Below are 51,621 nucleotides of genomic sequence, written 5' to 3' on the forward strand. Positions count from 1 at the left end.
CCGGGCGCGGGCACCTGGACGGCCCGTTCCGTCGCCTACTTCCACGGCAACGCCGTCACCGGCCCGCTGTTGGTGCTGTCGGCCTGGGCCCTCGCGGGCACGGTGGTGACCCTGCTGACCTCGCTACGGCGCCGGCCCGCCCCGGCGGCGTGAGCGGGCGCGGGGCCGAAGGCCGCGGGCGCGTGCCGGAGGGCGTCCGGCACGGGCCCGCGGGCCGGCCGGCGGGCGCGACGGGCGCGGAGACCCGTTCCCGTCGGCCCGGGGTCAACCGATGGTCAGGCCGTAGGCGTTGAGCGCCTCCACGACCGGCTGGTAGAAGGTCGTCCCGCCGAAGGTGCAGTTGCCGCTGCCTCCGGAGGTGAGGCCGTAGGCGGTGTTCCCGGCGTACAGCGAACCGCCGGAGTCGCCGGGTTCGGCGCAGACGTTGGTCTGGATCAGCCCGTGGACGATCTGGCCGCCGCCGTAGTTGACGGTGGCGTTGAGGGCGGTGACCCGTCCGCTGCGCAGCCCCGTGGTGGAGCCGCGCCGGTGGACCGTGGTGCCCACGGTCGGGGTGGCGGCCCGGGTGATGGTCTGGCTGCCGACCGCGCTCGGCTTGGGGACGGTGGCGTTGGTGTAGCGGACCAGGCCGTAGTCGTCGCCGGGGAAGCTCGATCCGGCGGTGGCGCCGAGCACGGTGGTGCGGGCGGAGTTGCCGTACCAGGTGCCGGCGCCGTCCGTGCAGTGGCCCGCGGTGACGAAGTACTGGGTGGTGCCCCGCCGGGCGTTGAAGCCGAGGGAGCAGCGGCCGGTGCCGGAGTAGATGGCGTCGCCGCCGGAGATCAGCGGGGCGAACCTCCCCTTGACGTGCGTGACGGTGATCGCGTCCGCGGAGTCACCGGCCGCCCGTCTGATCGTGGCGATCTCGGCCGCGGAGACCCTGCTGTCCGCGGTCACCACCACCCGACCGCTCGCCGGGTCCACGCTCCAGGCGGTGCCCGCGACGTCCGCTTCGAGCACGGAGTTGCTGGCCTCGGCGAGGGTCACCGCGTCGTGGGCGGACGGGACGGCGGCGACTGCGGAACCGCTCGTGGGCGCTGCGAGGGCGAAGGCGGTGGCCAACCCGGTGGTGACGGCGGCGAGACGGGTGCGTCTGCGGATGCCGGGGCGGAGTGCGGTGCGCGTGGTCCTCACGTGATCGTTCCTCCCGAGGGACGTCAGGGGCCCGCATGGGGTGTGGCGGGCCCGTGAGGGCGCTATGCCGTGTTCCTGACAAGCGCTGGTGGGAGTATTCCGAGACCCGACGGGGTGGAACAAGGGCACCTTTCGGCCGTACCCGACGGACGGGGCGGGCGACGCCGGGCCGCGGGGGTGGTGCACCTCCCGCCGCCCTGCACCGCGCACGCGCCGTTCGGGGACGCGCACCACCACCCGGAACGACCGGAAGCCGACCGGCCGGAGGGCCGGTCGGCCCACGGCGGCCCGGCGGCGTCCGGTGTCCTCACGCCGCCCGTGGTCCGGTCCGGGTGCGGGCCTCGGGCAGGCCCAGGTGGGAGCGGAGGGTGCGGCCGGTGTACGCGGTGCGGAAGGCACCCCGTTCCTGGAGCAACGGGACCACCCGGGCGATGAACTCGTCCAGGCCGCCGGGGGTGAGGTGCGGCACCAGGATGAAGCCGTCCGCGGCGCGGCCGTCCACGAACGCGACGAGTTCGTCGGCCACCGCGTGGGGGGTGCCCACAAAGGACTGGCGCGCGGTCGCCTCGATCACGGTCTGCCGGATCGACAGGCCCCCGGCCTCGGAGAGAGCGCGCCACGCGGCGGCGATCGCCGTGGGGTCCCCCATCGTCGTGCGCCCCTGCGTCAGCCCGGAGCGGGGTTCCGGGTCGAAGGCGGGCAGGGGGCCGTCGGGATCGTGGGCGGAGAGGTCCACGCCCCAGACCTGTTCCAGGGTGTTGATCGCGTTCTGCGGGGAGATCTGCTGGCGCCGGATCTCGACCGCGCGGTCCCGGGCCTCGGCCTCGGTGTCCCCCAGGACCACGGTGGCGCCCGGCATGATCTTCAGGTCCTCCGGCTCCCGCCCGTACCGGCGGAGCCGGTCCTTGACGTCGGCGTAGAAGGCGCGGCCGGCCTCCGGGGTGCCGTGCCGGCTGAAGACCACGTCCGCGGTGGCGGCGGCGAACTCGCGGCCCTCGGGGGAGTCCCCGGCCTGGATCACCACGGGGTGCACCTGGGGAGAGCGCGGCAGGGTGAACCGGCCCTCGATGTCGAACTGCTCGCCGCGGTGGGCGAAGGGTCGGGGAGTGCCCTCGGGGGTCCACGAGTCCCACAGTTCGCGGGCGGTGGCCACGAACTCGGCCGCCCTGGTGTACCGGTCGGCCCGGTCGAGGTAGCCGCCGCGCCGGAAGTTCTGCCCGGTGAAGGCGTCCGAGGAGGTGACGACGTTCCAGGCCGCCCGGCCCCCGCTGAGGTGGTCCAGGGTCGCCAGTCGTCGGGCGAGTTCGAAGGGCTCGTTGAAGGTCGCGTTCACGGTGGCCGCGAGCCCCAGCCGGTCGGTGACGGCGGCGAGCGCGTTGAGCACGGTGATCGACTCGGGACGGCCCACCACGTCCAGGTCGTGGATCTCGCCCTTGTGCTCGCGCAGCCGGAGTCCTTCGGCGAGGAAGAAGAAGTCGAAGAGTCCCGCCTCGGCGACCTTGGCCAGGTGCTCGAAGGAGGCGAAGTCGATCTGCGAGCCGGAGCGCGGATCGGACCAGACGGTGGTGTTGTTGACGCCGGGGAAGTGGGCGGCGAGGTGGATGCGCCGCCGGGCCCGGCGGGGGCTCCGGCTCATGAGGGGACCCCCGTCGGGGCGTAGCGGTTGGCGGGGCGGGCGAGCCCCAGGTGTTCCCGCAGGGTGCTGCCGGGATAGAAGGTGCGGAACAGGGCCCGGTGTTGGAGCAGCGGAACCGTGCCGTTCACCAGCCGCTCCAGGTCGCGGCGCGGTTCGAGGGGGGTCAGGTGGAAGCCGTCGACCGTCCCCCGTCCGTGCCAGGCGGCGAGGAGGTCGGCGAGGTCCACCGGGCCGCCCCGGTAGAGCGGTCCGCGGGGGCTGGGCCGCGGCCCGCCCCCGCCGTGCCCCGGTTCGGCGGCGCGTTCCCCTTCGCCGAGGTCGACGGTGAGGGCCGCGAGGACCCGCAGGCCGTCCGGGTCCCGGCCGTGGGCCGCGGCCGCGGCGCGCAGCTCGTCCCCCAGCTCCTCGCTCTGCTCGGGGCCGACCGCCCGGATCAGGGCGACCTCGGCGTGGCGGGCGGCGGTGTCCCGGGCGGCCGGGTCGGTGGCGTCGACGACGATGACGGGGTGGCCCTGCGGGGGGCGTGGCACGATGGAGGGGCCCTTCACCGAGAAGGAGGCGCCCTGGAAGTCGACGTGGTGCAGCTTGGCGCGGTCGACGAACCTGCCGGTCGCCACGGAGCGGATCTCGGCGTCGTCCTCCCAGCTGTCCCACAGCCGTCGGGACACCTCGGCGACCTCGGTGGCCTCCTGCCACAGGTGGTGGGCGTGGGCGGCCTCGCGACGCCCGAAGAGCCGGGCCTCGCCCTCGCCGGGGGAGACCTCGGGGCGCCAGCCCGCCCGCCCCCGGCTGACCCAGTCCAGGCTGGCCACGGCCGCTTGGACGTGGAAGGGCTCGGTGTGGGTGGTGGTCACGGTCGGGACGAGTCCGACCCGCGCGGTGAGCGGGGCGACGTGGGCGAGCACGGCGAGCGCATCGGGGCCGGGGCGGGCGAAGGAGTCGCCGAGGGTGACGAAGTCGAGGGCACCGCGTTCCGCGAGCCGCACCAGTTCGGCGTAGGGCTCGGGATGGTAGGTGTCGGTCAGGTCGACGGCGGCGGCCAGGTGCAGCAGGCCGCGGCCCGGGGAGGCAGTCATGCGAACGAGCCTTTCCGGTGGGGGTCGTCCCCGGTGCCCTGGGCGCCGGGCCCGCCCCGGTCGGGGGCGGTCCGGGCGGCGGGTCGGGGAACGGTGCGGTCGGGGGCGGGCAGCCCCTCGGGGTGGGTCTCCGACGTCTCGACGCGCGGTACGGGCGGGTCCCGTCAGCCGGCGGGGCAACAGGAGAGGTCGCGCAGGAAGGCCAGGACCGCCCGTGCGGTGGCGTCGTTCTGCCGGAAGGCGGGGCCGCCGGTGCGGGGCCGGGTGAACGCGCCGGCGACCCGGGCGTCGGTGTGCGGGCCCAGTGCGAACAGCCGGGGGTGCGGTGCTCCGTCCCGGTCCAGCACCCGGCCGTCCGCGGGGTCGACCGCGAGCAGCCCGGCAGCGGTGGTCCGTGCGCCCCGGGCGTGCAGCCCGCGCAGCAGCGGATCGGTGGTGGCCGTCAGGGTGGGGTCCGGCAGCCGCGCCTCGACGAGGGCACGGGCCCGGACCGTGCGCCCGGGCACGGAGGTGCCGTGCGCGCGGAACGTCCCGTCCCCGGCGGTGATCGTCAGGCCGGCGCCGAGGAAGCGGACGACCCCGGCCCGGGAGAGCGCGAGGAGTTGTCGCAGCCGGGGACCGGGGGGACCCGAGGCGAGGTGGCTGAAGAAGCCGTGCCACCAGGGGCCGGTGTCGCCCAGCCGGCTCAGTTGCCCGTACACCGACAGCAGAGCGAGGAAGACGGCCAGGTCGGGGCTGTGCGCGGGATCGTGACGACGGCTGAGGTCGGCGCTGATGTAGGCGCGCAGACCGTGTTGGAGGGCGTCGGCGTCCGGGTAGCGGATGCCGGCCAGGGGGCGGTCCAGGGCCGCCAGGTCCAGTCGGTCGACGGGGTCGGGCACCGAGGCGGCGACCAGGGCGGCGAGTTCGGGCCCCCCGGGCGCCGCGGCGGCGTACCCCCGTTCGAAGTCGCCCCAGGCGGTCCGGGTGCGTTCGGGGTGGGCGGTGAAGAGCCGGTGGTAGTGGGCGAAGCCCAACTCCTTGTCCACCAGGGGCCAGACGTCCCGGGCGAAGTCCCACCCGCCGGGGCGGGCGCGCAGGGCGTCGACCTCCGCGGGGCCGAAGAAGCGGGGCAGCGGCGGGCGCCGCCCCTGCCAGGGGTAGCCGGGCTTGGCGTGGTAGGGCACCCCGCGTCGGGAACCGACGTGCAGCACGGGCTCCCGCCCGGAGGGCCGGTAGGTCAACGTGCCGCCGGGCCCCTTCCGGTACGTTCCGCCGCGGCCCTCGGTGAGGAGGACCATCAGATCGACGAAGGCGAGCCCGAACCCGCGGACCAGGACCTCCGCGCCCGGTTCCAGTACCGACAGATCGAGGTCGGCGGTGGAGTCCGGCGGCAGGTGCACCAGCCCGTTCCGTTGCGCGTGTTCCCGTAACTCCTTCTGCTCCGCGTCGAGTTCGGCACCGACATGGCCGAGCGAGAGGATCACCAGATCGGCGGCGAGCGGTTCGGCGCGCCCCTCGATCCAGACCTGTTGGCGGCCGCGCCGGGGGCCGTGCACGCCGACCACCCGCCCCGGGTGGTGGTGCACCTCCACCCGGGGCGGCAGCGCGGCCACCGCCCGCTCGTAGACCCAGCGCAGGTAGGAGCCGCCGAGTCGGCGCCCGGGGAAGTGGGCGCCCTCGACCCCGGCCCACTCGTGGAGGGTGGGTCCGGGCGTGACGGGCCCTTCGAGGGGGACGGTGTCGTCGGTGAACATGGTGATGTCCTCGGCCGTGGAGTTCATCCACAGCAGCGGGGACTGCTCCTGGCGCCAGATGCGACCGCCGCCGGGCGGATGCGGGTCGACCAGGTGGATGTCGAGGGCGCCCGCCCCCGGGCCGGCCCAGACCTCGGGCAGATTGGCGGCGATGCGTTCCAACAGGCCGGTGGCCCGGGGGCCGGCTCCCACCACGACGAGGCTGGTGCGCGCGGTCACCGGACGGCCTCCGCCCCGCGGGCACGGTGAGCTTGCCGGCGGGACCGGCCGACGCCGGGGACGGGGACGTCCCGAGAGGTGCGGGTGGGGGCGGGGGGACTCTTGTCGAGCGTGGGCAAGGGCATGCGAAGGCTCCGCGGGCACGGGAAGTCGACACGGACTTGCCTTCACACGGGATGCGGACCGAGCCCCTCAGCAGCGGTCCCCTTCCCAAGTCGCCTTGAGATTAAGGGGTTTGTCACCCGAACTGTCAAGGGTGTCCGCATGCTGAGCGGTCCGTCTCATTCCGGTTGACGCCCCATCGGATGCCTGTTCCACTTGTGCCATGCATCCGCAGCAGTGGCTGGTCACGCGCTCCCACATCGACTTCGGTCGAGTGTGGTCGGCGTCCTGTTGAGCTGACCCCGTGCTGCCCGAGCCCGTGGCGTTCCGCGCGGGCGTCGCCCGGCGTTCTCCCCGCTGACGAGGACGGCCGCGATCCCTTCGCGTTCACGGCGCACCGACACCGTACGGAGTGCCGGTGCGGCTCGGTCGCCCCCGCGCTGCCCCGAGGCGTGCACCTCCACCCCGTTCGCCCCGGCCTCCACGCACCACCCGCGTTCCTGCCGTACCCGTTCCCCCCGTGCCTTCACACGCACCCCTGCTCACCCCCCTCGCTCCACCGCCCCGCACAGCCGTCCCGTTCCGTGGACGCCGCGTCCTCGCACCTTCGGGGACGCACCCGCCCGTCGGTCCTTGGAGAACGTCACGCCATGAGCACGTCCCCCCTGCCCGGACGCCCCGGCCTCCTCACGTTCGCGCTGATCACCGCCGCCACCCTGGTGCTCACCGGGCGCACGGCGGACGGCACCGGAACGGGCGGCGGGGGCGCCGCCCCGCCCGCGCTCACCGGCGACGCGCACGGCATCGACACCGGCGGCTCCCGCGCCGGCGACGAGCGCCGTGGGACGCCGACCCCGTGATTCGGCCGACGGCGGTCAGGAGTCCTCGACCCGCAGTGCGCCCGGGGTGACGGACCGCACCCCGTTCAACAGTTGCAGTCACAGTTGCAGTCGCAGCACCCGCCGTCGTCCTCGCCGTTGCCGCAGCTACAACAGTTGCAACAGTCCGTACAGTTGCCGCAGTCACTACAAGAGTGGCACCACCCGTCACGACGCTCCCGGGACCACGGGTCCTCGTGTTCGCAACAGCACAGCTGACACGTGCAGGCGAGTCCGGCCCACACCAGGCAACCGGCGAACATCCCCCGGCGGTCCCGGTGGGGCGGGGGCTGCGGACCGGCCCCGGGCGCGCCGGGACGACCGGGAGCGTACGGACCGCCCGGCGCACGTGCTGCTTCCGGCGCGGCATGGGAGCAGGCGGACCCGCCGAAGGCGCGGTCCACCGAGGTGCGCAGCTCGTGGACGAGCAGCCGGTGGACGAGGCGACCGTCCGTGAAGTCGGCGGCGCGCAGGGCGAGCCGGATGCCGTGCAGCGCGTCCTCGGCCAGCCGTCGGGCCTCCAGGAGGTCCGTACCGGTGGCCGCGAGCGGGTTCCAGGCCCCGGAGGCGACGTCGGCCTCCCGGTCCTCGACGGCGTCGAGGAGGTGGGCGAGCCGCCCGAAGAACCGTCCCGCCTCGGTGAGCGGTTCGACGTTGCACGGCCGCCCCGCGAGGACGGCCGTGTACCCGAAGGCCGCGGCGGTGGCCGTCTCGGTGGGCTCCGTGACGGCCAACAGCGGGGTGCCGGGCCCGGCGAGGGCCTCGATCCCGGTCTGCCGGTCCACCGCGTCGAGCAGCACGGCCGTGTCGAACCCCACCTCCGCCCCGGTGCGCCGACCCGCCTCGTCCCAGTGCGTCGCCACCCTCCGGGCAGCGGCGGCCAGCGGGCGGCGTGCCAACAGTCCGTCACCGTCGTGGGCGTGGTCGCGCACCTTGGCCGCGGCCAGCACCAGCGAGACCGCGGCGGCGAGCCGGGCCCCCTCGCCCCGGGCGACGGACGCGCCCCGCATCCCGCGCAGCGGACAGGGGCCCGCCCGGCGGCGCCCCCGCCCCTCGGGCGCGGCCTGAGCCTCCGTCAACACGGAGACCAGCAGACCATCGTAATTCGTGACGATCCGGGCGAACTGCCCGTGCTCACGCCGCAACGCCAGGCACAATCCACACAAATGAGCCATCCATGTGGCGCTGAGCTGCTCCCCCAGGCGGTGCCGACACGGTCTGACGATCCCGAACACGACGTTCCCCTCCCCGTGACGCGCGTCCTTCGGGCGGCATGGTAGCCGCCGACCGTTCACCCGGACGCCCCGACCGTCACCCAAACGCCGCGAGAAATCATATTTCACTCACAGTCAGCAGCGTTGTTCCGCACGACCCTTGGAATCAAGGGACCCGAACCGATTTGCTGTGCACCAGTACCGTCACGAAAAGCCAGCGCGGTCACGTTCCCCTTGGCGCGCTGTCAGCATCATGGTCGACCATAGGGGACGGAACCACGCAAGACCGCTGTGAGAGGAGGCGCCCATGGGATCGGTGCGCAAGGCGAGTGCCTGGCTTGGCCTCGTCGACGACAACGATGACGAGCGTTACTACGACCGCTACGAACCCGACACGGACGACGCGACCGAGGGCCACGGCAACGCCTGGGTGACCGACCCCCGCGTGCAGGTGGCCTCCGACACCGCCGAGGAGAGCGGACGCCGCATCGGCACGGTCACCCCGGACAGCTTCCGGGACGCCCGCGCCATCGGCGAACTGTTCCGGGACGGGGTCCCCGTCATCGTCAACCTCACGGCCATGGAGCCCGGCGACGCCAAGCGCGTCGTCGACTTCGCGGCCGGGCTGACCTTCGGACTGCGCGGCTCGATCGAACGCGTGGCCACCCGGGTCTTCCTGTTGACCCCCTCGCACACCGAGATCGTCAACGGCGAGGGTCCGGGTCGCCGGAACGACAACTTCTTCAACCAGAGCTGAGGCGGGGCCGCTCACCGGCGCGGCCGGGCGCCGCCGGTCGGACACGGGTCCGGACCGGCACCACGGACCGGGAGGGTTCGCGGAAGGCGTCGACACCGGTGAGCGTCCCGCCCGGCAGCACCCCGTTCACACCGCCGCGTCGGCCGACGCCCGGGACGCGCCCGCACTGCGCGGTAGCGGCACCTCCGCGCCGGGGGCGGCGCGACAGGCCAGGACCTCCGACTCCGGCACGTCCACCATCGTCCGCGGCAGCCGCAGCGCGGCCAGGGCACCGAGCAGCAGCAGCACCGCGCTCACCACCAGGGTCAGGTGCAGCCCGGTCACGAAGGCGTCCCGCGCGGTGGCGCGCAGCGCCTCGCCCGACGGGCCGTCGAGCCGCCCGGCCACCTCGTACGCCTCCCCCAGCGAGTGGCGCGCCGCCTCCCGCGCCTCGGCGGGCACCCCGGCGAGACCGGCGAACCCCTGCCCGTAGGCGGCGTTCATCACGCTGCCGAGCAGGGCGATCCCGATGCCGGCGCCGAGTTGGTAGGAGGTCTCCCCGATCGCGGCGGCGCCCCCGGCCCGCTCGGGCGGGGCCTCGGCGAGCATGGACTCGTAGGACCCGAAGAGGGTCGTCTCCAGTCCGAAGCCGAGCATCAGGAACCCGGTCAGCAGCAACCCCGGGTTGTCCCGGTGCCCCATGGGGGTGAGGGTGAGGACGGCGGTCGCGGTGAGCGCGAAGCCCAGGGCGACCGTGGTGCGCGGCCCCCACCGGCGCAGCAGCCGGGCGCCGGCGAGACCCGCGGCCATCGCGGCGACGGTGAGCGGCAGCAGCCGCAGCCCCGTCTCCAGCGGGGAGAGCCCGAGGACGAGTTGCAGGTACTGGGCCGCGACCAGTTCCAGCCCCACCAGGGCGAGCATCGCGAGGACGATGCAGCCAACCGAGGTGCTGAACGCGGGCCGGGCGAAGAGGGCCAGGTCGACCAGCGGGCTCCGGCGCGCGCGCTGGCGCCGGACGAACGCGGTGAGCAGCGCTCCCCCGGCGAGCAGCGGGGCCAGGGTGAGCAACCCCGCGGCGTCCGCGCCGATCTCGCCGCTCCCCAACCGCTTCACCCCGAGGACCACCCCGAAGAGCCCGACCGCGGCCATCAGCGCACCCGCCACGTCCCAGGGACCGTCGCGCTTCCCGGTGGACTCGGGCAACAGCAGCCGGCCGAGGGGGAGGCTGACCACCATCAGCGGGATGTTGACCAGGAAGACCGAACCCCACCAGAAGTGTTCCAGGAGGAAGCCGCCGACCAGCGGTCCGGCGGCCGCGCCGACGGCGGCCACCGCGCTCCAGACGCCGATGGCCAGGGCCCGCTCCCGTCGTTCGGGGAAGACCTGCCGCAGGATGGAGAGCGTGGCGGGCATGATCATCGCTCCGCCCACCCCGAGCAGGGCCCGCGCCACGATCAGGACGCCCGGTCCGTCGGCGAAGGCGGCGAGGCCGGAGGCGACGCCGAACAGCGCGTAGCCCAGGAGCAGCACCCGGCGCCGGCCGACCCGGTCGCCCAGGGTGCCGAAGAGGATGAGCAGGGAGGCGCAGACCAGCGGGTAGGCGTCGACGATCCAGAGCAGTTCGGTGCCGCTGGGCCGGAGGTCCTCGGTGACCGCCGGCACGGCGACGTGCAGCACGGTGGCGTCGACGGCGACCAACAGCAGGCTGACGCAGAGGACGAGCAGGACGAGCCAGCGGTTGGCCTCGCCCGAGGGACCGCCACCGCCGAGCGCGGCCCGGAGGCGGTCCAGGGGCGGGGCCGTCCGGGAGCGGGGACCGTCCGCGGCCTCGCGCGCGGCGGCCGTGGTCGTCCCTGGCATGCGGTACCTCCCGGTGGTTCTCTCGCACGCGGCGGAGCCTGTCGACGGGGCGTCCACGGCGGTGGAGCGGTTCTCCCCGGGGTCCGGGCCGCTCGGGGCGAGTGAGCCGCAAGCGTACGCGAGTCGGAGATGACCGTGAGTGGCGGGCCTTGCCGCGATGACCCCGATCCGTGTGGCATGCACCACGACACGGCCCGCCCCCGCACAGCGGGCATGACGCTCCGTGTCCGCACCCTACCTCCGGGTGAGGGGCAACTCGCGCTCCGCCCGCGGTCGTTGGCGCGCCGCCCCGAATTCCCGGCGCAGGTGGACAGGGAATTGCGCCACGGGATAAAGCGGCTCTCGATAGACCGAACGAGAATGTATGAGAACTCCTTCATGAAATAGGCACGACTCCGCATTGTCCGGCCCCGGTTGAGAGGAAAGCCACATCACATGGTCATCACAAAGCGGGGGATTCGACCGGACCGTCGGTGGGCACCTGTAACGTCGATTGAGTGCGTACCGATCGAAACCCCACCCGTCTGGACCGGGTGTTCGCCCGCCTGGACCGTGAGCCGGAACGACCGGCCCACGTCCGGGCGCCGGAGATGAGCCGGCACCGGATCGTCCTGTTCTCGGCGACCCTGGCCTTCTACGCGGCGATCGTGGTCGCGGTCCTGACCACCTCGTGGCTGGTCCGCCTGGACTGGCAGGTGATGTTCTTCCGGCCGTACCAGCAGTGGCCCGAACTCCATCCGTTCCTCGACTACTACGTCGTCCTGGGCCAGCGGGGCCCGACCGCCGTGATGGTCGCCGCCTGGTTGGGATGGCGGTCGTGGCGGCAGCACACCCTGCGCCCGATGCTCACCCTGGGACTGTCCCTGCTGCTGCTGAACGTCACGGTCGGCGCGGCGAAGCTGGGCATGGGGCGCCTCGGTCCGCACTACGCGACGGCGATCGGTTCGAACGAGATGTGGCTCGGCGGCGATATATTTCCCTCCGGGCACACCGCGAACGCCGTGGTCACCTGGGGCATCCTCGCCTATCTGGCGTCGACCCCGCGGGCCCGCCGCTATCTGTCGGCGCTCTCCGCCATCGTCTCGCTCGGGGTGGGTCTGACCACCGTCTACCTGGGTACGCACTGGCTCAGCGACGTCCTCCTCGGCTGGGCCGCCGGTCTGTTGATCCTGCTGGCCCTGCCCTGGTTCGAGCCGCTGATCGCCCGGGCGGAGGCGGAACTGCTCGCCCGGCGCGGTGCCCTCCGCGGTCGCAGGTCGCCGGCCCCGCTCCCCGGCACGGCCGCCCCGGCGGCGGAGGCGCCCGGGATCGCACGGGTCACCGTCCCCGCGCCGGCCGCCCGTCCGGCGTCCGCCGCCGGGCGGGAGCCCGCGGGGTGGCCGTCGCCCGGCGGTCACGCCCCGCGCCCGGGCCGTGCGCCGGTCACCCCGGTCAGCGGTCGGCGGGGCTCCCGGCTCCCCGACCAGGACCCCGATTCGGTACCGGCCGGTGCGCCGGCCGGCAAGCAGCCCGGCGGATGACGGGCCGGAGTCCGGGACGCACCCCGGACCGCGACCGCACGGACGAAGGCCCCGGCTCCCCTGGGAGTCCCGGGGCCTTCGCGGCTTCCGGTCCGCTCAGCCCCGCCAGCAGCGGCGCACCACACCGTCGGCGACCTCGAAGTTCAGCCGTCCGAAGCGGTACTCCATGGTGACGAACGTGCCGGGAGCCAGGGAACGCACCGGGGACCAGCCCCGTTCCCGGGCCAGCCGTTCGGCGGGCTCGGCGGCCATCCCGACGTAGGCGTCGGGGTCGTCCTGGGGCTCTTCGGGCTGTCGCCACTGGGGTTCCATGCCGCCACGGTAGCCGCGCGCGGCCGGCTCGGGTTCCTTGCCGGTCACACTTGTGTCACAGGATCACGACACGGTTATGCGTTCCGTCGACCCGTACGAACGGGCGTTTTCCCTTGTCATGAATACGGTTCCAGAAGGATCGGCTCCGCGCTTTATCGAACCCAATCGGGCATCAGGAATAAGCCTTCGAAGAAACTCGCTCGCAATCCGCCGCGACCGTATGGGCGCACCTCCCTCCGACCGTCGAATAGGCCGTCGGGGCGGAGGATTTTCACGCTTCCCCCACACAACACACGGACTCCTTCGGCGAGAAGCCGTGGCGGGCCCCCGATCATGAACACCCGGCGCGGGGGCGAGAACCAGGGAGGCACGGTCGATGGCGACCGGGAACACGCGAGCGGTCGGTCAGCCGCCCCACGACGGCGCACGGGACCCGGACGGGAGGGCCCGCCCCGTCCCCGACGCCCCCCGGCACCGCGGTGCCGGGCGGTTGGTCGTGGACTGGTTGACCACCACCGACCACAAGAAGGTCGGCCATCTGTATCTGATCACCGCGTTCGCGTTCTTCCTGATCGCCGGGGCGATGGCCCTGGTGATGCGCGCCGAGCTCGCCCGGCCGGGAACCCAACTGGTGTCCAACGAGCAGTTCAACCAACTCTTCACGCTGCACGGCACGATCATGCTGTTGCTCTTCGCGACCCCGACCTTCGCGGGATTCGCCAACGAGATCGTGCCGCTCCAGATCGGCTCCCCCGATGTGGCCTTTCCCCGTCTGAACATGCTGTCCTACTGGCTGTTCCTGTTCGGCGGGCTGATCGTGCTGGGCTCGCTGCTCACCCCGGGCGGCGGTGCGGACTTCGGCTGGTTCGCCTACGCCCCGCTCAACAGTTCGCGGTACGCACCGGGCATCGGCGCCGACATGTGGATCATGGGCCTCGCGCTGGCGGGCTTCGGCACCATCCTGGGCGCGGTGAACTTCCTGACCACCATCGTCGGCATGCGGGCCCCGGGCATGACGATGTTCCGGCTGCCCGTCTTCACCTGGAACGTGCTCTTCACCTCGATCCTGGTGCTGATGGCGTTCCCGGTGCTGGCCGCGGCGCTGCTGGTGCTGGAGGCCGACCGGCGCTTCGGTTCGGTGGTGTTCGAGGCCGCGAACGGCGGAGCACTGCTGTGGCAGCACCTGTTCTGGTTCTTCGGGCACCCCGAGGTCTACATCATCGCCCTGCCGTTCTTCGGCATCGTCACGGAGGTCATCCCGGTCTTCGCCCGCAAGCCGATCTTCGGCTACCTGACGCTGGTGGGCGCCACCATGGCCATCACCGGACTGTCGGTCGTGGTCTGGGCGCACCACATGTTCGCGACCGGAGCCGTGCTCCTCCCCTACTTCTCCCTGATGTCGTTCCTGATCGCGGTGCCGACCGGGGTGAAGTTCTTCAACTGGACGGGGACCATGCTGAAGGGTTCGCTGTCGTTCGAGACGCCGATGCTGTGGGCGACCGGCTTCCTGGTGTCGTTCCTGCTCGGCGGGTTGACCGGGGTCCTCCTCGCCTCGCCGCCGCTGGACTTCCACGTCACGGACTCGTACTTCGTGGTGGCGCACTTCCACTACGTGGTGTTCGGAACGGTGGTCTTCGCGACGTTCGCCGGCTTCCACTTCTGGTGGCCGAAGTTCACCGGCAAGCTGCTGGACGAACGTCTCGGCAAGATCCACTTCTGGACGTTGTTCCTCGGCTTCCACCTGACGTTCCTGGTGCAGCACTGGCTCGGCGCCGAGGGCATGCCCCGGCGCTACGCGGACTACCTCGCCGCGGACGGGTTCACCGCGCTCAACACCCTCTCCACCGTGGGCGCGTTCCTGCTCGGGACCTCGACCCTGCCGTTCCTCTACAACGTGTGGCACACGGCCCGCCACGGCGTGCGGGTCACGGTGGACGACCCCTGGGGGTTCGGCCGCTCCCTGGAGTGGGCGACCTCCTGCCCGCCGCCGCGGCACAACTTCGTGACCATGCCGGTGATCCGTTCCGAGTCGCCCGCCTTCGACCTGCACCACCCCGAGATCGGCACCGCCCGGCGCACCGCCGCGGCGCACGAACCGGGGTAGCGCCCCGGACCCCCGCCCGGTGTGTCCGCGGCCCCGCCCCCGACCCTGGAGGGGGCGGGGCCGCGGTGCCTTCAGACGTCGAGCCGCTGCCCCGGCACGATCAGGTGCGGGTCGGCGCCGATGACGTCGCGGTTCACGGTGTGCAGGGTGCGCCAGTCGGTGCCGTACCGGGCGGCGATCGCACTCAGCGTGTCCCCGCCGCGCACGGTGTGGGTGCCCCGCGGATCGCGCTGCGGGGCTCCGCGGTCCGGGTGGCCCGGGGCGCGTTCGGACGCCGCCGGCTGCGCGGCGACCGGCGGCGGGGCCGAGGGGGCGACCGGGCGCTCGGGGGTGCGGGGCGTCGCACGGTTGCCCTGTGCGCTGGGGGACGCCGCGGCGGGGGCCGGACCGCTGGCTCCGGCGCGACGGGAACACACGGGCCAGGCGCCCCAGCCCTGGGCGCGCTGCACCCGGGTGGCCACGGCGATCTGCTGGGCCCGGGTGGCCCGGTCGGCGGTGGGGGCGTAGGCGGTGCCGCCGTGGGCCCGCCAGGTGCCGGGGGCGAACTGGAGTCCGCCGTGGTAGCCGTTGCCGGTGTTGATGGACCAGTTCCCGCCGCTCTCGCACTGGGCGATGCGGTCCCACACTCCGCCGTCCGCGGCGTGGGCGGGCCCCGACACCGCGAGCAGTCCCAGCGGGGCGAGCAGGGCGGCCCCGGCCAGAACGGCGATCCGACGGGTGGACGCGGGATGTCCGGACATGTGGGTTCCTCTCCCGACGACCCGGGCTCCCCCGAGGCGCACCGGTCCGACCGCGCGTGGGGCGCGGGCCGACCGGTCCACCCCCGTCCACCACCCGACGCGCGGGGCGCCGGGCTCGCCGTCGCTGCGGCGGGCGGACCTACCCGAGTGGTGCTCGATGCACACGGCCGAGGAATCTAGGGAGCCGGCGGCCCGGCATCAACCATCGGGCCGTTCCACCAGGCCAGTCGGCCTTTACCCCCGGTAGCGACACGTTCGCGTCACCCCCTTCATCGCCCGATGTCGTCATGTGTCTCCCGTCCGGCCGATCGGCCTGTGACCCAGTTCACCGCTCCAATCGCGTTGCCGGGGCACCGAATTGACCGTGCGTAACCGATTCTTCGCATCACCTCACGCTCTGCGCCGGATGGTTCGATTCCGTTCGCCGCCGGGCGTGACCATGCCCACAGCTCGCCCGTTGTCCCTGACATGAGCCGGGACCGCCCGGTTCGTCGGCCGGGGCCACCCGGTCCGAGCCGGGAGCCAGAGCCGCCCGGCGCCGCACGCCCGAGAACCTAGGAGCCCCCCGTGCCGCGCATGCTCGACGTCAGCGATGACGTACGCGCCGAGATCGGTGACGCAGAAGCCGACCGACTGCTCGCCGGTGAGAACGCCCCGGGCGGCTACGACTGCACGTCCTGCCGCACCCCGGGCGACTCGGAGCGGGAACGCACCAGCACCGTCCTGTTCATCGGCGAGGAGACCGCGGTCCTCGCCTTCGCCCACTCCACCTGCCTCCCCTCGCAGATCGTCAAGGTCAGCGAGGACGAGCTGAAGGGCGCCGTCCGTTCCATCACCGGCGGGGACCCCGCGGCCGCCACCGACCCGGACGCCCCCGAGCAGGCCGTGCTCGGCATCACCAGCGGACTGGTGCTCATCCAGGGCGAACTGCACCCCGCCCTGGTGGTGGAGCCCACCGCGGCCATCGCCCGCGCCGGCACCGCCGGCGAGCACGGCGACGAGTTCCTGCCGCTCCTGATCGAGCAGGGCTTCCGCCCGGTGGCCACCGTGGACGCGGCCCCCGCGGTGCTCCCCGGCTGGTCGGTGCTGTTGGCCGTGGGCCAACTGCACGCCATCCTCCAGCCCTCTCCCCAGGGCGGACAGCCGGTCGCCTGGTGGCAGGCGCACCAGCCCCTACAGGTGACCGAGGGGTGGCGCAGCGCCGCCAACAAGTCCCAGCAGATCCTGGTGTTCGCCGCACCCGTCGGCTCCATCGGCCGTCAGCCGCGCGAGGACCTGCTGCGCGAGGCGCTCGACAAGGCCGCCGTGAACGGTCGGCTCGTCGCCTGCGCCATGCCGCTCGCCGGCACCTGACCGCACCCGGGCCCCGCCCCGGCGCGGGGGCCCTCGATTCGGGCGCGCCGGCCGCATCCGTCGGGGCTCGGGGTCGTTGGCAGTGCGTGCACCCTGACGACCCCGCATTCCGTCCGCGCCCGCAGCGGCACGTTCCGTCCATGCGTCACCCGCAGGACCACCGGGGCGTCGTACCGGCCACGCCGATCTACGACGCCCTGTGCGACGAGTACCGCCGGCTGTTCCGGGCCCTGCCCGGTGATCGCAGCGGGGAGGAGGAGCTGCGGTTCACCGCCTTCGGGGGCGACCCGCGCGGCGACGCCCACGGGTACGCCACGCCCTCCGGGCTCACGGCGGGCGCGTACGCCACCGCCCCGCCCGGGGCGCCGCTCCCCCACCACCACGACCCCGGCTCGCGCTACCAGCCCCGCCCGCAGGCCCACCCCACCGGGATGGTCCCCGTCTGGCAGGGCCGCCCCGGACCGCCCCGGACGGCGCTGCCGCCCGCCCGCCGACGGAGCCCCTGACCGGGGCATCGGCGCGGCGGGCGGCGCCCGTCGCTACTTCTTGCGGCCCCGCTTCTCACGCACCCGCACCGAGAGGTGGATCGGGGTGCCCTCGAAACCGAACTCCTCGCGGAGCCGGCGCTCCACGAACCGGCGGTAGCCGTGCTCCAGGAAGCCGGAGGCGAACAGCACGAACCGGGGCGGCTTGGTCCCGGCCTGGGTGCCGAACAGGATGCGGGGCTGCTTGCCACCGCGGATCGGGTGCGGGTGCGCGGCGACCAGTTCGCCGAGGAACGCGTTCAAGCGGCCGGTGGGCACCCGGGTCTCCCACCCGGCCAGCGCCGTCTCGATCGCCGGCACCAGCTTCTCCATGTGCCGGCCGGTCCGCGCGGAGACGTTCACCCGGGGCGCCCAGGCGATCTGCCCCAGCTCGGTCTCGATCTCCCGCTCCAGGTAGTAGCGGCGCTCCTCGTCGAGGGTGTCCCACTTGTTGTAGGCGACGACGATCGCACGGCCCGCCTCCACCGCCATGGTGACGATGCGCTGGTCCTGGACGCTGATGGTCTCCGAAGCGTCGATCAGGATGACCGCGACCTCGGCCTTCTCCACCGCCGCGGCGGTGCGCAAGGAGGCGTAGTAGTCGGCGCCCTGCTGGAGGTGGACCCGCTTGCGGATGCCCGCGGTGTCCACGAACTTCCAGGTCGTGCCGCCCAGTTCGATGATCTCGTCCACCGGGTCGCGGGTGGTGCCCGCCAACTCGTTGACGACGACCCGCTCCTCCTGGGCGACCTTGTTGAGCAGCGAGGACTTCCCGACGTTGGGCCGGCCGATCAGGGCGATCCGTCGGGGGCCGCCGAGCGCGGTGCCGAAGCGCTGTGCCGGGGCCTCGGGCAATGCCTCCAGCACCGCGTCGAGCATGTCGCCGGTGCCCCGGCCGTGCAGTGCGGAGACGGGGTGCGGTTCGCCGAGGCCGAGCGACCAGAGCGAGGCGGCGTCCGCCTCGCCGCTGGGGCCGTCCACCTTGTTGGCGCAGAGCACCACCGGCTTGCCCGCCTTGCGCAGCAGTCGGACGACCGCCTCGTCGGTGTCGGTGGCACCGACCGTGGCGTCCACCACGAACACCACCGCGTCGGAGGCCTCGATCGCGTACTCCGCCTGGGCGGCCACCGAGGCGTCGATGCCGAGGACGTCCTGCTCCCAGCCGCCGGTGTCGACGACCTTGAACCGCCGCCCGGCCCATTCCGCCTCGTAGGTGACCCGGTCCCGGGTGACTCCCGGGCGGTCCTCCACGACCGCTTCGCGGCGGCCGATGATCCGGTTCACCAGGGTCGACTTGCCGACGTTCGGGCGACCGACGACGGCGAGGACCGGGAGCGGGCCGTGGCCGGCCTCCTCGATCGCGCCCTCGACGTCCTCCGGGTCGAAGCCCTCTTCGGCGGCGAGCTCCATGAACTCCGCGTACTCGGCGTCGCCGAGCGCACCGTGGTCGTGCCCGTCGCCCGCGCCCTCGGAGGGAGTGTGCTCGTTCATGAAGTCCGTACCTCGTTCATCGTGGTGATCGGTGGACCGTCCCGTTCCGGGTGATCCACTACTCAAGTGTCGCCTAGCGGCCGGTGAGCCGCCTGGCGTTTTCCAAGTGGGCGGTGAGCTGCTCCTGTATGCGCCCGGTCGCCTCGTCCAGGGCCGTTCGGGTCCGTCGCCCGCTGCCGTCGTCGGCCCGGAACGCCTCGCCGAACACGACGTCCACCCGGCTCCGCAGCGGAGGCAGTCCCGGTACCAGCCGCCCCGTGCGGTCGGTGCTGCCGAGCACCGCCACCGGGACGATCGGCGCGCCGGAGCGGACCGCGAAGTAGGCGAGCCCGGATCGCAGCGAGGCGAAGTCGCCCTCGCCCCGGCTGCCCTCCGGGAAGATCCCGAGGGCGCCGCCCTGTGCCAGGACCGCCAGGGCCCTGGTGATCGCGGAGCGGTCCGTCGAGGACCGGTCGACCTTCAGCTGTCCGATGCGTTCCAGGAACGGGCCCAGCGGCCCCACGAACGCCTCCTGCTTGATCAGGAAGTGCAGGGGCCGGGGCGCGGTGCCCATGACCATGGGGCCGTCGATGTTGTGGGAGTGGTTGATCGCGAGGATCACCGGGCCGGCCGCGGGGACGCGCCAGGAACCCAGCACCCGCGGCTTCCACAACCCGTACATCAGGCCGACCCCGATCCGGCGGCCGACGTCGGCGCTCCGGGTCGACGGGACCCGCGCCGTGACGCCCTCGGTCACCGACCCGCCCGCTCGCCGTCGACCAGGACCTCACCACCGCGCTTCTCCTGGACCAGGGTCACGACGCACTCGATGACCTGCGCGAGGGTGAGGTCGGTGGTGTCCACCTCGATCGCGTCGGCGGCCTTGGCGAGCGGCGAGGTCTTGCGGCTGGAGTCCGCGGCGTCCCGCTTGACCAGGGCCTCCTGGGTGGCCTTGACGTCGCTGCCCTTCAGCTCGCCGCTGCGGCGCGCGGCCCGGGCCTCCGGAGAGGCGGTGAGGAAGACCTTCAGGTCGGCGTCCGGCAGCACCGTCGTGCCGATGTCCCGGCCCTCGACCACGATGCCTCCGGCGGCGGCCGCGATGGACCGCTGGAGCTCGGTGATCCGGGTGCGCACCTCGGGCACCGCGCTGACCGCGCTGACCTTCGCCGTGACCTCGGAGGTGCGGATCGGGCCCGCCACGTCGGTGCCGTCGACGGCGATCGTCGGGGCGGCCGGGTCGGTGCCCGACACGATCTCGGGCTTGCCCGCCGCGGCGGCGACGGCCGCGGGGTCGGTGACGTCCACGCCGTGGTGCACCATCCACCAGGTGATCGCGCGGTACTGCGCCCCGGTGTCCAGGTAGCGCAGCCCGAGCTGGGCGGCGACGGCCTTGGAGGTGCTGGACTTGCCCGTGCCCGACGGGCCGTCGATCGCGACGATGACTGCGGCGGCTGGGGCGACGGATTCCACGGAGGCACCTTCCAGGGGTGGAGCGGAGGAGGGAGTGGCACGGGGCTCGGGAGGCCCCGGACAAGGTTACTTGTTCCCGCGGGCCGGCCCCGACCGGCGCCCTCCGCCACTACCCGGAGGAGAGGGCCTAGGGACGGATCGACCAGCCGCGTTCCCGCAGCGCGGCGGTGAGCACGGGCGCGGCCGGAGGGAGCACCACCAGTTCGACCAGGCCCTCCTGCCGCCCGGTGGCGTGCTCGATGCGCACGTCCTCGACGTTCACGCCGGCCGCCTCGGCGTCCGCGAAGATCCGGGCCAGCTGCCCCGGCTGGTCCCCGATCAGCACGGCCACGCTCTCGTAGACGGCGGGGGCCGCCCCGTGCTTGCCGGGCACCCGGGACTGACCGGCGTTGCCCCGGCGCAGCAGGGCCTCGATGCCGGTGCTTCCGCTGCGCCGCTTCGCCTCGTCCGCGGACTGGAGTTCCCGCAGGGCCCGGACGGTGCCGTCCAGGTCGGCGGCCACCTCGGCCAGCAGGTCCGCGACGGGGCCGGGGTTGGCGGACAGGATGTCGATCCACATCCGCGGGTCGGAGGCGGCGATCCGGGTCACGTCGCGGACGCCCTGACCGCTGAGCCGCACCGCGGCGTCCTCGGCGTGCTCCAGCCGGGCCGCGACCAGGCTGGACAGCAGGTGCGGCATGTGCGAGACCAGGGCCACCGCGCGGTCGTGGGCGTCCGCCTCCATCACCACGGGCACCGCGCCGCACAGGGACACCAGTTCCAGGGCGAGGTTCAACACCTCGGTGTCGGTGCCCGGGGTCGGGGTGAGCACCCAGGGATGCCCCTCGAAGAGGTCGGCGGTGGCGGCGAGCGGACCGGACTTCTCCCGCCCGGACATCGGGTGCGTCCCGAGGTACCGGGAGAGGGCCGCGTCCCGTCCCGGGCCGGTGAGCAGCGCCCCCAGGTCCCGGCGCGGCCCGCCCTTGACGCTGGCCACGTCGAGGCAGCCGCGGGCGGCGTCCCGTTCGAGGAGGTCCGCGAGGGTCGCGGCGACGTGGGCCGGGGGCACCGCGACGACCGCCAGGTCGACCGGACCGGGGGGCGGCTCGTCGGTGCCGGCGCCGAGCGCCGCGGCGGTCCTCGCCTGCTGGGGGTCGTGGTCCACGAGGTGCACGGCCACCCCCCGTCCGGTGAGGGCGAGGGCGATCGAGGTGCCGATCAGGCCGGTGCCGATGACGAGTGCGGTTCTCACGGGGCGGTGTCCTTGCGCAGGGCGGCGGTGGCGCCCAGGTAGACGTGGGCGGTGCCGGAACGGGACGGGTCGGTCTCGCTGCGCGCGGGGATCCGCACGGCCCGGGGCGTGGCCCCGTCGACGGCGAGTTCCTGCGCGCAGGTGGGCGGGACGTCGACGATATCGAGTCGACGGGCCGGGGCGCACCGCGTACGGCCCCGCGGCCGGCCTGGCCGCCCCCGGCGCCCGGGGCTCAGCGGTCCCAGAGCTCCCCGAACGCCTTCAGTTCTTCCCGGTGCTCCACCCGGTCGGCCCAGTCCGCCGGCCAGGCGTCCGCTCCGAGGCGGGCGCCCGCGAAGGCTCCGGCGAGGCAGGCCAGCGAGTCGGAGTCGCCGGAGGAGCAGGCGGCCCGGCGCAGCGCGGTGACGGGCTCGTCGGGGAAGAGCAGGAAGCACAGCAGTGCGGTGGCCAGGGCCTCCTCCGCGATCCAGCCCGCGCCGGTGGCCAGGCAGGGGTCGGTTTCCGGCGCGGGCGCCCGCAGGGCGTCCCGGAGGCGGTCCAGGGCGCCCAGGCACTCGTCCCAGCCGCGGGCGATGAAGCGGGCCGGGGTGGGGTCCCCGGCCCGCTGCCACAGATCGCCGAGCCAGCGCTCGTGGTAGCGGGTGCGGTTCTCCTGCGCGTACGCGTGCAGCAGGGCGAGCAGTCCGGCCGGTTCGACGCCCTCGGCCAGCAGGCGCACGGCGTGTGCGGTGAGGTCGCTGGCGGCGAGGGCGGTGGGGTGGCCGTGGGTGAGTGCGGCCTGGAGTTGGGCGGCGCCGGCGCGCCGTTCCTCGTCGAGGCCGGGTATCAGGGCGACGGGGACGACGCGCATGTTGGCGCCGCACCCCTTGGAGTGCACCTGGCTGGCCCGCTGCCAGGGGCCGTCGCCCCGTTCCAGCAGGTCGCAGGCGGTCAGGCAGGTGTTGCCGGGGGCCCGGTCGTTGTCGGGCGAGCGGTACCAGGCGACGAACTCGTCCCGGACCGGGGACAGCATCGCCCGGGGGTCGAGGGCGCCCCCGTCCAGGGCGGTGCGCAGGCCGCGCGCGAGGGCCAGCGTCATCTGGGTGTCGTCGGTGATGAGGGCGGGGGCGGGCAGGTCCATCGTCCGCCAGGGGCCGCACTTCGCGAGGATGGACGGCACGTCGTCGAACTCGGTGGGGTAGCCCAGTGCGTCCCCGAGGGCGAGGCCGAGGAGGGCCCCGGTGGCGGCGGTCCGTCCCGGGCGGGTGGCGGTGGTCGGCTGGGCGGGGGCCATGCGGGCGTCCTTCCGGGCGGGGGCGGAGACGTGGTGTCCAGCGGGCCCGGTCGTCTTCCGGGCCCGCTGGACACCAGCGGGAGTGGTCGGGCGTGTCTAGAGGTCGACCTCGTTCATCAGCATCCCGACCTCCGTGTTGGACAGCCGGCGCAGCCAGCCGGACTTCTGGTCGCCCAGGGTGATCGGCCCGAAGGCCACCCGGACCAGCTTGTCCACCGGGAACCCGGCCTCCGCGAGCATGCGCCGCACGATGTGCTTGCGGCCCTCGTGCAGGGTCACCTCGACCAGGTAGTTCTTGCCGGTCTGCTCCACCACCCGGAAGTGGTCGGCGCGCGCGTAGCCGTCCTCCAGCTGGATGCCGTCCTTGAGGCGCTTGCCGAGGTCGCGCGGGATGGGGCCGACGATGTGCGCGAGGTAGGTCTTCTTCACCCCGTAGCGGGGGTGGGTCAGCCGGTGCGCGAGCTCCCCGTGGTTGGTGAGCAGGATCACGCCCTCGGTCTCGGTGTCGAGGCGTCCCACGTGGAAGAGGCGGGTCTCCCGGTTGGTGACGTAGTCGCCGAGGCACTGGCGTCCGTCCGGGTCCTCCATGGTGGACACGACCCCGGCCGGCTTGTTCAGCGAGAAGAACTGGTACGACTGGGTGGCCACGGTCAGCCCGTCGACCTTGATCTCGTCCGTGGCCGGGTCCACCCGCAGGCCCTGCTCCAGGACGATGGAGCCGTTGACTTCCACCCGGGCGTCCTCGATCAGTTCCTCGCAGGCGCGCCGGGAGCCGAAGCCGGCGCGGGCGAGCACCTTCTGGAGCCGCTCGCCCTCCTGCTCGGCGCCCGGGAAGGTCTTGGGCAGCTGGACCTGCTTCTTGCCCGCGTACCGCTCGCGGTTGCGCTCCTCGGCCCGCGTCTCGTACTCGCGGGACCGAGCCGGGGCGGTGCGCCCGTCCCGGGTCTGGGACTGCTTGGGGCCGCCCTTGGCGCCGCCGCGCGCCGCGGCGCCCCGGCCGCTGCCCCGCCCGTCCTGGCCGCCCTGACCTCCGGGGCCGCCGGAGGTGCCCGTCTGGTAGCGGCGCTCCTCGGGGCGGGGCCGTCCGGCGCGCTTCTGCTTGTCGTCGCGCCCGTTGCCCGCGCCGCGGTGGTTACCGCGTCCGCTGTTCCTGCCGCTGCTTCGCATCAAAGTTCCGTCTTGTCGTCTGCGTGCTCGAAGGTCCCGGAGTCCGGTGCGTCCGGATCGAACGACGGGACGCCCTCCCGCGTCTCGGCCTCGATCGCCTCCGCCTCGGGGAGGAAGGGTGCGAGTTCGGGCAGTTCGTCCAGGCCGCGCAGGCCCATCCGCTCCAGGAAGTAGTTCGTCGTCCCGTACAGGATCGCACTTGTTTCGGGTTCCGTGCCCGCCTCCGCGATCAGACCCCGTTGCAGCAGGGTCCGCATCACCCCGTCGCAGTTCACGCCGCGCACCGCGGAGACCCGGGAACGGCTGACCGGCTGGCGGTAGGCGACGACGGCCAGGGTCTCCAGCGCGGCCTGGGTCATCCGGGCGTGCTGACCGTCCAGGACGAAGCCCTCGACGGCCGGGGCGTACGCGGGGCGCGTGTAGTAGCGCCAACCACCCGCGACCTGCCGCAGCTCGAACCCGCGCCCCTGGGCGGCGTACTCCTCGGCCAGTGCGCGCAGGGCGTCGGCGACCTGGCGGCGGGTGCGTCGGAGCACCTTCGCCAGGTGTTCCTCGGTGGCCGGTTCGTCGACCACCATCAGCACGGCCTCCAGGGCCGGCTTGAGGTCCAGTTCCGCCACTCCGCCCGGGCCGTCGTCGCCGGGTCCGTTCATGGGGTGCCCTCCGTCGTCGGGGCGTCGGGCCGCGGCCCGGCGCCGGTGGTCGCCGGGGCGGTCGCGGGTCGGTCGAACTCGTCGGTGACCCGGGGCCGGCCGTCCCCCGCGCCCCCGGTCCAGCGCACCAGCAGTTCGCCGAGCGCGCGTTCCTGGTCGAGCGCCACGGCCCGTTCCCGGTAGAGCTCCAGCAGGGCCAGGAACCGGGCCACCACGGTGAGCACGTCGGCGGTGCCGCGGGCGTCCTCGGTCAGTTCGCCGAAGGTCGCGGTGCCCCGCTCGCGCAGCAGGGCGACGACGACCTCCGCCTGTTCCCGGACGCTGACCAGGGGGGCGTGGATGTGCTCCACGTACACCTCGGGCTCGGGCCTCGGCTGCATGGCCTTGACGGCGAGCCGGGCGAACCCCGTCGCGCCGATGCCGATGACCACCTCGGGCAGCAGCTCGGCGTGGTGCGGCTCCAGCCCCACGGTCCGGGGCCAGCGCCTGGCCTCCTCCTCCAGCCGGCCGTGCAGGAGGTCCGCGACCTGCTTGTAGGCCCGGTACTGGAGCAGCCGGGCGAACAGCAGGTCCCGCGCCTCCAGGAGGGCGAGGTCGGCCTCGTCCTCGACTTCGGCGGCCGGCAGCAGCCGGGCGGTCTTGAGGTCGAGGAGTGTCGCGGCGACCACCAGGAACTCGGTGGTCTCGTCGAGGTCCCAGTCGGGCCCCAGGCCACGGAGGTACGCCATGAACTCGTCGGTGACCCGGGACAGCGCCACCTCAGTCACGTCCAGCCGGTGCCGTGCGATCAGCTGGAGGAGCAGGTCGAACGGTCCTTCGAAGTTGGCCAGCCGCACCCGGAAGCCGCCGTCGCGGGCCGGGGCTCCGTCCTCGAACTCGCCCGTGTCCCCGGGCTCCTCCGGTGCGGGTCGTCCGGTCGGACCCTGCACCACCGCGGTCGCCGTCCGGGCCGTGCCCTCCGGCACTGCCTCGGTTTCCGTCCCGCCCCCGGGTCCGGTCCCCAGTGCGCGTCGCCCCCGTCGAGGGCTAGCGGCCACGGAGCCGCCGCACCAGGATGCTGGCCTCGCCTCGCGATTCGAGGTCGGCCAGCACGACGGCCACCGCCTCCCGCACGATCCGCCCCCGGTCGACCGCGAGCCCGTGCTCCCCCCGGAGCACCAGCCGGGCGTGCTCCAGGTCCATCAGTTCCTCGGCCGACACGTACACGGTGATCTTCTCGTCGTGCCGTTCCCGCCCGCTGGGGCGCCGGGCGGCGGCCCGGCCCCGTCGACGGGAGGCCCCTGCGGCGCCCGCCGCGCCCCGTCCGGCGCCGTCGTCCTCGGTGGCCTCCGAACGCCGCCCGGAGCGCACCAGGGGCTGCTCCACGCCGTTTGCCGACCGCTCCGCGGTGCGACCCCGGGGGTCGGTCCCGTCGTCGGTCTCGGCGGCCGCGTGCTCCTCGCCGCCCGCCTCGGGGCCGGTCGGCTCCCGACGCGCGGGGATCCGCGGCGGGGGCTGCCGTGACCGGTCGGTCCCGGCGGGGGTCTCCCCGGTGGGCTCGTCGCCCTCGGCGGCGGAGCCCGACGCCCGCGGCTCGCCCGCCGGACGCCGGGGGGAGGACGCCTGGAGCGGCGTCCCCCCGGTGGTACGGAACAACTCGTCGGCTCCGGGCAGACTCACTCGGCGTGACACCGGGCGAGCACCTCCCTGGCGAGTTGGCGGTAGGCGGCGGCGCCCACGGAGTTGGACGCGTAGGTCGTGATGGGTTCGCCCGCGACCGTGGTCTCCGGGAAGCGCACGGTGCGGCCGATGACCGTGTGGTACACGTGGTCGTCGAACGCCTCGACCACCCGGGCCAGGACCTCGCGGCTGTGTACCGTGCGGGAGTCGTACATGGTGGCGAGGATGCCGTCGAGCTCCAGCTCCGGGTTGAGCCGCTCCTGGACCTTCTCGATCGTCTCGGTGAGCAGGGCGACACCGCGGAGCGCGAAGAACTCGCACTCCAGGGGCACGATGACCTTGTGGGCCGCGGTGAGCGCGTTCACCGTGAGCAGGCCGAGCGAGGGCTGACAGTCGATCACGATGTAGTCGTAGTCGGCCATCAGCGGCTTGAGCGCGCGCTGGAGCGTCGACTCGCGGGCCACCTCGGAGACGAGCTGCACCTCGGCCGCGGAGAGGTCGATGTTGCTGGGCAGCAGGTCCATGTTGGGGACGGCCGTCTTGAGCAGCACCTCGTCGGCGGCCATGCCCCGCTCCATGAGCAGGTTGTAGACCGTGAGGTCCAGCTCCATCGGGTTGACCCCGAGACCGACCGACAGGGCACCCTGCGGGTCGAAGTCGACGAGGAGCACCCGGCGTCCGTACTCCGCGAGCGCGGCGCCCAGGTTGATGGTCGACGTGGTCTTGCCGACGCCGCCCTTCTGGTTGCACATCGCGATGATCTTCGCGGGTCCGTGTTCCGCGAGCGGGCCCGGGATCGGGAAGTACGGCAGCGGACGGCCGGTGGGCCCGATCCGCTCCCGGCGCTGGCGCGCCGCGTCGGGCGCGAGCGTGGCCGCGTACTCCGGGTCCGGCTCGTACTCCGCGTCCGGGTCGTAGAAGTGCCCTTGGGGCAGGTCGTCGTAGTCGGCCAGGTGGCTGTCGCCACCTCGGCCGCCGGCCATGGCGTTCACGTGAGGGCCATCCATGCTGTGTGCTGTCTGAATCCGCTGGGGACTGTGCTGACGGGCTGTGAAGGTACGGAGAGCGACCGAGCCGACAGCCTCGACCCCGAAGGGCTCCCGGCCCAGTACGGGGGTTCCCGGTTGACCGCCCCCGGGAGTAAATGTCGACTCATTCACAAGTCGTCTTACCTCCTTGGTGACCAGGGAACTTCTCGATTGGTCAGCGTGGCACCATGCCGACGTTTGGCGACTCTATGGCGTGTCACCGCTCCACAGCAACACAATCCACCGGACCCGGCACGTTGTGTCGACGTCGGAACCCGTCGATGTCAAGGGCGTACGGCTGACGGAAGCCGTTTTTCCCAGCCGGACAAAGCGGTTGGAGAAGGATGTTCGAGGCGAGTCGAGCACCTCGGCTCGCGCGGTCGACCGCGCCGGGCGACCGGTGGGCACCGTGGCGCGATCCACACGCCCCGCACCCCCCGACACGCGGGCGGCCGGACCCCGTTGACGGGGTCCGGCCGCCCGCGTGTCGGAAGCCGCCGTCCGCTGGTCGACGGCGGCAACCCCCGCGGTGTCGAAGCGGGCCCGGCCCGCTCGAACTCAGCCCAGCAGGGAGTGCAGTTCGACGTGGTCGAGGCCGTGGGCCTCGGCGACCTCGCGGTAGACGACCTTGCCGTCGTGCGTGTTCAGGCCCTTGGCCAGCGCCGGGTCACGGCGCAGGGCCTCGACCCAACCCCGGTTGGCGAGTTCCACGATGTAGGGCAGCGTCGCGTTGGTCAGCGCGTAGGTGGAGGTGTGGGGCACCGCGCCGGGCATGTTCGCCACGCAGTAGAAGACCGAGCCGTGGACCGGGAAGGTGGGCTCGGCGTGCGTGGTGGGACGCGAGTCCTCGAAGCAGCCGCCCTGGTCGATCGCGATGTCGACAAGGACACTTCCGGGCTTCATCCGCGACACCAGTTCGTTGGTGACCAGCTTGGGCGCCTTGGCTCCCGGGACGAGGACCGCGCCGATGACGAGGTCGGCGTCCAGGCACGCCTTCTCCAGTTCGAAGGAGTTGGAGACGACCGTCTGGATGCGGGTGCCGAAGAGCTTGTCGGCTTCCTTGAGCTTGTTGATGTCGCGGTCGAGGAGGGTGACCTGGAAGCCCATGCCGATGGCGATGGTCGCGGCGTTCCACCCGGAGACCCCGCCCCCGATCACCACGGCCTTGCCGGCCGCGACGCCGGGGACGCCGCCGGGGAGCACCCCGCGACCGCCCGCCGGACGCATCAGGTGGTAGGCGCCCACCTGGGGCGCGAGTCGGCCCGCGACCTCGGACATCGGGGCGAGCAGCGGCAGCGCGCGGTTGGGCAGCTCCACGGTCTCGTAGGCGATGGCCGTGGTGCCGGACCCGACCAGGGCGTCCGTGCACTCCTTGGAGGCGGCCAGGTGCAGGTAGGTGAAGAGGGTCTGGTCCTTGCGGAGCCGGTGGTACTCCTCCGCGACGGGCTCCTTCACCTTGAGCAGCAGGTCGGCCGCGGCCCACACTTCGTCGGCGGTGTCGAGGATCTCCGCGCCGGCGGCGACGTACTCGGCGTCCGTGATCGAGGAGCCCGTTCCGGCATCCCGCTCGACGACGACGTGATGGCCGTGGCGGACCAGTTCGTGCACGCCTGCGGGGGTGATGGCGACGCGGAACTCGTTGTTCTTGACCTCGCGGGGGATGCCGACCTTCATCGTCGATCACGGTCCTTGGCTCAGAGGGTTCGGATAACACGTTGCACATCCGAACAAAACCCGATGCACACGAACATGGGGGACATGCCGGAAGGCGCCACGCAGCACGTGGCGAATCCCAGTCTAATGAAGGACTTCTCGCTGTCTAGCCTTACAAAGCATCAATCTTTACGAGCTCCACTGCGGATTTCGTAGGTCGCTAGGGGCTCTGCGGCTTCGGTGGCAGTCTCGGCGCCCCCGCCCGTGCCGCCCCCGCCGGGCCTGTGCTCCTCCACCGGTCCGCCGCCCTCGCCCTCGGATTCCGCGGCGGGCGAGGGCTCGTCCTTTGGGCCGCGGGCGGCCCGGAGGCGGCCGGATTCCGGTGCCGGGGCCTCGCCCGGCACGGGGTGGCCCTCGTCGGGCGGGAACTCCTGCCGGAGCATGCGCTCCGCCGCGCTGCGGTGCAGGCGGGCCGCGGAGGACTCGCCGAGCCGGTCCAGGGTGTCGGCGAGCCGCAGTTGCAGCGCCGCCTGGAGCCGGACGTCCTCCGCCCTGCGGGCCCACTCGACGGCCTGCCGACAGGTCTGGAGGGACTCCTCGGGACGCCCGGCGTACTCCTGGACCCGGGCCAGCTCGCTCAGGGCACGGGCCACCGCGGCGGTGTCCCCGGAACGACGGTGGCCGGAAATCGCCGACCGCCAGTTGCGCATGGCATCGCCGTAGCGACCGGCGTAGGTCTGCACCCCGGCGATCCGGCCGTGCAGGCGCGCCGCGTCGTCCCGCTCGTCGCGGGCCAGCCGGTGGGCGAGCGCCCGTCCGTACCAGTCGGCCGCCCGGTACCAGTCGCCGAGCTCCTGGTGGGCGCCGCCGATGGATTCCGTCGCCCGGCCCGTGGCGTACGGGTCACGGGCACGACGCGCGGCGTCCAGCGCGCTCCGGTAACGGGTGAGGGCCTCCCCGGTGCGACCGGTGCGGGTGTCCAGGTCGGCGAGGTTCAGCAGCGCCGCGGCCTCCTCCCGCGGAAGGTCGCGGCGGCGGGCCACGTCGAGCACCAGCTGGTGGATCGCGTACAGGTCGGCGGCGGCGGAGACGGCCCCCTCGTGGGCGACCAAGGCCCGGGTCAGCGCGGCCATCAACCGTCGGGCGAGGGTGTCCAGCTCGCCGTCGGCCACCGCGGCGCGGGCGGCGGCGAGCAGGGCGGGGCGCCGGATGCGCAGCCATTCGGCGGCGGCCCGGGGGTGGGGGAAGCGAAGCGAGCGGGGCAGTCCGGCCAGCCGCTCCTGGGCCACGGCGTCGTCGGTCTGGGTGATCGCCCGGCAGGACTGGAGCAGGCGCACGGTCCGCTCCAGCATCCGGGCCCGGGCGAGCTGGACCTCGCCCGGTCGGTCCTTGGCCTCGCGGAGCACCCGCAGCAGCGGGACCAGGCAGTCGGGCACCTGGTACTGGGGCAGCGGGGAGGGCACCCGGCGGAGCATGCCGAGGGCGGTGAAGTCGTCGAGGAGGTTCCGGGCGGCGGAGACCGAGCAGCCCGCGAGCGCGGAGGCGGTGTGCGGGTCGGCGAGGCCCCCGGGGGTGAGGCCGAGCAGTCGCAGTATCCGGGCGGAGGGGGCGGGCAGGGCCTCGTAGGCATGCTGGAAGACCCGGGCCAGCACCGGGCCGTCGTCCGCGCGGGCCCGCAACTGCTTGGCGAGGTCGGCGACGGAGACCTCGGGCCGGGCCGCCAGCCAGCCGCCGGCGAGGACCAGGGCGGCGGGCTGGGCGCCGCACTCCTCGACCAGCCCTTCGGCGGCGCAGGGGTCGACGGTGACGCGGACGGTGCCGGTCCAGTGGGTGAGGAGTTCCACGGCGGTCTTGGTGTCGAGCCCGCCGAGGGTGCAGGGCCGCACGTCGACCAGTCCGGTCAGCGGGCGTTCGGTGACCGTGAGGACGAGGCTGTCGGGAGCGGGCGGAAGGAGTTCGTCCACCTGTTCCGCGTCGGTGGCGCCGTCCAACAGCAACAGGGCCCGTCGATCGGCGAGGGCCGCCCGCAGGTCGGCGCTGAGGTCCTCGGCGGGGGCCCCGGCCGGCGCGGGCACCTCCAGGGCGGCGAGCAGGGCGCGGGCGGCCCGGTCGGTGGGGACGGGGGTGCCGTCCGGGTCGGTGAGCCGGGCGCGCAGCACCCCGTCCGGGTAACGGTGGGCGATCCGCCGGGCGAGCTCCTCGGCGAGTGCGGTGCGCCCGGAGCCGGGTCGGCCGGCGATGAGCAGCACCCGGGCGCTGGGCGGCTTCTTGCCGGCGATGGTGTCGAGTCCGGCGCGTTCGATGTCGGCCAGGAGTTCCTTCAACTCCCTGGTGCGCCCCAGGAACTGACCGTCCGCGGAGGCGGTCGCGGTCGCCCGGGAGCGCCCGTCCGCGGACAGCCTCGTGCCGCTGGTGTCCACCGCCTGGTCCGTCACGGGCCCACTCCCGTTCCACTGCGTGCAGATGCCCGCCGGGGCTCCGGACGGGGTGCTTTCAGAGCCTAGTTCACGCTCTGCGACGAAGAGCGGGGAGCACGGCGGACGGAATGCGCAGGTCGCCCGATCGGATCATCTGCCGATCCGTACGACCGGGTGAACGGGTGGGGCGGCCCGGGCCGCCCCACCCGGACCTCAGGCGTCGAAGGGCCGGGCCGGCCAGGGGGCGTCGGCCGGGCGCAGCGCGTCCAGCCCGCCCCCGGCCCGGGCGGCGACCAGCGAGAGCACCCCGACGACGAGGCAGTTGTTGTGCAGTTCCCCGGCGAGGACGCCGCGCGCCAGCTCCGCGAGCGGCACCGAGGTGACCGTCATGTCGCCCTCCTCGTGCTCGACGGCGTACCGCTCGCCCTGGGCCTCGGACAGTTCGCGGGCCAGGAAGATCCGCACCGCCTCGTCGCAGCCGCCGGGGGTGGTGTACACGTCGGTGAGGACCCGCCAGTCCTCGGCCTTGAGGTGGGCCTCCTCGTACAGCTCGCGCCGGGCCGCGTGCAGGGGGTTCTCGCCGGGGACGTCGAGGAGCCCCGCGGGGATCTCCCAGAGCCGCTGCCGCACCGGGTGGCGGTACTGGTCGATGACGGTGACCCGGTCCTGGTCGTCGAGGGCGAGCACCGCGACGGAGCCGGGGTGGACCTGGTAGTCGCGGCGGGCCACGGTGCCGTCGGGCATGACCACCTCGTCGGTGCGCACCGAGGTCTTGTTGCCGACGAACGGGGTCTCGCTCGCCCGGGTCTCCCACTCCTCCGGGGTGTCCTTGATGGTCATCGCCGTGTTCCTCCCGCGCGTCGTCGAACGAACGGGGCGCGTGCCGGTGTGGCACGCGCCCCAGTCGTTCACCGTATCGCCTGTGACCGGCGGTGGCGGCCGGCCCCGTCCCCGCGGGCCGGGGCCGGGGCGGTCACTCCGCGGTCTTGCGGGCCACGGCGGCCTTCACCAGCCCGGCGAAGAGCGGGTGCGGGCGGGTCGGGCGGGAGCGGAGCTCGGGGTGCGCCTGGGTGGCGACCAGGTAGGGGTGCACGTCGCGCGGGTACTCGACGTACTCCACCAGTTTCCCGTCCGGGGAGGTCCCGGAGAACTGGAGGCCGGCCTTCTTCTCCAGCTCCGCCCGGTAGGAGTTGTTCACCTCGTAGCGGTGGCGGTGGCGCTCCTCCACGTACTCCTTGCCGTCGTAGACCTCGCGGACGAGGGAGCCCTCGGCCAGCTTCGCCGGGTACATGCCGAGCCGCATGGTGCCGCCCATGTCGCCCTCGCCGGCGACGATGTCCAGCTGTTCGGCCATGGTGGAGATCACCGGGTTGCCGGTGGCCGCGTCGAACTCGGTGGAGTTGGCGTCCGGGATGCCGGCGAGGTTGCGGGCCGCCTCGATGACCGTGCACTGGAGGCCCAGGCAGAGGCCGAGCAGCGGCACCTTGTTCTCGCGGGCGTACTGGATCGCGCCGACCTTGCCGCTCACCCCGCGGTCGCCGAAGCCACCGGGGATGCAGACGGCGTCGACGTCACCGAGCTGCCGGGCGGCGCCCTCGGGGGTGCGGCAGTCGTCGGAGGCGACCCACTTGATCTTCACCCGGGCCCTGTTGGCGAAGCCGCCCGCGCGCAGCGCCTCGGTGACCGAGAGGTACGCGTCCGGCAGGTCGATGTACTTGCCGACCAGGGCCACGGCGACCTCGTGGTCGGGGTTGTGGACCCGGTCGAGCAGGTCCTCCCAGAGCGTCCAGTCCACGTCCCGGAACGGCAGGTCGAGCTTGCGCACGACGTAGGCGTCCAGTCCCTCGGTGTGCAGCACCTTGGGGATGTCGTAGATCGACTTCGCGTCGATCGCGGCGACCACGGCGGCCTCGTCCACGTCGCACATCAGGGAGATCTTGCGCTTGATCGCGACGGGCACCTCGCGGTCGGCGCGCAGCACGATCGCGTCGGGCTGGATGCCGATGTTGCGCAGCGCGGCCACGGAGTGCTGGGTCGGCTTGGTCTTCAGCTCGCCGGACGGGCCGATGTAGGGCAGCAGCGAGATGTGGACGACGAAGACGTTGTCCCGGCCGACCTCGTGGCGGACCTGCCGGACCGTCTCCAGGAACGGCAGCGACTCGATGTCGCCCACGGTGCCGCCGACCTCCGTGATGACGACGTCCACGTCGTCGGTGGCCATCCGGCGGATGCGCTGCTTGATCTCGTTGGTGATGTGCGGGATGACCTGGACGGTGTCGCCCAGGTACTCGCCGCGCCGCTCCTTGGCGATGACCTGGGAGTAGACCTGCCCGGTGGTCACGTTCGCCGAGCCGTCGAGGTCGACGTCGAGGAAGCGCTCGTAGTGCCCGATGTCCAGGTCGGTCTCGGCTCCGTCGTTGGTGACGAAGACCTCGCCGTGCTGGAACGGGTTCATGGTCCCGGGGTCGACGTTCAGGTAGGGGTCGAGCTTCTGCATGGTGACCCGCAGACCCCGCGCTTTGAGCAGCGCGCCCAGGCTGGAGGCCGTCAGGCCCTTGCCGAGGGAGGAGGCGACACCTCCGGTGACGAAGATGTGCTTGGTCGTCGGGGACGTCGCGGATCGATTCGGCATGGCCAAGAGGGGCTCCCGTGGTCGCTGTCTGAGATGCGGATCGGCGCCCGGCCCGGAAGAATCGGGTGGTGCCTGCGCTGCGGTTCGGGGGTCTCGTCGCTGTCGCTGCGGACTCCTGCGAGCCCACCGGTCCACGGGCTACCAGGGTAACAGTGCCCCGCCGCGACCGCTCCCGAGCACCGTGCGCGCCCGCGCCGCCACACAGAGCCCCGGAAGGGCACCCCGCTGGGCCGAGGGGGTTCCCGACCCCGGGCGTCCCCCACCGACCGCTTCCCGGAAGGAAACCGTCCGTGCCGTTGCGAGGACGCCGCGTCATCCCCCTCCGCCGAGGGGGAACCGCCGGGAGGAGGGGGCGCCGGACCCCCACACGACGCACACGACGGTGGTACGACACGCCTCCGGGGCTCACCCCGTTGGCGCAAATGTGTTCACCTGAGCGGGACCCGCAACCCTTGAGCGCGTCGTATCCTCGTCGGACATTGCTGCCGAGCCAGGCCGGCAAAACGGCACCACCCCAGCCCGTCCCCGGTACCACGAGCCCGTCGGCACGCCCTTGACTTGGATCATCTTGACCGCACAGCCGGCCCCCGCGGGGGTCCGCTGGCGGCCGTTCGACTGGAGAGTTGCACGTGGCCGGGCGCATCGAGGATTACGCACTCATCGGGGACATGCAGACCGCCGCCCTGGTCTGTCGGGACGGAACAGTGGACTGGCTCTGTCTGCCCCGCTTCGACTCACACGCCGTTTTCGCGGCCCTGCTCGGCACCGAGGACCACGGTTTCTGGCGCCTCGGTCCCGCTCACGACGACCGGACCCCGCCCCCGGCGACCCGCCGCGGCTACCGGGGCGACTCGCTCATCCTGGACTCCGAGTGGGACACCCCGCACGGCACGGTCCGGGTCACCGACTTCATGCCCCCGCGGGACGGCGCCCCGCAGGTCATCCGCATCGTGGAGGGCGTCTCGGGCGAGGTGCCCATGCGCTCCGCCCTGCGGATGCGTTTCTCCTACGGCAGGATCGTGCCCTGGGTGCACCGCGTCGAGGAGCGCACCGTCGCCGTCGCGGGCCCCGACTCGGTGTGGTTCGACACCGAGGCCGACACCTACGGCGAGGACCTCACCACCTACTCCGACTTCACCGTCGCCGCCGGCCAGCGCATCGCCTTCGCCCTGTCCTGGCAGCCCTCCCACCACCAGCCGCCGGCCCGCCCCGAACCCGAGGCGTCCCTGGAGGCCACCGCCGACTTCTGGCGCGAGTGGGTCGCCCACTGCACCTACCACGGGCCCTACCGCGAGGCCGTCGTACGGTCCCTGATCACCCTCAAGGCCCTCACCTACGCCCCCACCGGCGGCATCGTCGCCGCCCCCACCACCTCCCTGCCCGAGGAGATCGGCGGCGTCCGCAACTGGGACTACCGCTTCACCTGGCTGCGCGACGCCGCCATCACCCTCTCCTCGCTGCTGCGCACCGGCTACCGGGAGGAGGCCCGCGCCTGGCGCGAGTGGCTGCTGCGCGCGGTCGCCGGCGACCCGGAGAACCTCCAGATCATGTACGGCATCGCCGGCGAGCGGGAACTCGGCGAGAGCGAGCTGGACTGGTTGCCCGGCTACGAGGGCTCCACGCCGGTCCGGGTCGGCAACGGGGCCGCCCACCAACTCCAGCTCGACGTGTACGGCGAGGTCACCGAAGCCCTGCACCTGGCCCACATGACCGGGCTGGCCCGCAACGACTACGCCTCCCTGCTCCAGCTGCGCCTCATCGGCTACCTGGAGCAGCACTGGACGGAGCCCGACGAGGGCATCTGGGAGGTGCGCGGGCCCCGGCGCCACTTCGTGCACTCCAAGGTCATGGCCTGGGTCGCCGTCGACCGCACCATCAAGCTCATCGAGTCCGGCGACGTGGAGGGCCCCGTCGAGCGCTGGCGCACGCTGCGCGACGACATCCACCGCGACGTCTGCGAGAAGGGCTACGACAAGGAACGCAACACGTTCACCCAGTCGTACGGCTCCCGCGAGCTCGACGCCTCGCTGCTGCTCATCCCGCAGATGGGCTTCCTGCCGCCGGACGACAAGCGGGTCATCGGCACCATCGAGGCCATCCAGCGCGAGCTGTCCACCTCGGACGGCTTCATCCTGCGCTACCCCACGGCCGGCGCGGACGCCGGCGTGGACGGCCTGGAGGGGGACGAGGGCGCCTTCCTCGCCTGCTCCTTCTGGCTCGCGGACGACCTCGCGATGATCGGCCGGGTGGAGGAGGCCCAGAAGCTCTTCGAGAAGCTCCTCGCCCTCCGCAACGACCTCGGCCTGCTCGCCGAGGAGTGGGACCCCCGCTTGCAACGTCAGGTCGGCAACTTTCCGCAAGCTTTCAGCCATGTTCCGCTCATCGACACCGCGCTCCGCTTGACCGCGTCCGGCGCCTACGGGGGCTGAGCGCCCCCCGTCCCGGTGGGCCCCGCCCGCCGGGACGGCCGCCGCCCGACCCCGGGGAAACCGACCCGGATGCCCGCCCCGCCGGCGGACGGGTAACGTCCCAGCATGGACAGTCGGGACGGGGCGGACACCCCGGGCGGAATCACCGTGCAACGGGCCCTGGAACTGCCGGGCCTGCGCAGCGGCCTGCCCGAGGTGGTCGCCGGGGCCGACCGGCTGCACCGGACGGTCCGCTGGGTGCACGCCGGCGAGGTCCCCTACATCGCCTCCCTGCTGAAGGGCGGCGAACTCCTCCTCACCACCGGTGTCGCCCTCGGCACCCGCCCCGCCGAACAGCGCGCCTTCGTCCGCGACCTCTCGCTGCGGGGCATCGCCGCCCTCGTGGTCGAGCTGGGCCCCCGCTTCCCCCGACTGCCGACCGCGCTGGTCGAGGCGGCCCGCGCGGCCGGGCTCCCCCTGGTCCAACTGCACCGGGAGGTCCCCTTCGTCACCGTCACCGAAGAGGTCCACACCGAGATCGTCAACGGCCACTACGCGCTCCTGCAACGCGCCGACGAGGTCGCCCACCGCTGCACCCGGGCCCTGCTCGGCGGCGGGGGCATCCCTCAGGTCCTGGCGATCCTCGCCGAGTTCAGCGGCAACCCCGCCTTCCTGGAGACGCCGGACGGGCACCTGCTGTACGCGGCCGGCGCGGACACCGACCGCACCCAGCCCCGCGAGGTGTGGGACCGGCTGCGCGGTGGCCGCGCCGACCGGGAACGGGGCACCCCGGCCGGCGCCGTCGTGGTGGACGTCCCCGGCGGCGGACCCGGCTCCGGGCCGGGCGCCCCGCGCGCCCGGCTCGTGCTGCTCCCCGTCACCGCACCGTCCGCACCGGTGCACCGCATCGCCGCCGAGCGGGCGGCCGACTCGCTGGCCGTAGTGCTGATGCAGGCCCGGCAGGAGGAGGAACTCGCCGCCCGCGGCCGGGGCGACTTCCTCACCGACCTCGCCGAAGGCCGGGTCACCCCCGAGGACGCTCCGGCCCAGGCCCGGGTGCTCGGCTTCCGCCCCGGCAACGCCCCGCTGCTCCCGGTCGTGATGCGGATGCCCGGCGACGGCGGGCTGACCACCGGCGGCGGCTGGGCGGTGCTGGCCCGGGCCGTCGCGGAGGAGTTGGCCGCCCTGGGCACCCCGGTACTGCTCGGGGTGCGCCCGGTGGAGGGGCGGATGCCCCTGCTCCTCGCCCTGCGCTCGACGGCGGACCGCACCGCGGTCGCCGACCGGGCCGCCGCCGCGCTGCGCACCGGCGTCGAACGCGCCGGGCTGCACCGCCCGGGTGCCGGCGCGCCGATCGTGGTGGTGGGCGACAGCGGCGGTTGGGCGGTCGCCTCGGCCGGCCTGCGGCACGCCGCGCAGACCGCGACCGCCGCCCGGGACCCGGACGGCCGCCCCTGGTACGACGCCCGGCGCCTCGACATCGACCTGCTGCTGTGGCGGCTGCGGGACCACCCGGACCTCACGGCCTTCGTGGACCGGGCCGTCGGCCCGCTGCGCGAGCACGACGCCCGGGCGAAGCCCCCGCTGCTGCCCACCCTGGAGACCTACCTGGCGCACGCGGGGCGCAAGGCGGAGACCGCCCGGGCCCTCCACCTCAACCGGCAGACGCTCTACAACCGGCTGGCCCGGATCGGCGAACTGCTGGGCGTCGACCTGGACGACCCCCAGACCGTCCTGACGCTCAGCCTGGCGCTCCGCGCCCGCCGGCACCTCGACTGAGCACGCCGAGGACGGTGCCCGCCCTCAACGCCACAGCGTGGGCCTGGTCAGTTCGTCGTACACGCTCAACACCTGGGCGACCGTCTCGTCCTCCGTGGGCCAGGTCGCGACCTGGGCGAACCCCCGTTCCCGCAACCACCGCCGTCGGCCGGGGTCACCCAGCACCCGCACCACCGCCTCCCCCAGGGCCCCCGCGTCCCCGTAGGGCACCAGTTCGGCGGCGTCCCCCACCAGTTCGGGGGTGCCGCCCACCGCGGTGGCCACCAACGGCACCCCCGCCCTGAGCGCCCCCTGGGCGAGCGCGGACCGCCCCTCCCAAGGACTCGCCACCACCACGACGTCCGCCCCGACGAGCAGGTCGAGCGGCTCGTCCCGCCGCCCCGACAGCCGCACCGGCAGCGCCCCGGAGTCGATCCTCCGTCGCAGCGCCCCCCGGAGCGGCCCCTCTCCCACGATCACCAACAGCGGCACCGGGTCCAGCCCCGCCCAGCGCGGTACGGCGTCCAGCAGCACCTCGTACCCGCGGTGCGTCTCCAGCGGCCCCGCGGCGACCACCAGCGGCCGTCCCGCCGAACCGAGTTCGGCCCGCGCCTTCTGACGTGCCACCTCGGCCTCGGGTCCCCGGCCGGCACCGGCCGGGCCCGGGAGCACCGCCGCCGCGAGGCGCGCGTCCCGCGCCCCCCGCCGTCTGGCCCGGTCCACTAAGTCCCCGCACGAACCGAGCACCACGCTCGCCGAGCGGGCCACCCTGCGCTCCGCCAGGCGCACGGCGTGCGTCCACGCGCCCCGCGGTCGGGCGCGCTCGTGCCAGGTGACGACGAGCGGCAGCCGCCGTCCGGCGAGGGCCAGCCCGGCCCGGAGCCCGGCGTCCACCCCGTGCGCGTGCACCAGGTCGGCGTCCGCGCACAGCGCCCGCAGGGCCGCGATCGACGTGGGGTCGGCGCCCCGCGGCAGCGGCGCGTGACCGGCGCCCACCCCGTCGAAGGCGAAGGCCCGCCCCACCTCGGCGGGCGCCGCGACCGTGACCCGCACCCCCCGGGCGACCAGGCCGGCGGCGAGCGAGCGGACATGCACGCCGCTGGTGCTCCCCCCGCCGCCGAGCACCTGCACGGTGCGCAAGGGCCGTTGGCCGTGCGGCGCGTGGCTGATCACCGGGGTGGGGCTCCTGTTCCGGGGGGACGTCCGCGGACACGGCGGACGACACGGGGCGGACACGACGCGAAGGAACGTACCGCACACCGTCCGGGAACACCCGTCCGACCCGAACGACGCCGCTGTCGGGCCGCCCCGATCGGCCCCGTCCGGTCGTCGGGTCGTCAGGCGTCCTTGCGGGCGGCGGCCAGCAGCTCCTCGGCATGGGCGCGGGCGGTCTGGGAGTCCTCCTGCCCGGCCAGCATCCGGGACAGTTCCCGAATGCGCTCCTCCCCCTCCAGCACCTTCACGCCCGAGCGGGTGACCGACCCGTCGTTCGTCTTCTCCACCAGCAGTTGACGGTCGGCGAAGGCCGCCACCTGGGGAAGGTGGGTGACCACGACGACCTGCGCGGACTTCGCGAGGCGCGCCAAGCGCCGGCCGATCTCGACCGCGGCCTTGCCGCCCACGCCCGCGTCGACCTCGTCGAACAGGTACGTCGGCACCGGGTCGGTACCGGCGAACACGACCTCCACCGCCAGCATCACCCGGGACAGCTCGCCGCCGGAGGCCCCCTTGGCGATGGGACGCGCCGGGGCACCGGGGTGCGGCGCCAACAACAGCTCCACCTCGTCGCACCCCGCCGGCCCGTAGGCCACCGTCCGGCCCTCCGCCTCGACGCCCTCGGGGTCGTCGGTCTGTCGGATGTCGACGTGCACCCGCGCGTGGGGCATCGCCAGCGAGGCCAGCTCGGCGGTCACCGCGGCGGCGAAGCGGGCCGCCGCCTCCTGCCGGGCCACGGTCAGCGTCCGGGCGAGCGCGCCGAGCTCGCCGCGCAGTCCGTCGCGTTCCGCGGTGAGCTCGTCGATCCGGTCGTCGTCCCCGTCGAGTTCGAGGAGGCGGGCGGCCCCCTGTTCGGCCCAGGCGAGCACCGAGGCGAGGTCCTGGTCCGCGCCGCCGTACTTGCGGACGAGCTGCCCCAGGACCGCCCGCCGTTCCTCGACGGTCGCGAGCCGCCGCGGATCGGCGTCCAGATCACCCGCGTAACCGGCGAGCTCGCCGGCCACGTCGCCCACCAGGATGCCGATCTCCCCGATCCGGTCGGCCAGGGCGGCGAGGGCCGGGTCGTGCACCCGCACCACCTCCAGGGCCCGGTGCGCCCCGGCCACCAGGGTGGCCGCGTCGATGCCCTCGGGGTCCTCGGGGTTCCCCGCCAGCGCGGCGTGGGCGAGCGTCGCGGCCGAGGCCAGCGCCTCGGCGTGCCCGAGCCGCTCCGCCTCCGCGGCGAGCTCGGCGTCCTCGCCGGCGCGGGGTTCCACGGCCGCCACCTCGTCCAGTCCGAACCGCAGCAGGTCGGCCTCCTGCGCCCGTTCCCGGGCGCGCGTGGTGAGCACGTCGAGCTGCCCCGTGACGGCGCGCATCCTGCGGTACGCGCTGGTGTAGCGGGCCAACGGGACGGCGACCGCGTCCCCCGCGTACCGGTCGAGGGCCTGGCGCTGGCGGGAGAGCTTGAGCAACCCCTGTTGGTCGGTCTGACCGTGCACGGCGACGAGGTCGTCGGCGAGTTCGGCGAGCACTCCGACGGGCACGGACCGCCCGCCCAGATGCGCGCGGGAGCGGCCTTCGGCCGAGACCGTACGGCTGACCAGGAGGACCCCGTCCTCCAGTTCCGCACCTGCCTCCTCCGCCCGGGCGGCCGCGGCGGGGGGCACGCTGATCCGCCCCTCCACGACGGCCGACTTGGCACCGATCCGCACCAGGGCCGGGTCCGCCCGTCCGCCGAGCAACAGGCCCAGGCTCGTGACCACCATCGTCTTGCCGGCACCGGTCTCGCCCGTCACCGCGGTGAAGCCGGGCGACAGCTCGACCACCGCGTCGTCGATGACCCCGAGTGACCGTATCCGCATCTCCTCCAACACGGACACGACCTTACGAGGTCCGGGGCCCGATGTGCGACGGCCCCCGGCCCCGTTCGCCGAACTCGCTGGTGACGGGACCGGTGGCGCGAGCGGGTGTCACCCCTGCGGGTGGCCGCGCGGACCCCGGCCCGTCCGTGTTCCCCGTCCGGCGAGCCGTGCGCGGACCTGTGGTCTTCCGCAGTCCGTCCGTGCGGGAAACCTCATGGCGTCCGCCCGGGACGGGACGCACTCTGGAAGGCATGAGCAGTCGACCGGCCGTCCGAGCGGCCCGCCCCTCGTCGTTCCCCTCCCCCGCCGCCCCGCCGCCGCGCCCGGGCCCGGTCGGCGGAGCGGGAGGATCACTGCGGTGCGCCCCGCCAACCGGACACGGGCAGGGCGAACTTCGCCACGAGCCGATCGGTGAACGAGGCGTGGTGCAACCTGGCCAGGCGCACGGGCACCGCGCCCCGCCGCACCTCCACCCGGGCCCCGGGGGGCAGTTCGATGGTGCGCCGCCCGTCGCACCACAGCACGCCCTGCGGGGTGTGCGGCTGCACCTCCACCGCCAGCACCGAGTTCGGGGAGGTGACCAACGGCTTGGCGAAGAGGGCGTGCGCGCTGATCGGCACCATCAGCAACGCCTCGACCTCGGGCCACACCACGGGTCCTCCCGCGGAGAACGCGTAGGCGGTGGAGCCGGTCGGGGTCGCGCAGACGATGCCGTCGCAGCCGAAGCCGGTCACGGGCCGCCCGTCGACCTCCAGGACCACTTCCAGCATCCGCTCCGGGGAGACCTTCTGGACGGCCGCCTCGTTCAGGGCCCAGTCCGTGTGCACCACGTCGCCGTTGCGGTGGACCACGACGTCGATGGTCATCCGTTCCTCGACCTCGTACGCCCGGGTCACCACCCGGTCGACGACCTTGTCGAGGTCGTCCCGTTCGGCTTCGGCGAGGAAGCCCACCCGGCCGAGGTTCACCCCGAGCATCGGCACCCCGGAGGCCCGCGCGAACTCCGCCCCCCGCAGCAGGGTTCCGTCACCGCCGAGCACGATCAACAGTTCGCAGCCGTCGAGGGAGGCCGGCGTCGCCTCCTGGACGAGTTCCACGGACGGGGGCAGCGGCAGGTCGGACGCCTCCGCTTCGAGCACCCGGACGCGGAGCCCGGCGCGGAGCAGTCCCTGAACCACGAGTTCGGCACTGCGGATGGCCGCGGGCCGTCCCGTGTGCGCCAGGAGGAATACGGTACGAACTCGGCTCTGTGTCAACGCGGTCCTTCCGCCACTGCACGGTCAACGTCAGCGGGGTCGAGTTCGGGTGCCCCGGCCCGCAGCCACAGAAAGTACTCGACGTTCCCCGAGGGACCGGGCAGCGGACTGGCCGTGACTCCCCTGACGCCGAGGCCGAGTTCGGCCGCCCGGCCGGCGACCCGCCGTACGGACTCGGCGCGCAGTTCGGGGCTACGGACCACTCCGCCGCTGCCCAACCGCTCCTTGCCCACCTCGAACTGCGGCTTGACCATCAGCACCAGGTCGGCGTCCGGGGCGACGCACCGGACGAGCGCCGGGAGGACGAGCCCCAACGGAATGAAGGAGAGGTCCCCCACCACCAGGTCGACCGGAACGCCGTCGATCGTCTCCAGCGTCATGTCGCGGACGTTGGTGCGGTCCTTGACCGTGACGCGAGCATCGCTCTGGAGGGACCAGGCCAGTTGCCCGTACCCGACGTCCACGGCCACGACGTGACCGGCCCCGGCGCGCAGCAGGACGTCGGTGAAGCCGCCGGTGGACGCGCCCGCGTCGAGCGCGCGTCGCCCGTGGACCACGAGCCCCCGCGGGACGAACGCCCCGAGGGCCCCGGCGAGCTTGTGCCCTCCCCGCGAGACGTAGCCGGGATCGTCCTCGTCCTGGGTGACGACGACGGCCGCACTGGTCTCGACCTGGGTCGCGGGCTTGGTCGCGGGGGTGCCGCCCACGGTGACCCGCCCCGCGGCGATCAGTTGGCTGGCGTGTTCGCGCGAGCGGGCGAGCTTGCGGCGGACCAGTTCGGCGTCGAGTCGGCGGCGTGCCACTCCTGCCACGTTCGGTTCAGCTCCTGTGGTCGTACGAAGGTGCCGGTCCTCGCGGTGGCGCGGGGGCCGGTGGGCCCGTGGGTTGGTCGAGCGCGGTCAGTGTCTCGCGCAGGCCCCGATGGACATCTTCGTACACCGCGAGGTGGCCCTCGGTGGCGAGGCGGTCGGCGTCGGCCAGCCTGGTCAGGTGCGCGTCCACCGGTGGATGCCCGGTGGGGAAGCGGTCGACGCCCAGCGGAGTCGGACCCTCGGCGGGTCCTTCCGTTCCGGGGAGGCGGTCGGATCCTCCGGCTTCCGGTGTCCCGCCCGAACCGGGCGGGGGGGCGGGCACGGCCGTGGTCCGGGACGGCCCGGGTACCGCCCCGGTCGGAAAGTCGCTGTTCATGTCCCGACGCTACCCCGAAGGACTGGGGTACCGTCGCTCACGATGGCGACGATCGAGGAGTGCCGTGCCGCACTCGAACAGCTCTCGGACAACATGGCGACCGCCGAAGGCCGTGCGCGCGCGGCGGCGATGGACCGTTCTCTCACCTGTCGGGTCAAGGACCTCGACGTGACGTTCACCGGCCGCCTCCACGACGGCCGGATCGAGGTGCAGAACGTGGTGAACGGCCTCCCGCCCGAGCGGGCGCAGATCCGGCTCACCATGACCAGCGACGACCTCGTCGCGCTCGTGGACGGCCGGTTGAACTTCGCCCGGGCCTGGGGTTCGGGCCGGATCGGTCTGGAAGCCGGCATGCGGGACCTCCTGCGGCTGCGTTCCCTGCTCTGACTCCGGCCGCCGGACCGGTCCTCCCGGTCCGGGAGGCCCGGGAGGACCGGGAGGACCGACCGGTACGGCCTACAGGCCCACCCGGGCGAGCGCCGCGGAACCGTCCAGGGTGCACGCCCCCTCGCCCGCCGCCTCCCAGGCAGCCGCGCACAGCGCCCGCAGGCCGTCGATCCCGTCCGGGGCGTCCCCGGTCCCCGCCCGGACCTCCAGCCGGTCCGGACCGGCCCACGCCGTCCAGGCTCCGCACCGGAACCGCTGCGGACCTCCGCCGGCCCCGGTGGCCTCGACCTCCGGCTGCCCGGTCAGCAGCCCGCGCAGGTCCGCGTCGACATAGGTCGGGCGGTGCTGCGGCGGCGCCGCCAACAGGCGCGCCCCATCGGTCACCCCGGTCAGGACGAGCAGGGAGTCCACCCCTCCGTTGACCGCGCCCTCGATGTCGGTGTCCAACCGGTCCCCCACCACCAGGGGCCGCCGCGCACCGGTCCGCAGGATGCTCTCCCGGTGCATCGGCGGCAACGGCTTGCCGGCCACCCGCGGCTCGGCACCGGTGGCGATCCGGACGACCTCCACGGCCGCCCCGTTGCCCGGGGCGATCCCCCGCCCGCTCGGGATCGTCAGATCCGTGTTCGACGCGTACCAGGGCACCCCCCGGGCGATCGCGTACGCCGCCTCAGCGAACCGTCCCCACGGCAGTTCGGGGCCCCCGTAGCCCTGCGCCACGGCCACCGGGTCGTCGTCCGCCGACTCCACGGGGGTCAGCCCGCGTTCCCGCAGTGCGGCCCGCAGCCCCTCCCCGCCGATCACCAGGATGCGGGCGCCGGCCGGCACGTCCGCGGCGACGAGCCGGGCAACGGCCTGCGCCGAGGTGATCACTTCACCCGCGGTGGTCGGTATGCCCAGTTCGGTGAGGTGGGCGGCCACTGCGTCCGGCGTGCGCAGGGCGTTGTTGGTCACATAGGCGAGTCGCATTCCCGCGGACCGCGCCGCATCGAGCGAGTCGACGGCGTGCGCGATGGCGTTACCGCCGGCGTACACCACTCCGTCCAGGTCCAGCAGGGCGGTGTCGTACGCCTCGCTCAACGGGCGGTCGCTGGCGGCGGGCCCGTGCTGCACGGTCTGGCTCATCGGCTATCGCTCCTCGTGGGTCGTACTCCCCCGATCATCCCCCACGCCGGGGGCGACCTACGATGCCGTCATGAACGATGCGGGTGCCGGGCGACCTCAGCCGGACGAGCAGACGGCCGGAGGGCTCGACCTGGCGCCGTTCCGGGGAGTGCGCTACGCCCCGGAACGGATCGGCGACCTGGCCGCGGTGACCTCGCCCCCGTACGACGTGGTGGTCCGCCCCGACGGGTTGCACCAGTTGGAGTCCGCGGACCCCCACAACATCGTCCGGTTGATCCTTCCCCAGGCCGTGTCGCCGAGCGCCCGGACCGAGCGGGCAGCGGACACCCTCGGCCGCTGGCTGGCGGACGGCGTCCTCGTCGCCGACCCGACCCCGGGGCTGTACGTGTACGAGCAGCAGCAGGGCGGGCACCTACAGCGCGGGGTGATCGGCGCCCTGCGGCTGTCGGAGTCCGCCGAGGGGATCGTGCTGCCCCACGAGGACGTGATGGCCCCGGTGGTGGCGGACCGCGCCGCCCTGATGCGTGCGACCAGGGCCAACCTCGATCCGCTCCTGCTGACGTACCGGGGGGACGCCGGGGGAGGCGGCACGGCCGCCGTCATCGATCGTGCCACCGGGCGGGAGCCCTTGTTGACGACGACCACCGAGGACGGGGTGCGCCACCGGCTGTGGGCGGTGACCGCGGCGGAGGAGATCGCGGAAGTCCGTGCGGACCTCGCCCGCCGTCAGGCACTCATCGCGGACGGCCACCACCGGTGGGCCACCTACCTCCGGCTGCGGGCGGCGCATCGGTCGCCGAGTCCGTGGGACCACGGCCTCGTGCTCCTGGTCGACACCGTTCGCTATCCCCTGCGGGTCCGTGCCATCCACCGGCTGCTGCACCGGTTCCCGACCGCTCGGGCCCTCGCCGCGCTGGAGGGACGCTTCCGCGTCCGGACGGTGCCCGGGCCCCTCGACGGTGCCGTGGCCGCACTCGGTGCGGCAGCCTCGGAGGGCAACGCCTTCCTCCTGGCGGGCGACGGTGCGTTCCACCTGATCGACCGGCCCGACCCCGAGTTGCTCACCGGGACGGTCCCGCAGGACCGCCCCGCGGCCTGGCGCACCCTGGACGCCACCGTGCTGCACTCCACCCTGATCGACCGGGTGTGGGGGGTGCCCGACCACCCCGAGCGCATCTCCTACATCCATGACGCCCCGGCCACGGTCGCGAAGGCGGAGCGGGACGGCAGCACGGCCGTGTTGCTGCATCCCGTGCGCGAGGAGGTCGTACGCGACCTGGCACGCCAGGGGGTCATGATGCCGCGGAAGTCCACGTCGTTCGGCCCCAAGCCGGCGACGGGGCTGGTCCTGCGGAGCCTCGGCCTCTGAGGACCGACCGCTGACAGCAGTGTGGGGCGAACTCCTGGAGTCCGCCCCACACGTTCAGCCGTCCTTCGCTCCCGCGCCGGCCGTCACCGGTCGGACGGGTGCTGCCCTTCGTCACGGTTCTCGGTGTCCACGCCGGCAGGATCGTCGTCCCCGGCCGCTTCCCGCGTTCCCGCTTCGGGAGCCCGGCCCTCGGGGGCCACCTCCGACCTGGTCACGGTCGGCTCGGAGGGGCTGCCCTCCGCCGCACCGGAGTCCGTTGCGGACTCCTCCGCCCCGTCGGCCGCGCCGTCCTCGTCGGTTCCGGCGCTCTCGGTGTGCTCGACCTCGTCGTCCAGGGCGTCCACGAACTCGACGCCGTCCAGCTCCGCGAGCCGGTCCGAGGCGTCGGTCGTGCCGTCCTTGTCGGACTCGACGGCCTTGGCGAACCACTCCCGGGCCTCGTCCTCCCGGCCGGCAGCCAGCAGGGCGTCGGCGTAGGCGTAGCGGAGCCGCGCGGTCCACGTCTGAACGGCGTTCGACGCGAGCTCGGGGCTCTGGAGGGTCACGATCGCCGCGTCGAGCTGCCCGAGGTCGCGCCGCGCGCCGGCCGCGACGAGGCGCATCTCGACCTGGCCGCCCTTGTCGAGCTTCTGCACCTCGGGGGCTCCGGCCATGTCCAGCGCCTTCTCCGGCCGTCCGAGGCCCCGCTCGCAGTCGGCCATCAGGGGCCACAGCTCCACCCGGCCGGTCATCCGCCGGGCGGCCCTGAACTCGGCGAGGGCCTCGGTGTACTTCTGGTTGGCGTACGCGGCGAATCCCGCCGCCTCGCGCACGGCCGCGACCCGGGAGGCCAGCCGCAAGGCGATGCGGGAGTAGGCGTAGGCCGTCTCGGGGTCCTCGTCGATCAGTCGAGCGACCATGACGAGGTTGCGCGCGACGTCGTCGGCGAGCGTCTTGGGCAGGCTCTGGAGCTCCTGCCGCACGTCCTTGTCGATCTCCTCGCCGGTCACGTCCTCGGGGATGGGCAGCCGCTTGATCGGCTCACGGTCGCGGTCCCGGTCGTCACCGAACCGGCCACCGCCCCTGCGGTCGTCGTCGCGGCGATCGTCACGGCCCCGGTAGCCGCCGCCGGAGCGGCCACGGCTGTCGTCACGGCCCGGACCCCGTCCGCGGTCGCGGTCGTCGCGGCGGAAGCCGCCGCGGTCACCGCCGGAGCGCTGTTCGTCCCGACGGAATCCGCCGCGGTCTCCGTCACGTCCCCGGTCGTCACGCCGATAGCCGCCGCGGGCCCCGTCCCGGCCACGGTCGTCACGGTCTCGGAACCCGCCGCGTGCGCCGCCCGCGGGTCCGCGGTCGTCGCGTCGGTAGCCGCCGCGGTCGTCGTCGCGACGGTGGGTCGGGCGGTCGCCGTCACGGCGGAACCCACCCCGGTCGCGGTCTCCGTCACGACCACGGTCGTCACGACGATCGTTCCCCCGGTACCCACCCCGGTCGTCGTCCCGCCGGTAGGACGGACGATCGCCCTCACGACGGAACCCACCCCGGTCATCACGCCGATCATCACGACGCTCACGATCATCACGACGGAAACCACCACGATCCCCATCACGACCACGATCATCACGACGGAAACCACCGCGGTCACCACCGGGCCGCTGGTCATCACGACGGTACGAGGGGCGGTCGCCATCACGGCGGAAGCCCGACCGCTCACCGTCCCGGCCGCGGTAACCTCCGCGCTCGCGGTCGTCTCGGCGGTCGTCGCGTCGGTAGCCGCCGCGGTCGTCGTCGCGACGGTGGGTCGGGCGGTCGCCCTCACGACGGAACCCACCCCGGTCGCGGTCTCCGTCACGACCACGGTCATCCCGACCCCGGTCGTCACGACGGTCGTTCCCCCGGTACCCACCCCGGTCGTCATCCCGCCGGTAGGACGGACGATCGCCCTCACGACGGAACCCACCCCGGTCATCACGCCGATCATCACGACGCTCACGATCATCACGACGGAAACCACCACGATCCCCACGATCATCACGACGGAAACCACCGCGGTCCCGGTCGTCCTGTCGGAAGGGGGGACGCCCGCCACGGTCGCCGTGGTCGCGACGCTCGGATGACGCCCCACCACGGTCACGGTCGGAACGGCCTCCGCGGTCATCGCGGCCGCGGTCCCGGTCGTCTCGTCGTCCGTATCCCCCGCGGTCGTTGTCGCGGCGGGGTCCTCCGCGGTACCCCCCACGGTCACCGCTGTCCCGCCGGAACGGGCCTCGCTCCGAGCGATCGTCGGCAGAGTTCGTGGACATCGGTGACTCCTGTCTTCGGTACCGCAGTCATTCTCGCGCAGTCATAGGGCTAGCGCTTCTCAGCAAAACAAAAAGGACCCTTGGTCCCAGCGCTGTACGCTGGGACCAAGGGTCCTTGAAAGATTGTTCGGCGGCGTCCTACTCTCCCACAGGGTCCCCCCTGCAGTACCATCGGCGCTGAAAGGCTTAGCTTCCGGGTTCGGAATGTAACCGGGCGTTTCCCTCACGCTATAACCACCGAAACCCTATCAGTAACTCCACCTCGACGATGGAGTCGAACAGGGCTCAGCGAACAAGCACACTCTTCAATTAATCAGTGCCATTGTTCAACCAGCACAACTGTTCGTTGTCTGAGAACAAACACAGTGGACGCGAGCAACTGAGGACAAGCCCTCGGCCTATTAGTACCAGTCAACTCCACCGGTCACCCGGCTTCCATATCTGGCCTATCAACCCAGTCGTCTACTGGGAGCCTTACCCCATCAAGTGGGTGGGAGCCCTCATCTCGAAGCAGGCTTCCCGCTTAGATGCTTTCAGCGGTTATCCCTCCCGAACGTAGCCAACCAGCCATGCCCTTGGCAGAACAACTGGCACACCAGAGGTTCGTCCGTCCCGGTCCTCTCGTACTAGGGACAGCCCTTCTCAAGACTCCTACGCGCGCAGCGGATAGGGACCGAACTGTCTCACGACGTTCTAAACCCAGCTCGCGTACCGCTTTAATGGGCGAACAGCCCAACCCTTGGGACCGACTCCAGCCCCAGGATGCGACGAGCCGACATCGAGGTGCCAAACCATCCCGTCGATATGGACTCTTGGGGAAGATCAGCCTGTTATCCCCGGGGTACCTTTTATCCGTTGAGCGACGGCGCTTCCACAAGCCACCGCCGGATCACTAGTCCCGACTTTCGTCCCTGCTCGACCCGTCGGTCTCACAGTCAAGCTCCCTTGTGCACTTACACTCAACACCTGATTACCAACCAGGCTGAGGGAACCTTTGGGCGCCTCCGTTACTCTTTAGGAGGCAACCGCCCCAGTTAAACTACCCATCAGACACTGTCCCTGATCCGGATCACGGACCCAGGTTAGACATCCAGCACGACCAGAGTGGTATTTCAACAACGACTCCACAACCACTGGCGTGGCCGCTTCACAGTCTCCCACCTATCCTACACAAGCCGAACCGAACACCAATATCAAACTGTAGTAAAGGTCCCGGGGTCTTTCCGTCCTGCTGCGCGAAACGAGCATCTTTACTCGTAGTGCAATTTCACCGGGCCTATGGTTGAGACAGTCGAGAAGTCGTTACGCCATTCGTGCAGGTCGGAACTTACCCGACAAGGAATTTCGCTACCTTAGGATGGTTATAGTTACCACCGCCGTTTACTGGCGCTTAAGTTCTCAGCTTCGCCACACCGAAATGCAGCTAACCGGTCCCCTTAACGTTCCAGCACCGGGCAGGCGTCAGTCCGTATACATCGCCTTACGGCTTCGCACGGACCTGTGTTTTTAGTAAACAGTCGCTTCTCGCTGGTCTCTGCGGCCACCCCCAGCTCAAGGCGCAAAGCCCATCACCAGGAATGGCCCCCCTTCTCCCGAAGTTACGGGGGCATTTTGCCGAGTTCCTTAACCATAGTTCACCCGAACGCCTCGGTATTCTCTACCTGACCACCTGAGTCGGTTTAGGGTACGGGCCGCCATAAAACTCGCTAGAGGCTTTTCTCGACAGCATAGGATCATCCACTTCACCACAATCGGCTCGGCATCAGGTCTCAGACTATTGCCAGGCGGATTTACCTACCTGACGTCCTACACCCTTACCCCGGGACAACCACCGCCCGGGATGGACTACCTTCCTGCGTCACCCCATCACTCACCTACTACAAGTCCGGGTCACCGGCTCCACCACTTTCCATTCCCCGAAGGGTCCGGAACGGCTTCACGGGCTTAGCATCGCCTGATTCAATGTTTGACGCTCTACAGCGGGTACCGGAATATCAACCGGTTATCCATCGACTACGCCTGTCGGCCTCGCCTTAGGTCCCGACTTACCCTGGGCAGATCAGCTTGACCCAGGAACCCTTAGTCAATCGGCGCACACGTTTCCCACGTGTGTATCGCTACTCATGCCTGCATTCTCACTCGTGAACCGTCCACCACTACCTTCCAGTGCAGCTTCACCCGGCACACGACGCTCCCCTACCCATCACAGTCCCCGTTAGGAGTACATACTGCAATGACACGACTTCGGCGGTACGCTTGAGCCCCGCTACATTGTCGGCGCGGAATCACTAGACCAGTGAGCTATTACGCACTCTTTCAAGGGTGGCTGCTTCTAAGCCAACCTCCTGGTTGTCTCTGCGACTCCACATCCTTTCCCACTTAGCGTACGCTTAGGGGCCTTAGTCGATGCTCTGGGCTGTTTCCCTCTCGACCATGGAGCTTATCCCCCACAGTCTCACTGCCGCGCTCTCACTTACCGGCATTCGGAGTTTGGCTAAGGTCAGTAACCCGGTAGGGCCCATCGCCTATCCAGTGCTCTACCTCCGGCAAGAAACACACGACGCTGCACCTAAATGCATTTCGGGGAGAACCAGCTATCACGGAGTTTGATTGGCCTTTCACCCCTAACCACAGGTCATCCCCCAGGTTTTCAACCCTGGTGGGTTCGGTCCTCCACGACCTCTTACAGCCGCTTCAACCTGCCCATGGCTAGATCACTCCGCTTCGGGTCTTGGGCATGCTACTCAAACGCCCTATTCGGACTCGCTTTCGCTACGGCTTCCCCACACGGGTTAACCTCGCAACACACCGCAAACTCGCAGGCTCATTCTTCAAAAGGCACGCAGTCACGAGACACCAACACAAGTGCTGGCATCCGACGCTCCCACGGCTTGTAGGCACACGGTTTCAGGTACTATTTCACTCCCCTCCCGGGGTACTTTTCACCATTCCC

At 72.7% G+C, this 51,621-nt stretch carries 41 protein-coding genes and 2 rRNA genes (2 of these 43 running past the window's edge); 12 read left to right on the forward strand and 31 right to left on the reverse strand.

The window, feature by feature from the left end:
- Positions 1–153 carry the 3' end of a DUF3533 domain-containing protein gene (locus ACSMX9_RS04005; protein ID WP_445400008.1) on the forward strand. 852 nt of this gene lie to the left of the window's left edge, so the window shows 153 of its 1,005 coding nt (coding positions 853–1,005); the start codon falls outside the window, past its left edge; its stop codon occupies positions 151–153.
- Between the two features lie 111 nt (positions 154–264).
- Here ACSMX9_RS04005 and ACSMX9_RS04010 read toward each other — a convergent pair whose 3' ends face one another.
- The 4 genes from ACSMX9_RS04010 to ACSMX9_RS04025 all read right to left on the reverse strand — a co-directional run bounded on the left by ACSMX9_RS04010 (position 265) and on the right by ACSMX9_RS04025 (position 5,840).
- Positions 265–1,173: a S1 family peptidase gene (locus ACSMX9_RS04010; RefSeq protein ID WP_445400010.1), complete on the reverse strand. Its 909-nt coding sequence runs from the start codon at positions 1,171–1,173 to the stop codon at positions 265–267.
- 307 nt (positions 1,174–1,480) lie between these two features.
- Positions 1,481–2,809, reverse strand: a complete 1,329-nt coding sequence (locus tag ACSMX9_RS04015) for an NtaA/DmoA family FMN-dependent monooxygenase (RefSeq protein ID WP_445400012.1) — start codon at positions 2,807–2,809, stop codon at positions 1,481–1,483.
- Positions 2,806–3,885, reverse strand: coding sequence for an LLM class flavin-dependent oxidoreductase (locus tag ACSMX9_RS04020; RefSeq protein WP_445400014.1), 1,080 nt, complete (start codon positions 3,883–3,885; stop codon positions 2,806–2,808). The genes ACSMX9_RS04015 and ACSMX9_RS04020 overlap by 4 nt, the downstream gene beginning before the upstream one ends.
- Positions 3,886–4,049: 164 nt before the next feature.
- Positions 4,050–5,840, reverse strand: coding sequence for an FAD/NAD(P)-binding protein (locus tag ACSMX9_RS04025; RefSeq protein ID WP_445400016.1), 1,791 nt, complete (start codon positions 5,838–5,840; stop codon positions 4,050–4,052).
- 752 nt (positions 5,841–6,592) lie between these two features.
- Here ACSMX9_RS04025 and ACSMX9_RS04030 point away from each other — a divergent pair.
- A complete protein-coding gene (locus ACSMX9_RS04030) occupies positions 6,593–6,802 on the forward strand; it encodes a hypothetical protein (protein ID WP_445400018.1) in 210 nt (69 codons plus the stop codon).
- Between the two features lie 65 nt (positions 6,803–6,867).
- Here ACSMX9_RS04030 and ACSMX9_RS04035 read toward each other — a convergent pair whose 3' ends face one another.
- Positions 6,868–8,055 carry a DUF5685 family protein gene (locus ACSMX9_RS04035; protein ID WP_445400020.1) on the reverse strand — a complete coding sequence of 396 codons (1,188 nt, stop codon included), beginning with the start codon at positions 8,053–8,055 and terminating at the stop codon, positions 6,868–6,870.
- Positions 8,056–8,341: 286 nt separating this feature from the next.
- On the opposite strand from ACSMX9_RS04035, the gene ACSMX9_RS04040 reads away from it, so the two are divergent.
- Positions 8,342–8,791 (forward strand): cell division protein SepF, encoded by a 450-nt coding sequence (locus ACSMX9_RS04040; protein ID WP_351242775.1) that lies wholly within the window; start codon positions 8,342–8,344, stop codon positions 8,789–8,791.
- Between the two features lie 126 nt (positions 8,792–8,917).
- On the opposite strand, the gene ACSMX9_RS04045 is transcribed toward ACSMX9_RS04040, so the two are convergent.
- Complete coding sequence (locus tag ACSMX9_RS04045) at positions 8,918–10,630, reverse strand: MFS transporter (protein ID WP_445400022.1); 1,713 nt, start codon at positions 10,628–10,630, stop codon at positions 8,918–8,920.
- A gap of 497 nt (positions 10,631–11,127) precedes the next feature.
- On the opposite strand from ACSMX9_RS04045, the gene ACSMX9_RS04050 reads away from it, so the two are divergent.
- The gene (locus ACSMX9_RS04050) at positions 11,128–12,150 is read left to right on the forward strand and encodes a phosphatase PAP2 family protein (protein ID WP_445400024.1); all 1,023 of its coding nucleotides are present in this window, start codon (positions 11,128–11,130) and stop codon (positions 12,148–12,150) included.
- 96 nt (positions 12,151–12,246) lie between these two features.
- Here ACSMX9_RS04050 and ACSMX9_RS04055 read toward each other — a convergent pair whose 3' ends face one another.
- Positions 12,247–12,462, reverse strand: coding sequence for an I78 family peptidase inhibitor (locus tag ACSMX9_RS04055; protein WP_351242781.1), 216 nt, complete (start codon positions 12,460–12,462; stop codon positions 12,247–12,249).
- Between the two features lie 376 nt (positions 12,463–12,838).
- Here ACSMX9_RS04055 and ctaD point away from each other — a divergent pair, with 376 nt between their 5' ends.
- On the forward strand, positions 12,839–14,566 hold the full coding sequence (ctaD, locus tag ACSMX9_RS04060; RefSeq protein WP_445400026.1) for an aa3-type cytochrome oxidase subunit I: 1,728 nt from the start codon (positions 12,839–12,841) through the stop codon (positions 14,564–14,566).
- A 71-nt stretch (positions 14,567–14,637) separates the two neighbouring features.
- Here ctaD and ACSMX9_RS04065 read toward each other — a convergent pair whose 3' ends face one another.
- Positions 14,638–15,306, reverse strand: a complete 669-nt coding sequence (locus ACSMX9_RS04065; protein WP_445400028.1) for a LysM peptidoglycan-binding domain-containing protein — start codon at positions 15,304–15,306, stop codon at positions 14,638–14,640.
- A gap of 567 nt (positions 15,307–15,873) precedes the next feature.
- On the opposite strand from ACSMX9_RS04065, the gene ACSMX9_RS04070 reads away from it, so the two are divergent.
- Together ACSMX9_RS04070 and ACSMX9_RS04075 are read left to right on the forward strand one after the other, a co-directional pair.
- Positions 15,874–16,659, forward strand: coding sequence for a hypothetical protein (locus ACSMX9_RS04070; protein ID WP_445400030.1), 786 nt, complete (start codon positions 15,874–15,876; stop codon positions 16,657–16,659).
- Between the two features lie 140 nt (positions 16,660–16,799).
- The gene (locus tag ACSMX9_RS04075) at positions 16,800–17,165 is read left to right on the forward strand and encodes a hypothetical protein (RefSeq protein ID WP_445400032.1); all 366 of its coding nucleotides are present in this window, start codon (positions 16,800–16,802) and stop codon (positions 17,163–17,165) included.
- A 33-nt stretch (positions 17,166–17,198) separates the two neighbouring features.
- On the opposite strand, the gene der is transcribed toward ACSMX9_RS04075, so the two are convergent.
- From der to ACSMX9_RS04150, 15 genes are all read right to left on the reverse strand, one after another.
- Entirely contained in the window at positions 17,199–18,674 is a 1,476-nt protein-coding gene (gene der / locus ACSMX9_RS04080; RefSeq protein WP_445400034.1) for a ribosome biogenesis GTPase Der, read from the reverse strand.
- Between the two features lie 73 nt (positions 18,675–18,747).
- Entirely contained in the window at positions 18,748–19,335 is a 588-nt protein-coding gene (locus ACSMX9_RS04085; RefSeq protein ID WP_366116406.1) for a lysophospholipid acyltransferase family protein, read from the reverse strand.
- A 71-nt stretch (positions 19,336–19,406) separates the two neighbouring features.
- The gene (gene cmk / locus ACSMX9_RS04090) at positions 19,407–20,123 is read right to left on the reverse strand and encodes a (d)CMP kinase (protein ID WP_445400036.1); all 717 of its coding nucleotides are present in this window, start codon (positions 20,121–20,123) and stop codon (positions 19,407–19,409) included.
- A gap of 127 nt (positions 20,124–20,250) precedes the next feature.
- Complete coding sequence (locus ACSMX9_RS04095; protein WP_445400038.1) at positions 20,251–21,354, reverse strand: prephenate dehydrogenase; 1,104 nt, start codon at positions 21,352–21,354, stop codon at positions 20,251–20,253.
- On the reverse strand, positions 21,351–21,662 hold the full coding sequence (locus tag ACSMX9_RS04100) for a chorismate mutase (RefSeq protein WP_445402883.1): 312 nt from the start codon (positions 21,660–21,662) through the stop codon (positions 21,351–21,353). Before ACSMX9_RS04100 ends, ACSMX9_RS04095 begins: the two co-directional genes overlap by 4 nt.
- Positions 21,587–22,627, reverse strand: coding sequence for an ADP-ribosylglycohydrolase family protein (locus ACSMX9_RS04105; protein ID WP_445400039.1), 1,041 nt, complete (start codon positions 22,625–22,627; stop codon positions 21,587–21,589). Before ACSMX9_RS04105 ends, ACSMX9_RS04100 begins: the two co-directional genes overlap by 76 nt.
- A 96-nt stretch (positions 22,628–22,723) precedes the next feature.
- On the reverse strand, positions 22,724–23,794 hold the full coding sequence (locus ACSMX9_RS04110; RefSeq protein WP_445400041.1) for a pseudouridine synthase: 1,071 nt from the start codon (positions 23,792–23,794) through the stop codon (positions 22,724–22,726).
- Positions 23,794–24,447, reverse strand: a complete 654-nt coding sequence (scpB, locus tag ACSMX9_RS04115; RefSeq protein ID WP_445400043.1) for an SMC-Scp complex subunit ScpB — start codon at positions 24,445–24,447, stop codon at positions 23,794–23,796. The genes ACSMX9_RS04110 and scpB overlap by 1 nt, the downstream gene beginning before the upstream one ends.
- Positions 24,444–25,484: a segregation and condensation protein A gene (locus ACSMX9_RS04120; RefSeq protein ID WP_445400045.1), complete on the reverse strand. Its 1,041-nt coding sequence runs from the start codon at positions 25,482–25,484 to the stop codon at positions 24,444–24,446. Before ACSMX9_RS04120 ends, scpB begins: the two co-directional genes overlap by 4 nt.
- Positions 25,474–26,118, reverse strand: a complete 645-nt coding sequence (locus tag ACSMX9_RS04125) for a hypothetical protein (RefSeq protein WP_445400047.1) — start codon at positions 26,116–26,118, stop codon at positions 25,474–25,476. Before ACSMX9_RS04125 ends, ACSMX9_RS04120 begins: the two co-directional genes overlap by 11 nt.
- Positions 26,103–27,266 (reverse strand): ParA family protein, encoded by a 1,164-nt coding sequence (locus ACSMX9_RS04130; protein ID WP_445400049.1) that lies wholly within the window; start codon positions 27,264–27,266, stop codon positions 26,103–26,105. Before ACSMX9_RS04130 ends, ACSMX9_RS04125 begins: the two co-directional genes overlap by 16 nt.
- Before the next feature lie 426 nt (positions 27,267–27,692).
- Positions 27,693–28,808 carry an alanine dehydrogenase gene (gene ald, locus ACSMX9_RS04135; RefSeq protein WP_445400051.1) on the reverse strand — a complete coding sequence of 372 codons (1,116 nt, stop codon included), beginning with the start codon at positions 28,806–28,808 and terminating at the stop codon, positions 27,693–27,695.
- Between the two features lie 161 nt (positions 28,809–28,969).
- Positions 28,970–31,222 (reverse strand): tetratricopeptide repeat protein, encoded by a 2,253-nt coding sequence (locus ACSMX9_RS04140; RefSeq protein ID WP_445400053.1) that lies wholly within the window; start codon positions 31,220–31,222, stop codon positions 28,970–28,972.
- Between the two features lie 195 nt (positions 31,223–31,417).
- Entirely contained in the window at positions 31,418–32,044 is a 627-nt protein-coding gene (locus tag ACSMX9_RS04145; RefSeq protein WP_445400055.1) for an NUDIX domain-containing protein, read from the reverse strand.
- 133 nt (positions 32,045–32,177) lie between these two features.
- A complete protein-coding gene (locus ACSMX9_RS04150; protein WP_445400057.1) occupies positions 32,178–33,836 on the reverse strand; it encodes a CTP synthase in 1,659 nt (552 codons plus the stop codon).
- A 629-nt stretch (positions 33,837–34,465) separates the two neighbouring features.
- Here ACSMX9_RS04150 and ACSMX9_RS04155 point away from each other — a divergent pair.
- Both ACSMX9_RS04155 and ACSMX9_RS04160 read left to right on the forward strand, forming a co-directional pair.
- Positions 34,466–36,265 carry a glycoside hydrolase family 15 protein gene (locus ACSMX9_RS04155; protein WP_351242815.1) on the forward strand — a complete coding sequence of 600 codons (1,800 nt, stop codon included), beginning with the start codon at positions 34,466–34,468 and terminating at the stop codon, positions 36,263–36,265.
- A gap of 105 nt (positions 36,266–36,370) precedes the next feature.
- Positions 36,371–38,023, forward strand: a complete 1,653-nt coding sequence (locus ACSMX9_RS04160; RefSeq protein ID WP_445400059.1) for a PucR family transcriptional regulator — start codon at positions 36,371–36,373, stop codon at positions 38,021–38,023.
- A 24-nt stretch (positions 38,024–38,047) separates the two neighbouring features.
- On the opposite strand, the gene ACSMX9_RS04165 is transcribed toward ACSMX9_RS04160, so the two are convergent.
- The 4 genes from ACSMX9_RS04165 to ACSMX9_RS04180 all read right to left on the reverse strand — a co-directional run bounded on the left by ACSMX9_RS04165 (position 38,048) and on the right by ACSMX9_RS04180 (position 43,129).
- Positions 38,048–39,175, reverse strand: a complete 1,128-nt coding sequence (locus ACSMX9_RS04165) for a glycosyltransferase family 4 protein (protein WP_445400061.1) — start codon at positions 39,173–39,175, stop codon at positions 38,048–38,050.
- A 164-nt stretch (positions 39,176–39,339) separates the two neighbouring features.
- A complete protein-coding gene (gene recN, locus ACSMX9_RS04170; RefSeq protein WP_445400063.1) occupies positions 39,340–41,061 on the reverse strand; it encodes a DNA repair protein RecN in 1,722 nt (573 codons plus the stop codon).
- A gap of 350 nt (positions 41,062–41,411) precedes the next feature.
- Positions 41,412–42,317, reverse strand: coding sequence for an NAD kinase (locus tag ACSMX9_RS04175; RefSeq protein WP_351242823.1), 906 nt, complete (start codon positions 42,315–42,317; stop codon positions 41,412–41,414).
- Positions 42,314–43,129: a TlyA family RNA methyltransferase gene (locus ACSMX9_RS04180; protein ID WP_445400065.1), complete on the reverse strand. Its 816-nt coding sequence runs from the start codon at positions 43,127–43,129 to the stop codon at positions 42,314–42,316. The genes ACSMX9_RS04175 and ACSMX9_RS04180 overlap by 4 nt, the downstream gene beginning before the upstream one ends.
- A 418-nt stretch (positions 43,130–43,547) precedes the next feature.
- Here ACSMX9_RS04180 and ACSMX9_RS04185 point away from each other — a divergent pair, with 418 nt between their 5' ends.
- The gene (locus ACSMX9_RS04185; RefSeq protein ID WP_351242827.1) at positions 43,548–43,892 is read left to right on the forward strand and encodes an SCP2 sterol-binding domain-containing protein; all 345 of its coding nucleotides are present in this window, start codon (positions 43,548–43,550) and stop codon (positions 43,890–43,892) included.
- 69 nt (positions 43,893–43,961) lie between these two features.
- On the opposite strand, the gene ACSMX9_RS04190 is transcribed toward ACSMX9_RS04185, so the two are convergent.
- Positions 43,962–45,017: an HAD-IIA family hydrolase gene (locus tag ACSMX9_RS04190; protein ID WP_445400067.1), complete on the reverse strand. Its 1,056-nt coding sequence runs from the start codon at positions 45,015–45,017 to the stop codon at positions 43,962–43,964.
- A 70-nt stretch (positions 45,018–45,087) separates the two neighbouring features.
- On the opposite strand from ACSMX9_RS04190, the gene ACSMX9_RS04195 reads away from it, so the two are divergent.
- Positions 45,088–46,386, forward strand: a complete 1,299-nt coding sequence (locus tag ACSMX9_RS04195) for a DUF1015 domain-containing protein (protein ID WP_445400069.1) — start codon at positions 45,088–45,090, stop codon at positions 46,384–46,386.
- Positions 46,387–46,469: 83 nt separating this feature from the next.
- Here the strand turns inward: ACSMX9_RS04195 and ACSMX9_RS04200 are convergent, their stop codons facing one another.
- Complete coding sequence (locus ACSMX9_RS04200; protein WP_445402884.1) at positions 46,470–47,348, reverse strand: hypothetical protein; 879 nt, start codon at positions 47,346–47,348, stop codon at positions 46,470–46,472.
- 408 nt (positions 47,349–47,756) lie between these two features.
- Here ACSMX9_RS04200 and ACSMX9_RS04205 point away from each other — a divergent pair, with 408 nt between their 5' ends.
- Complete coding sequence (locus ACSMX9_RS04205) at positions 47,757–48,482, forward strand: hypothetical protein (protein ID WP_445400071.1); 726 nt, start codon at positions 47,757–47,759, stop codon at positions 48,480–48,482.
- 311 nt (positions 48,483–48,793) lie between these two features.
- Here ACSMX9_RS04205 and rrf read toward each other — a convergent pair.
- Positions 48,794–48,910 (reverse strand): 5S ribosomal RNA (gene rrf, locus ACSMX9_RS04210).
- 139 nt (positions 48,911–49,049) lie between these two features.
- A 23S ribosomal RNA gene (locus tag ACSMX9_RS04215) occupies positions 49,050–51,621 on the reverse strand (it continues 553 nt past the right edge of the window).

Source organism: Streptomyces sp. LE64, from assembly GCF_052606915.1.

Excerpts from the sequence above, each read along its gene's own strand:
- ald (WP_445400051.1), bottom strand. The coding sequence starts at position 28,808 with ATGAAGGTCGGCATCCCCCGCGAGGTCAAGAACAACGAGTTCCGCGTC.
- ACSMX9_RS04085 (WP_366116406.1), bottom strand. The coding sequence starts at position 19,335 with ATGTACGGGTTGTGGAAGCCGCGGGTGCTGGGTTCCTGGCGCGTCCCC.
- ACSMX9_RS04185 (WP_351242827.1), top strand. The coding sequence starts at position 43,548 with ATGGCGACGATCGAGGAGTGCCGTGCCGCACTCGAACAGCTCTCGGAC.
- ACSMX9_RS04160 (WP_445400059.1), top strand. The coding sequence starts at position 36,371 with ATGGACAGTCGGGACGGGGCGGACACCCCGGGCGGAATCACCGTGCAA.
- ACSMX9_RS04045 (WP_445400022.1), bottom strand. The coding sequence starts at position 10,630 with ATGCCAGGGACGACCACGGCCGCCGCGCGCGAGGCCGCGGACGGTCCC.
- scpB (WP_445400043.1), bottom strand. The coding sequence starts at position 24,447 with ATGAACGGACCCGGCGACGACGGCCCGGGCGGAGTGGCGGAACTGGAC.
- ACSMX9_RS04065 (WP_445400028.1), bottom strand. The coding sequence starts at position 15,306 with ATGTCCGGACATCCCGCGTCCACCCGTCGGATCGCCGTTCTGGCCGGG.
- ACSMX9_RS04190 (WP_445400067.1), bottom strand. The coding sequence starts at position 45,017 with ATGAGCCAGACCGTGCAGCACGGGCCCGCCGCCAGCGACCGCCCGTTG.
- ACSMX9_RS04015 (WP_445400012.1), bottom strand. The coding sequence starts at position 2,809 with ATGAGCCGGAGCCCCCGCCGGGCCCGGCGGCGCATCCACCTCGCCGCC.
- ctaD (WP_445400026.1), top strand. The coding sequence starts at position 12,839 with ATGGCGACCGGGAACACGCGAGCGGTCGGTCAGCCGCCCCACGACGGC.
- ACSMX9_RS04030 (WP_445400018.1), top strand. The coding sequence starts at position 6,593 with ATGAGCACGTCCCCCCTGCCCGGACGCCCCGGCCTCCTCACGTTCGCG.
- ACSMX9_RS04020 (WP_445400014.1), bottom strand. The coding sequence starts at position 3,885 with ATGACTGCCTCCCCGGGCCGCGGCCTGCTGCACCTGGCCGCCGCCGTC.
- ACSMX9_RS04040 (WP_351242775.1), top strand. The coding sequence starts at position 8,342 with ATGGGATCGGTGCGCAAGGCGAGTGCCTGGCTTGGCCTCGTCGACGAC.
- ACSMX9_RS04055 (WP_351242781.1), bottom strand. The coding sequence starts at position 12,462 with ATGGAACCCCAGTGGCGACAGCCCGAAGAGCCCCAGGACGACCCCGAC.
- ACSMX9_RS04110 (WP_445400041.1), bottom strand. The coding sequence starts at position 23,794 with ATGCGAAGCAGCGGCAGGAACAGCGGACGCGGTAACCACCGCGGCGCG.
- ACSMX9_RS04150 (WP_445400057.1), bottom strand. The coding sequence starts at position 33,836 with ATGCCGAATCGATCCGCGACGTCCCCGACGACCAAGCACATCTTCGTC.
- recN (WP_445400063.1), bottom strand. The coding sequence starts at position 41,061 with ATGCGGATACGGTCACTCGGGGTCATCGACGACGCGGTGGTCGAGCTG.
- ACSMX9_RS04075 (WP_445400032.1), top strand. The coding sequence starts at position 16,800 with ATGCGTCACCCGCAGGACCACCGGGGCGTCGTACCGGCCACGCCGATC.
- ACSMX9_RS04195 (WP_445400069.1), top strand. The coding sequence starts at position 45,088 with ATGAACGATGCGGGTGCCGGGCGACCTCAGCCGGACGAGCAGACGGCC.
- ACSMX9_RS04105 (WP_445400039.1), bottom strand. The coding sequence starts at position 22,627 with ATGGCCCCCGCCCAGCCGACCACCGCCACCCGCCCGGGACGGACCGCC.
- ACSMX9_RS04145 (WP_445400055.1), bottom strand. The coding sequence starts at position 32,044 with ATGACCATCAAGGACACCCCGGAGGAGTGGGAGACCCGGGCGAGCGAG.
- der (WP_445400034.1), bottom strand. The coding sequence starts at position 18,674 with ATGAACGAGCACACTCCCTCCGAGGGCGCGGGCGACGGGCACGACCAC.